This window comes from Mesorhizobium sp. P2_E10, assembly GCF_056404235.1.
This window is the reverse complement of record NZ_JBFUEK010000024.1, coordinates 1-54225: the sequence shown is the minus strand read 5'-3', so window position 1 is coordinate 54225 and position 54225 is coordinate 1. Positions and strand designations below refer to the sequence as shown.

General features: G+C 58.3%; 46 protein-coding genes and 1 pseudogene. 16 read left to right on the top strand and 31 right to left on the bottom strand.

The window, feature by feature from the left end; genetic code table 11:
* Positions 1-60: 60 nt before the first annotated feature.
* From AC1D0N_RS29900 to AC1D0N_RS29890, 3 genes are all read left to right on the top strand, one after another.
* On the top strand, positions 61-468 hold the full coding sequence (locus AC1D0N_RS29900) for a hypothetical protein (RefSeq protein WP_477250001.1): 408 nt from the start codon (positions 61-63) through the stop codon (positions 466-468).
* The gene (locus tag AC1D0N_RS29895) at positions 465-2690 is read left to right on the top strand and encodes a relaxase/mobilization nuclease domain-containing protein (protein ID WP_477249999.1); all 2226 of its coding nucleotides are present in this window, start codon (positions 465-467) and stop codon (positions 2688-2690) included. The genes AC1D0N_RS29900 and AC1D0N_RS29895 overlap by 4 nt, the downstream gene beginning before the upstream one ends.
* Before the next feature lie 737 nt (positions 2691-3427).
* On the top strand, positions 3428-3607 hold the full coding sequence (locus tag AC1D0N_RS29890) for a hypothetical protein (protein ID WP_477249997.1): 180 nt from the start codon (positions 3428-3430) through the stop codon (positions 3605-3607).
* 721 nt (positions 3608-4328) lie between these two features.
* Here the strand turns inward: AC1D0N_RS29890 and AC1D0N_RS29885 are convergent.
* Positions 4329-5264 carry an ImmA/IrrE family metallo-endopeptidase gene (locus tag AC1D0N_RS29885; protein ID WP_477249996.1) on the bottom strand — a complete coding sequence of 312 codons (936 nt, stop codon included), beginning with the start codon at positions 5262-5264 and terminating at the stop codon, positions 4329-4331.
* 240 nt (positions 5265-5504) lie between these two features.
* On the opposite strand from AC1D0N_RS29885, the gene AC1D0N_RS29880 reads away from it, so the two are divergent.
* Entirely contained in the window at positions 5505-5648 is a 144-nt protein-coding gene (locus AC1D0N_RS29880) for a hypothetical protein (protein ID WP_477249994.1), read from the top strand.
* A gap of 443 nt (positions 5649-6091) precedes the next feature.
* Here the strand turns inward: AC1D0N_RS29880 and AC1D0N_RS29875 are convergent, their stop codons facing one another.
* Positions 6092-6238, bottom strand: coding sequence for a hypothetical protein (locus tag AC1D0N_RS29875; RefSeq protein ID WP_477249992.1), 147 nt, complete (start codon positions 6236-6238; stop codon positions 6092-6094).
* Between the two features lie 322 nt (positions 6239-6560).
* Here AC1D0N_RS29875 and AC1D0N_RS29870 point away from each other — a divergent pair, with 322 nt between their 5' ends.
* Positions 6561-8174, top strand: coding sequence for a hypothetical protein (locus tag AC1D0N_RS29870; protein ID WP_477249991.1), 1614 nt, complete (start codon positions 6561-6563; stop codon positions 8172-8174).
* Between the two features lie 324 nt (positions 8175-8498).
* On the opposite strand, the gene AC1D0N_RS29865 is transcribed toward AC1D0N_RS29870, so the two are convergent.
* From AC1D0N_RS29865 to AC1D0N_RS29810, 12 genes are all read right to left on the bottom strand, one after another.
* Positions 8499-10646 (bottom strand): type IV secretory system conjugative DNA transfer family protein, encoded by a 2148-nt coding sequence (locus tag AC1D0N_RS29865; protein WP_477249989.1) that lies wholly within the window; start codon positions 10644-10646, stop codon positions 8499-8501.
* 12 nt (positions 10647-10658) lie between these two features.
* Positions 10659-11684, bottom strand: a complete 1026-nt coding sequence (gene virB11 / locus AC1D0N_RS29860) for a P-type DNA transfer ATPase VirB11 (RefSeq protein ID WP_477249988.1) — start codon at positions 11682-11684, stop codon at positions 10659-10661.
* The gene (gene virB10 / locus AC1D0N_RS29855) at positions 11681-13144 is read right to left on the bottom strand and encodes a type IV secretion system protein VirB10 (RefSeq protein ID WP_477249986.1); all 1464 of its coding nucleotides are present in this window, start codon (positions 13142-13144) and stop codon (positions 11681-11683) included. The genes virB11 and virB10 overlap by 4 nt, the downstream gene beginning before the upstream one ends.
* Positions 13144-13941: a TrbG/VirB9 family P-type conjugative transfer protein gene (locus tag AC1D0N_RS29850; RefSeq protein ID WP_477249984.1), complete on the bottom strand. Its 798-nt coding sequence runs from the start codon at positions 13939-13941 to the stop codon at positions 13144-13146. Before AC1D0N_RS29850 ends, virB10 begins: the two co-directional genes overlap by 1 nt.
* Complete coding sequence (locus AC1D0N_RS29845) at positions 13938-14657, bottom strand: VirB8 family type IV secretion system protein (RefSeq protein WP_477249982.1); 720 nt, start codon at positions 14655-14657, stop codon at positions 13938-13940. The genes AC1D0N_RS29850 and AC1D0N_RS29845 overlap by 4 nt, the downstream gene beginning before the upstream one ends.
* 66 nt (positions 14658-14723) lie before the next feature.
* Entirely contained in the window at positions 14724-15767 is a 1044-nt protein-coding gene (locus AC1D0N_RS29840; RefSeq protein WP_477249980.1) for a TrbL/VirB6 family protein, read from the bottom strand.
* 182 nt (positions 15768-15949) lie between these two features.
* A complete protein-coding gene (locus AC1D0N_RS29835; protein WP_095776133.1) occupies positions 15950-16684 on the bottom strand; it encodes a type IV secretion system protein in 735 nt (244 codons plus the stop codon).
* 9 nt (positions 16685-16693) lie between these two features.
* The gene (locus AC1D0N_RS29830; protein WP_477249979.1) at positions 16694-17767 is read right to left on the bottom strand and encodes a transglycosylase SLT domain-containing protein; all 1074 of its coding nucleotides are present in this window, start codon (positions 17765-17767) and stop codon (positions 16694-16696) included.
* Between the two features lie 67 nt (positions 17768-17834).
* Entirely contained in the window at positions 17835-20237 is a 2403-nt protein-coding gene (locus tag AC1D0N_RS29825) for a VirB4 family type IV secretion/conjugal transfer ATPase (RefSeq protein ID WP_477249977.1), read from the bottom strand.
* Positions 20234-20527 (bottom strand): VirB3 family type IV secretion system protein, encoded by a 294-nt coding sequence (locus tag AC1D0N_RS29820; RefSeq protein WP_477249975.1) that lies wholly within the window; start codon positions 20525-20527, stop codon positions 20234-20236. Before AC1D0N_RS29820 ends, AC1D0N_RS29825 begins: the two co-directional genes overlap by 4 nt.
* Positions 20528-20530: 3 nt before the next feature.
* Positions 20531-20845, bottom strand: a complete 315-nt coding sequence (locus AC1D0N_RS29815; protein ID WP_477249973.1) for a TrbC/VirB2 family type IV secretion system protein — start codon at positions 20843-20845, stop codon at positions 20531-20533.
* 12 nt (positions 20846-20857) lie between these two features.
* Entirely contained in the window at positions 20858-21460 is a 603-nt protein-coding gene (locus AC1D0N_RS29810) for a lytic transglycosylase domain-containing protein (RefSeq protein WP_477249971.1), read from the bottom strand.
* A 138-nt stretch (positions 21461-21598) separates the two neighbouring features.
* On the opposite strand from AC1D0N_RS29810, the gene AC1D0N_RS29805 reads away from it, so the two are divergent.
* From AC1D0N_RS29805 to AC1D0N_RS29795, 3 genes are read left to right on the top strand one after another with little or no spacing between them, the layout of a single operon-like run.
* Positions 21599-22201, top strand: a complete 603-nt coding sequence (locus tag AC1D0N_RS29805) for a hypothetical protein (RefSeq protein ID WP_477249970.1) — start codon at positions 21599-21601, stop codon at positions 22199-22201.
* Complete coding sequence (locus AC1D0N_RS29800; protein ID WP_477249968.1) at positions 22198-22746, top strand: thermonuclease family protein; 549 nt, start codon at positions 22198-22200, stop codon at positions 22744-22746. Before AC1D0N_RS29805 ends, AC1D0N_RS29800 begins: the two co-directional genes overlap by 4 nt.
* Positions 22743-22907, top strand: a complete 165-nt coding sequence (locus AC1D0N_RS29795) for a hypothetical protein (protein ID WP_164753924.1) — start codon at positions 22743-22745, stop codon at positions 22905-22907. The genes AC1D0N_RS29800 and AC1D0N_RS29795 overlap by 4 nt, the downstream gene beginning before the upstream one ends.
* Here AC1D0N_RS29795 and AC1D0N_RS29790 read toward each other — a convergent pair.
* Positions 22904-23248 carry a hypothetical protein gene (locus AC1D0N_RS29790; protein WP_477249967.1) on the bottom strand — a complete coding sequence of 115 codons (345 nt, stop codon included), beginning with the start codon at positions 23246-23248 and terminating at the stop codon, positions 22904-22906. The genes AC1D0N_RS29795 and AC1D0N_RS29790 overlap by 4 nt on opposite strands.
* Before the next feature lie 343 nt (positions 23249-23591).
* Between AC1D0N_RS29790 and AC1D0N_RS29785 the strand changes: the two genes are divergently transcribed.
* Positions 23592-25205 carry an RcgA family putative transporter gene (locus tag AC1D0N_RS29785; protein ID WP_477250007.1) on the top strand — a complete coding sequence of 538 codons (1614 nt, stop codon included), beginning with the start codon at positions 23592-23594 and terminating at the stop codon, positions 25203-25205.
* Complete coding sequence (locus tag AC1D0N_RS29780; RefSeq protein WP_477249966.1) at positions 25195-26220, top strand: RcgR family putative quorum lactone hydrolase; 1026 nt, start codon at positions 25195-25197, stop codon at positions 26218-26220. Before AC1D0N_RS29785 ends, AC1D0N_RS29780 begins: the two co-directional genes overlap by 11 nt.
* A 428-nt stretch (positions 26221-26648) precedes the next feature.
* On the opposite strand, the gene AC1D0N_RS29775 is transcribed toward AC1D0N_RS29780, so the two are convergent.
* Entirely contained in the window at positions 26649-27149 is a 501-nt protein-coding gene (locus tag AC1D0N_RS29775) for a helix-turn-helix domain-containing protein (RefSeq protein ID WP_477249964.1), read from the bottom strand.
* Between the two features lie 117 nt (positions 27150-27266).
* Here AC1D0N_RS29775 and AC1D0N_RS29770 point away from each other — a divergent pair, with 117 nt between their 5' ends.
* The 3 genes from AC1D0N_RS29770 to AC1D0N_RS29760 all read left to right on the top strand — a co-directional run bounded on the left by AC1D0N_RS29770 (position 27267) and on the right by AC1D0N_RS29760 (position 31532).
* The gene (locus AC1D0N_RS29770) at positions 27267-27869 is read left to right on the top strand and encodes a hypothetical protein (protein ID WP_477249963.1); all 603 of its coding nucleotides are present in this window, start codon (positions 27267-27269) and stop codon (positions 27867-27869) included.
* Positions 27870-27927: 58 nt separating this feature from the next.
* The gene (locus tag AC1D0N_RS29765; RefSeq protein WP_477249961.1) at positions 27928-28386 is read left to right on the top strand and encodes a hypothetical protein; all 459 of its coding nucleotides are present in this window, start codon (positions 27928-27930) and stop codon (positions 28384-28386) included.
* A gap of 1112 nt (positions 28387-29498) precedes the next feature.
* Positions 29499-31532 carry a CocE/NonD family hydrolase gene (locus AC1D0N_RS29760; protein ID WP_477249959.1) on the top strand — a complete coding sequence of 678 codons (2034 nt, stop codon included), beginning with the start codon at positions 29499-29501 and terminating at the stop codon, positions 31530-31532.
* A gap of 159 nt (positions 31533-31691) precedes the next feature.
* Here the strand turns inward: AC1D0N_RS29760 and AC1D0N_RS29755 are convergent, their stop codons facing one another.
* The 11 genes from AC1D0N_RS29755 to AC1D0N_RS29705 form a co-directional block, all read right to left on the bottom strand.
* The gene (locus tag AC1D0N_RS29755; RefSeq protein WP_477250005.1) at positions 31692-32279 is read right to left on the bottom strand and encodes an IS6 family transposase; all 588 of its coding nucleotides are present in this window, start codon (positions 32277-32279) and stop codon (positions 31692-31694) included.
* 182 nt (positions 32280-32461) lie between these two features.
* The gene (locus AC1D0N_RS29750; protein WP_477249957.1) at positions 32462-34213 is read right to left on the bottom strand and encodes a CocE/NonD family hydrolase; all 1752 of its coding nucleotides are present in this window, start codon (positions 34211-34213) and stop codon (positions 32462-32464) included.
* A 100-nt stretch (positions 34214-34313) separates the two neighbouring features.
* Positions 34314-35312, bottom strand: a complete 999-nt coding sequence (locus AC1D0N_RS29745; RefSeq protein WP_477249955.1) for an ABC transporter ATP-binding protein — start codon at positions 35310-35312, stop codon at positions 34314-34316.
* Positions 35305-36312 carry an ABC transporter ATP-binding protein gene (locus AC1D0N_RS29740; protein ID WP_477249954.1) on the bottom strand — a complete coding sequence of 336 codons (1008 nt, stop codon included), beginning with the start codon at positions 36310-36312 and terminating at the stop codon, positions 35305-35307. The genes AC1D0N_RS29745 and AC1D0N_RS29740 overlap by 8 nt, the downstream gene beginning before the upstream one ends.
* Positions 36309-37241 (bottom strand): ABC transporter permease, encoded by a 933-nt coding sequence (locus tag AC1D0N_RS29735; RefSeq protein ID WP_477249952.1) that lies wholly within the window; start codon positions 37239-37241, stop codon positions 36309-36311. Before AC1D0N_RS29735 ends, AC1D0N_RS29740 begins: the two co-directional genes overlap by 4 nt.
* Positions 37238-38239: an ABC transporter permease gene (locus tag AC1D0N_RS29730; RefSeq protein WP_477249951.1), complete on the bottom strand. Its 1002-nt coding sequence runs from the start codon at positions 38237-38239 to the stop codon at positions 37238-37240. Before AC1D0N_RS29730 ends, AC1D0N_RS29735 begins: the two co-directional genes overlap by 4 nt.
* A complete protein-coding gene (locus AC1D0N_RS29725; protein WP_477249949.1) occupies positions 38239-39900 on the bottom strand; it encodes an ABC transporter substrate-binding protein in 1662 nt (553 codons plus the stop codon). The genes AC1D0N_RS29730 and AC1D0N_RS29725 overlap by 1 nt, the downstream gene beginning before the upstream one ends.
* A gap of 658 nt (positions 39901-40558) precedes the next feature.
* Entirely contained in the window at positions 40559-41791 is a 1233-nt protein-coding gene (locus AC1D0N_RS29720) for a hydantoinase/carbamoylase family amidase (protein WP_477249947.1), read from the bottom strand.
* Between the two features lie 168 nt (positions 41792-41959).
* Positions 41960-43399 (bottom strand): amidase, encoded by a 1440-nt coding sequence (locus AC1D0N_RS29715; protein WP_477249945.1) that lies wholly within the window; start codon positions 43397-43399, stop codon positions 41960-41962.
* A gap of 583 nt (positions 43400-43982) precedes the next feature.
* The gene (locus tag AC1D0N_RS29710) at positions 43983-45395 is read right to left on the bottom strand and encodes a M20/M25/M40 family metallo-hydrolase (RefSeq protein ID WP_477249943.1); all 1413 of its coding nucleotides are present in this window, start codon (positions 45393-45395) and stop codon (positions 43983-43985) included.
* A 238-nt stretch (positions 45396-45633) separates the two neighbouring features.
* On the bottom strand, positions 45634-46677 hold the full coding sequence (locus AC1D0N_RS29705; RefSeq protein ID WP_477249942.1) for a GntG family PLP-dependent aldolase: 1044 nt from the start codon (positions 46675-46677) through the stop codon (positions 45634-45636).
* A 476-nt stretch (positions 46678-47153) separates the two neighbouring features.
* Between AC1D0N_RS29705 and AC1D0N_RS29700 the strand changes: the two genes are divergently transcribed.
* From AC1D0N_RS29700 to AC1D0N_RS29690, 3 genes are all read left to right on the top strand, one after another.
* Complete coding sequence (locus tag AC1D0N_RS29700; protein ID WP_477249941.1) at positions 47154-47621, top strand: Lrp/AsnC family transcriptional regulator; 468 nt, start codon at positions 47154-47156, stop codon at positions 47619-47621.
* A 1235-nt stretch (positions 47622-48856) separates the two neighbouring features.
* The gene (locus AC1D0N_RS29695; RefSeq protein WP_477249939.1) at positions 48857-49804 is read left to right on the top strand and encodes an aminotransferase class IV; all 948 of its coding nucleotides are present in this window, start codon (positions 48857-48859) and stop codon (positions 49802-49804) included.
* Positions 49805-50250: 446 nt separating this feature from the next.
* Positions 50251-51462, top strand: coding sequence for a glycine C-acetyltransferase (locus AC1D0N_RS29690; RefSeq protein WP_477249937.1), 1212 nt, complete (start codon positions 50251-50253; stop codon positions 51460-51462).
* 872 nt (positions 51463-52334) lie between these two features.
* On the opposite strand, the gene AC1D0N_RS29685 is transcribed toward AC1D0N_RS29690, so the two are convergent.
* The 4 genes and pseudogenes from AC1D0N_RS29685 to AC1D0N_RS29670 all read right to left on the bottom strand — a co-directional run.
* Positions 52335-52934: a UPF0149 family protein gene (locus tag AC1D0N_RS29685; protein ID WP_477249935.1), complete on the bottom strand. Its 600-nt coding sequence runs from the start codon at positions 52932-52934 to the stop codon at positions 52335-52337.
* Positions 52931-53185, bottom strand: coding sequence for a hypothetical protein (locus AC1D0N_RS29680; protein ID WP_477249933.1), 255 nt, complete (start codon positions 53183-53185; stop codon positions 52931-52933). Before AC1D0N_RS29680 ends, AC1D0N_RS29685 begins: the two co-directional genes overlap by 4 nt.
* 78 nt (positions 53186-53263) lie before the next feature.
* Positions 53264-53989: pseudogene (locus AC1D0N_RS29675) on the bottom strand (IS110 family RNA-guided transposase); the annotation flags it as partial.
* Positions 53990-54069: 80 nt separating this feature from the next.
* On the bottom strand, positions 54070-54225 hold a 156-nt coding region (locus AC1D0N_RS29670), incomplete at its 5' end, for an ATP-binding protein (RefSeq protein ID WP_477250003.1).

Here is a 54225-nt window from a genome sequence, read left to right as displayed (position 1 = left end):
ACACACAAAATAGGCGGCGCGGCCCTCGCGGGCCTTAGCGCCCGCAAGCGGGCTTGAGAGATGGATGCAGACGCCCAGAAAGCAGCGGTCAAGAGCGCGTCACGACGCTATGGTGAGGTGACGCACATCCGGTTTTCGGCTGGCGAACTGGCCGGCCTCAAAGCCATTGCGGAGCGGGACGGCGTAACGGTCAGCGAGGTCGTCCGGCGTCTGGTGCGGGCAGAGGCCGGGCATCTGCCTATTGCCTCAGAGGCGTTGCGACCGGCGATTGTGGACATGGCCGATCAGCTGCGGCGCGTCGGCGTCAATTTCAATCAGGCGGTGCGCGCCATGAACGACGGCCGTGTTGCCCAGGATGAGGATCTTGAGCAGGCGCTGATCGCCGTGGGCGACCTTGTCCGGCAGTTCCGAGAGGAACTGAAGGCGATGACTGGCGGGTCCCGCAAGGCGAGGGGGCCTAGGCCATGAGCGGTCGTCTTGCTGGCTACGCGGCCGAAATCGAACGCTACCTGCGGGGCGAGTCCGGTGTGAAGCGTGAGGAGCTGGATGACGACAAGTCCGCGATGAGCGCACGACGCGAGGCCGGTGAATTCCAGGTGATGAAGCGGATCGGTGGCGGCGGCCTTAGGCAAGGACCAGCCCGCTCGACGCTAGGTGCCGGCAGGAACGCCCCTCGTTCGTCGCCGGGTGCGACAGGAGTTGTGGGAGGCTCCGTCCCCAGCGGCGCTCCGAAATCCGCGACGGCTGCTGCGACCTCCAGCGCGCCGATCATGGTYTATGGCGCCACGCTCGCCGGTTTCCGGCCGGAAGAGGAGGAGGAAGAAGACTGGAAGCGGCGCGGCGGGGGCGGCGGTCGTGGTGCGGGTCGCGCGAGCGCTACAGGCCGAGCGGCGCGGGCGGGCTATCAGGCGCGGGCCGTAGCGGCGAGGGCAGGCTACGCGGCGGGTGCGCAGCCTGCTGTGTTTAAAGTCATGCCCAATCCTCCGTCGACCAGGGAAGCCGCCGCGCGGCTGCTGAATTACATAGGGAAGCGGGAAGGCGAAAAAGGCGAGAAACACGACATCGAGATTTTTGACGAGGATGGGCAGGTCCTAGCGACGGGCGGCGCAAGAAAGGCGTTCCTGGAAAAGTTTTGCGAGACGTTCGAACCGCCCTTGGAAAATACCAATTTTATCGAAGTTCGTTTCCATCTCGCCGGCGAGGTCACCGATGTCGCCTTGAGCGAGGCCTTGAACAAGGCCTTCGGTTCGAAACCGTTCATCTATGCTCAGGACGGACAGACGGTGCAGGTTTACGCACACACGGACGAGCGGGCCGGACCGCTTGCGAGAGTCCTGGCCGGTGGTCGGGAGAATTCGCGCAGCAAGGCGCTCGACAAGATCGAGGCGCGGTTGTCTGAAGCGATGGGCGCGGCGGGGGTGGTCGCCAAGGCAGAGGTGATGGCGGCCGTCAGCCGTGAACCCAAAGCGAAATATTTCCTGCAGAAGTTCATCCGCAACCACAGCCACGTCCGCCACGCAAATGGCGAGCCCGTGCCTTGGGTGAAGAATTCCACGAAGGCGGCGGCTTCGGTCTATGATCAATGGCGCCCGCAGTTTTCGGGGCGTGAACGCCGCAATGCCTATCACCTACTTTTCTCCGCAAAGGCCGGCACCGATGCCAACGCCGTCATGGCCGCGGCGCGAGCCGTGATGGAGGAGCGCGCGCCAGGATACAAGTTTGTCCTGGCGCATCACAAGGACACCCAGCACGTCCATATCCATGCGATGGTGCAGGCGCGCTCTGCCGACGGTGAGCGCCTGAAATTCTACAAGCCAGATCTTGTCGCCTGGCGCGAGACCTTTGCGGAAAAGGCACGCGAGAACGGCATTGCGATGGTGGCGACGCGGCGCATGGATCATGCGATGACGCGGCCCTTCACGAAGGAGCATGCCGGAGCTTACAGCCGCGCCCAGAGCGATCCGCGCTATCAAGTCAGCGCCAGGACAATCGAGCGGGTGGAGGCCAAGCGGCAACGCCGTTTGGATGGACTGTCCCTTGTCGTGAACGGCGATGCAATCGCTGCCGCATGGCAAAAGACTGTGACGACGATGCGGACCGCGGGCGTAGTCGGTCAGGCTCTCACGGCAGCGGAGTCGATCGGCAACAATTTTCTGCAGTTCCGTCGCGATCGAGCAGGGGAGGGGCAACCAGGTCCTGCCGCGGGGCGCGGAGCTGATCAATCGGGGCAGAAGTCTTTCCTGTCCCATCCCGGTATGAGAGAATTGAATGCACTGATAGGAGATTTGAACATGGCGCAAACCCCCTTGGAAATGCGGCGTCAGATGGCCCGCGTCAATCAGGCTCTCGACAACATGCGCGAGACGCTGCCGCCGGCGCATCAAGGACAGTTCGAACAGTATCGTGAAGAGGTCAACGACAAGATGCACGAGCGTCTCGCGCGGCTGCAATTCGAGCGGCAGCAGCAGCGTCGTGGTGGTGGCGGTGGCGAGCCGATCCCCGAGCGCGAGGCGCGAGGGCGAGACCTCCCAACTCGGGACGATCCCCGCGAGCCAGAGCAGCCGCGCACAGGCACCGAGCAGGAAAAGGTGAAAGCCAAGCAGAAGGACGCGAACAAGCAGAAGACTCAGCAGGCTGAAGAGCAGGACCGCAAGACCCAGCGCTCGAATGATAACGATTACGAGCGCTGAGCAAAGTCGACATCTCACCCCAGCCGAATGTGCTAACTACTTCAAAGCCGCAGGATATGAACCGGATCAAACAGGACTTGCTCTAGGCCATTTGAGAAGACCAAAACACCAGAGGTTGTGTGGGGTCGACCACAGCCGACCTTGTGTCGGGGGCTCCCAATGCTCGCTTATATATCAAGCGAACGACCAGGCCGAGGTATCCAACCTGCAGAAGGGCCAGTGCAAGGATAGTCCATCCGAGCGCCGCCCAGACGGATCCGGTTCCAAGGTAAGCCCAGATCGCGACCATGGTCGTTGTTGCAGACATCCCCACCAGAAACTGCGGAAAGTACATGCTTTGCCCAGCCGATCTCGGAACCTTCGCGGTTCGAGAACGAACCCCTTTTTGCCCTATGTCCCGCCACCAAGGTTTCACTAATTTGGCAATTACGCAATTATCCGGTTTCAAGTATCGGTGCAGCACGACGTCGCATCGCCTTGCGCCGCTTGTCCGGAGTCACGGCGTGGTTTGTTAAAGCCAGTTGTCCTAGTGGCCGGCGGGCCGATGGGGCTCGCGGGTCGAGGCGATATTATTTCATGGCCGCGCAAATTCCTCGCTGGCGATTATCGGCCGCACATTGTCGATCAACCGCTATGATCGGCTGGCGAGAGTTCCGTGTAACGTGAATTTAGCTTCAGCTAATAAATCCGCTCTGCTAAGCTTACTTGTGGGGAGCCAAGGGACGGAGCGTTTCCCAATGGAAGCAACCGAATTGGAGGTGATCAGCGAGACTCTGATGCGGATCGTGACTCCAGATATGACGCCCAAGCAATTTGATCCGGGCGGCACGGAGAGAGCATCCGAACGCGTCAAAGAAGGACATCGCCCGCGCGACATTCTTTTCGACATAGCCGAGCGTGTAGACGACGGCTCTTGATCAGGAGCATGGCGCTTGCGTCCAACCAATGCCGACCGAATGGCAATCCGCGAGCAACAGATTGAGGTTTGCCACGACATGTTCGAATGGGAAGCGCACACGATTGGGGCGCTGCCGTACAGTTCGCGCATTTCTCTGCCGATATCATCGAGAATACAAGCGCGTGATCGCCACTCTGCAACTTATTGCGGACGGGCTGAGAAACCTCGAAACCAGCGAATGAAACAGGCGTCGCGCGATAGGCCAACTCCTATACGCGTTACCCGCAATGCATTGGAGAAAGCCGCGTGCCGTCGAGATCCTTCGAGAAGGACGTTCAGATACCGCTACAGTATCTTGCTGCAGCGACCTTGGTGCATTGGCAGGAGATCCCCGAAGCGGTGCGCAGCGCGATTGTCGAGACGGCGACAAGCGGTGCATTCCCCGACTTGCCGCGCACCACCTCATTGCATGAACAAAATCGCGCGGCTTGTCCGCTACAGTGGGGAGAACCGCGACTAGTGCCCGCCGGACCTAGAAGCCAAGAGGCGCCGAAAACTGTGAGGACGACGTCACTGCGATGCGGTCGGGAAGACAAAGCCGTCCGACCAAATGGAAAAAGACCGGCGCGAGGCACCCCAGAGGCTGGCGCCTTCGATCCTTCCAAGACTGGCCAATCAGGGGGCGAAAAGCTTCCTCTGCAGTAATCGGAAACCGGGTAACGACGCATTGTAAAACGTCATTAGGGTTTGGCGAGGCTCACTTTCTTTCCAATATGATCGCGCCATAGCCCTAGCCGCTTTATTCGATATTCAACAAGTTCCGGTGACGTCCCGAAGAAGGACGCGATCTCGGGAGCACTCTTGCCATCCGAGACCATTCGCTTAATCGCATCTCTTGGAAGCAAAGTGGCCGATGCCAGGAAATAGGCGTCATGTTCTTCAGCGCTATCATATGTCCGACCGAAAGAGCCAGCGATCTTAGCTATCTTGGTTAGCTTATGACCGGCAAGAATGTGCCAATATTCTTCAAGTAGCGTTACTCTTTGCCTCTCAACGGTGTGGTAGTCGTTTAGGAAGACAACCCAGCTATCCTGATCAGCACTTAAGGGAACGCTCATCGCGGACCACTCATTGCGCGAAGGTCCAGCAAGAGTGTTTCTTGTCCGTCCCGGAATACAAGATGAGTTTTGCAGTCGCTCAACCGTGACCGAATCAACGACCAAATAGAATGGATCCAGTGGATCGTTCTTCTTCAATCCTAAGTCCCTTCGGAAATCTTCGGCTGCCTGCTCCAGTTCCTCCTTAGACATTTCGATAACGTCCCCATCTGTCGGCGCGCCGCCCGGTTCTGTTATGTCACCCTTAGCGTAGTGCTGACGAAGACACACGGCTGCCTGCAACAGGGTTTGTACGGTCCCGGAGGACGCGTTCTTTCCGGCTCGGAAGTGGACGAATGCCACCCGGTCAAAGCCAAGCTCGTGTTCGTCGGCGTCCGGGCCGAGCCACTCGAGCAGCCTAATCTTGGAATTGTTGTCGGGCGATCCATCGCCCCGCTCGATGCGGGCCAGGGTGGAGAAGCTGATCCCCACAATCCCCGACAGTGCTCTTATACTAAGACCTTCGCGTTCGCGCTTCTCGCGGACCGCTCCGACGAGTTTTTTTTCGAATTCGTCCATGTTCACCAATTGTGCGATCAGCACACCTTGACACACTTCGCCCCGTTATGCATCCTGTGCTGGTGACACAGACTCGCACATCGGTAAGCAAAATGGAAGAGTTGTTGACCGACGATGCGCGGGCTGAGTTGCAGCGGATTGGCGATGGTTTGGACGCGCGCCAGCCCGTGGAGGTGTGGGACGGGGGAATCGTAATTCTCAGCCCACAGCCCACATCAACGCCTGTCCAGGAGAAAAGCAATGAACAACAGCAAAGAGCGGGAGGACCCGCAGCCCGAGCACGGCAAGGGTCCACCCGACGGCAAAGGTCGTCCGATCGATCACGGCCGCCCCGTGCCGGATCACGGATCGTCGGCCTCGCCGGCAACTACGCCGGGCAGCTAGAGAATGTGCAATGGGCATACCCCGGCGCAACTCTCCTCCCCGATGACCATGGAGTATGGCTTCTCGCTCGTAGCCAAGTGATAGATGGCTTAGCGCGAGAAGCCATATTCCTTATTGCCTTACCAGAAACCCCAGCGGTCGAGCCGCGAGGATGGGCGTTCTGGGAGCAAGATGGGCTAGTCGAATGGATCGGCCCGCGACATACCAATTTTCCTGATGGCTCGGTGTGCGCTTATCACCCGATGCTCGACAAGGCTTGGTCGCCTGGCGGCGACTTGCGCACGTTGCTCGACCTCTACAGCGTTTGGTCGCTCCGTCATCTCCACTTGGCGGTATTTGATCGGTGGCCGGGACGCCAGTATGCGATGCCTGATGAACTGGGCCAATCTGATCCCTATTATCGGCTGACTCAGTTTAAGGAGGCCGAGCTTTGCAGCTGCGGATCAAATCGGCGCTATGGCGAATGCTGCCGGCCGCATGACCTGAAACTGCCCTTCCTGTCGATTCTGCACGCCTTCAAAAGGCGTAATCTCGGTCTCGGCATCCTTGATCGAGCGCCCCCCGCCGAAATTGCAGCGTTGATCGCCCAAGGAGGACAAAATCCTCCACCCCCCATGTTGGAGGTTCACTCTACTCTGCGGGCGCATGGCGCGGACGTCAGCGGGAATCCTTAGCTCTACATCCCCTAAGCGACGCACGATTGGGTCAGAGCTTATCGAGGTAGCCGGAGATGTAGTCGCCCGCTGCCCCCAAATCTTCGTGGCAATGTTTGTTTAGGGCACCCGCCTCTTCCCAGCGTGCGCTGGACTGCTCACGCTAAGTGCTGCTACGGCGCAGGCAAACACAGCCCAATTTTTCATAACCCCCACTAAGTATCGTGGCTGCTGTGCTTTTGACTAGGAATCTCATACCTTGATACAGCAGGGCGGGCTCGAACAAAATATGGCTGATTCACCGAAACAAATGCTCGCGCTCAGAAAGCACAAAAGCACGCGGGAGCGGCTGCTTAGGAACCTCTCGAACGTCAACGACTTCGGGACCTTGAAGATATTATGGGCGGTTAACGCTCTTCAGTCGGACAATCCACCAGACGTTAGGCCCTTCCTTGCCTACCCAGACAGCGCTGCAGGCGCGCGCTTAGGGAATAACCAATTCATGCCGAAATGGGAATTGGAGAACCTGCTGCTGCTCCTACTGTCAACTCCCAAGACCTTGTCCAATCGGGTTGCGCCCGAGGAAACCTACCAGAAATTTGACACCGCCAGGATGCTCATCAATCTCCTCAAAGCAGCCGAGGCAGCCGAGGAGACCCGGCTCATCGACAATTCCAACATCCTCAACTTCATGCAGAAGCTGGGCCACAAGCAGTTCGCATGGCAACGCGGGTTTTTCAGCATCGAGCGCATGTACCGCTACTACTACGTTTACGGGCAGGGGAATTGCGCCAGCTACTTCGAAGCCCAGCACGGCTTGACCATGGATGAGTTCGCAATGAGTTGCTTGGCACTGCATGTTCAGACCTTTCGCGTGCCGTGGAATAAACCGCCAGACGCGTCGGCCTTGAAGCCCATGCGGCCTGAAGCCATTGGACTGACGCTGGATTTGATTTCGAAGGAGCTAACCGACCAACGCAGCGAAGCACAGGCCCGCATTCATGAGCTGACGCAGAACAGTGAGTGGCGGGTTTCCTACCTGCCGAGCACGCTCAGGTTCCACCCCATTATCTCATCGTCACTGATGGACAGGTACATTGCCCCCCTGCCGCAGCTCATAATGTTTCGCGCGACGTCGGGGCTCTATTATGATCTGGTGAGCGGCCCGCAATCTCTAATTGCGGAGGCGACCGACCGTTTTGAGGCGTATGGTAAGAAGCTCATCGAGGCGAGGTGCCCGCGCTTTAGCGTGATGCGTGAGAGCGAGTATGGGCCGAAGYTGACCCGGGCGCGAACGCCCGATTTGCTCCTCAAGGACGAGGGCACTATCAAGGTGGTGTTTGAATGCAAGGCCACCAAGCTCACGTTTGCCGCCCAATATGCGGATGACCCGCTTGCGCAGGCCCCCAAGGGGTTTAGCCAGATTGCCAAGGGCATGTCGCAGCTTTGGAAATTCTTCTCCAGGGCGCGCCGGCGGATTTATAGCGACGAGACGGTGGCGCCAGATGCTTATGGCGTCATTCTCACCATGGACAGCTGGTTCCACCTTGAGGACAACCAGCTGCCTGCTTTAAGGGCAGAGGCGGAGGCCCTACTTGTGGATGAGCCTGACATGCTGCCCGAAGACAAGCGCGACGTTATCTTCTGCTCAATCGGGGAGCTGGACGACTTGCTGGCCGTTTCGACCGAGGATGAGGTCTTGGAAACGCTGGCCAAGACGCGCCTACCCGAGTTTCGGGCATGGCAGCTCACGACCATCAGAAATCCGGGATATGCCTTGACGTTGCCGGCGAGGAAGTTCCCATTCAAGGTCGGCGAGGTTATACCATTGTGGGGTGCGATGCATAAGGCCAACGGTCGCGAGGACACCTAGACCCCCTTGTGCAGGATACGGACGTCATCATTATCCTTGCAGGATGTGCGGTGCTGAGCGTTACAATATTCTGCGGTATGCCGTCGTATGGATGTATCGGCGTGTGCGGCGAGGCATTGAAGTTGTTTTAGCCGTCGCCTTTGGTCTTGCGGGGCTCGGCTCCTTCTTTGGCAAACCTGAAAGGATCTCCTCAACAACGCGGAGCGGGAGCGAGAGTCAAGTCCCGGGGGCGGAGGGTATCTCTGGCACCGCTTTACGTGGCGTCTGGCGCATCAAAAATGCGGCCGGGAGCTAGCTGTCGGCGATCGCCGTAGATTGCTAGGGCTAATCGACTAGATCAGGCAAAGCATCTTCGACGATGCTGAGATTTCGATCGAAAGTCTCGGTGTCGGCTGCGTTGGCGCGCAGAGACCGCACCTTGTTCAGGATGGCCGCAACCGCCGCTTCTTTGTCGGGCGCTATGCGTGTCGTGACCGCCTTGGCCGCCAAAGCGGAAAAATCCACGACGGCATAGGGTGGCACAGCTGCAGCGTCTGTCGCTTTCAGTCGTTCTTTTGCTATTGCGCGCCGGCCTGGAGGCGGTGCTATGCGGCCTGCTTTCGCGGCAAATGTCGCGCCGCGCCGCAGACGGGCCTGCATGAGACCGGAGCGGTACGGCGGTGCTGTCGGCACAATCGCCGGGACAACAGGAGGTGGAACGACCGCGGAAGTTTCCAATGCAGGGCTTTTGGTGTGCGAAGCGTCGGTAGAGGCGGGCAGGGGCATTAACGCGCGTTTGGCGAGCTGACCGTCGGCGAAATAGAAATTGCGGGTGCCGAGGATCGGCAGTTCCCCACGCGGCAGTATGATGACCTTGTTCTTGTCGAGCGTACGGATTTCATCCGGCCGCATCAGGGGCCGCCGCACTTCCTTGCGGTGCTCGGAGCGCGTGTAATAAGTGTCGAACAACGTTGCCTTGGTGCGCGTCACGTCCTTTTGCACGTCCGACGTTTCGCCGAGCTGCTCGGAAACGTAGCGCAGATCATCGGCGTCCTGCGCGCCGAAAAAGATCTGCACGCGAGCAGCGTTGATGAGCGTCTTGCGCCCTTCCTGGCGATAGATCTCGTCTACTGCCTTCAGCGACTGCACGAAAAACCACATGGAAACCCCGTTGCCGCCAAGCACGCTCGCCATTTCGGTCACGTTCTCGAGCTTGCCGAGGTTCTGAAACTCGTCGAGCAGCACAAGCACCTGATGCTCGTCCGGACGCGGCATAGTTTCGGACATGAAGTTCATCATCTGCGTAATCAGGACGTTGAACAACGGTCCAAGCGACGTGATCTGCTCGCGCCGTACGTCGAGATAAAGAGAGATCCGGTCGCGCTTGAGCTTGCGAATATCGAACGTGCTGCGCGAGGTAGCTCGCATCAGGCGCTCGTTGAGAAAGGGGGCCATGCCGGTCCGCACACCGGCGTAGATTCCGGAAAACTGCCGCTCGGACATTTCGAAATATGGCAGCAGGGTTTGCAGCGTAAAATGCGAGCATTCGCGGCGGCGTTCCTCGCGTAGCGAGCCGATGAACTCCAGCAGCGGCTGCTCGGCGCCGTTCATTATCTCGAGGATTGTGGCAAAGGTCTTCTTCTCGTTCTGGATCGCAGGCGATTCCATGACGAAGGATGCTATGCCGGTAAAGAGGAGGCGGGCATCGTTGACCCAATAGGGATCCGCGTTCGAAGGGGGGCGCGGAAACAATGCCGCAGCGATGTTGCGAAGGTCGATGTCGCGCTGTGCTGAGTCCAGCGAGATGAAGTCCATCGGATTGTAGCATGCGGTATTGCCGTCCGGATCAGCCGGCGCGAAACGCACCACGCGGTTCATGGTCGAACGGTAACCAGCAGTCGCCGCATAGGTCTCGCCCCGCAGGTCGAGAACCACGAGCGAATGCGGCCAGGTCAAGGCGTTCGGGATGATGAGAGACGTGCCTTTACCGGAGCGCGGCGGCCCTATGACGAAGCCGCCGATATCATCGCCATCAATCCACAATTTCTTGCCGCCGATCAGCTTGCGCTGCGTCAAGTGGATCTTGCCGGAGCGCTGATCGCGGCCGGGCGACAGAATTTCTGCGAGCCTGCCGCCGGCTCGACCGACGAAGACGCCGCCCACTTTCGTCAGGCCGGTTCTCGATATGTCGCTCATGGTCATGAAGCGAGAGTCGTTGCGTTTTCTCGGACGCATGAGAAACAAGCTGACCAGTGGCAAGAGAAACCCAAAAAATCCCGCGGCAATGGCGTATTGCACCCGGTCAAAATTTCTCGCGGTCACGTCAGTCCAGGCCTGACGAACAACCGGCAAGGGATTAGCGTTCAGCTGGTCAAACAGGACGTGGGAGCCAGTCCGGTACCAATCTGTCGCGACATAGGCGACCGTGAAGAGCAGGGCGCCCATGGCCATCGCCATGAGCACCATAAAAATTGCTGTTGCGATTTTCTGCATGGATGGGCCTCGCTAGATCATCTCCGCCTTGGTGAACTTGATCTCGCTGATGCCGCGCCGGCCGCCTTCGGTGCGGTCCATCTGGACGACCACCGGAATGACCTCGCGCAGATAGTCGAGGATTTCGCTCCGTGAGAGCCCCGTGCTGCCCTGCATGACCATGAGCGCCAGCCGCTCGTAGGCGGACCGGGCGGAATTGGCATGAACGGTCGTGAGCGAACCCGGATGGCCGGTGTTGATCGCCTGCAGAAATGCGAAGGTTTCAGCGCCACGTAACTCGCCCAACAGCAGACGGTCGGGTCGCATGCGAAGCGAGGCTTCGAGAAGCTGTTGCGCGGAGACTTTGGCAAGGCCCTGGTCGCCCTTCGAGGCAATCAGGGTGACGTTGTTGGGAGCCGGCAGCCTCAGTTCGCGCGTGTCTTCGATCGTGATGATCCGTTCATGAGCCGGGATCTCCTTCAGGAGTGCATTCAAGAACGTCGTCTTACCAGTCGACGTGCCGCCTGAAACGACGATCGAGACGCGGTTGCGCACCGCATACTGCAGGAACTCCATCGGCGACGTGTCCTGCAACATCTCGACAAGCCGCTTTTCTTCGACCGACAGCGCCAGTGCGCTGCCCATCGCCGTGTTCTCGAATGCGCCGAGATCCTTGTAGGCATCAAGGCTCATATCTATGATGACCTGCTTGCGAATGGAAATCGCGCCGCCTTCAGGAGCTGCTGGCGGCAAGATGCATTGGATGCGCTCGCCTGAGGGTAGTGCTGCCGACAGGACCGGCTTTTCTTCGTTGATAACCTGATTTGTCGCCGACGCGACGCCCGTCGAGATGTTGCGGATCCACCCGGGCGTGACCTCGCGCTTGACGACGTGCTCCATTTCCTTACCGCCGAGGCGTTCGATGAACAGTTCACCCGGCCTGTTGATCGCAATCTCGGAAACCGAGTCTTCGTTCAAATAGGACCATATTGGCTCCAGATGAGCGCGCAGGACCGGGGCTCTTGCCCAAGGGTCGGGGAGGGGATGCACGGCGTTCATTTCACCGGGCTCCCATAGCCGGGATAAAAATGATCCTTTGGCGTCGCGTAGAGAGGCGTCGGATCGATCGAGGTCTTCGGCCGTCCACCTGCCTTCAGGCGCGCCACTTCTTCCTGAACGGGATCGGCGTACAAATCCGAGAAATCGAGATCTCGCCGCACCAGCACGACCACCGATGTGCCTTGGTCGACATAGACTGTCGGGCCAATGTTCTGCGTGTCGCGAAACGCCTCTTGCGCGAGTTGCTGCAGGGCGGTCGATGACTTATCGAACGCGATGCCGCGGGCGTCGCGCTGCGAACCATTGCCACCATAAGTTACGGTCGTGGTCTCACCGGTTACGGGATCGGTCGTCGACACCTGGCGCTGTTGTCCATCCTGGCTGCTGTCGCCAAGCGAGGACAGATATTCAGAGACACCGCCAACAACGGAAAGCATGATGGCGTTGCCGTACCGTTCAGCCCAGTGCGTATCGACTCGGCCGCCCATGCCACCCCGGCCGAGCGCGTCTGCACCGGGCGACTTGATATCGACGGAAATGCCATCCGACCGTATGACCCTGTTCCAGACGATGAACACACGCTTTTGTCCACGCGCAAGCCCCGAGCGATATTCACCGGTCAGGCGCGAGCCCTTCGGAATGAGAATCCGCCTGCCGTCGAGCGAAAAGACATCCTCCCGCACGACAGCGCGCACCGCGCCGGGAAGGTCGGTGTTAACAGCGGTTTCCAAATAGCCGCGAAGGATCGTTCCTTCAGGGATCAACGCATCGGTACGCCGGAAGACCCTGGCTTTGACGATGCTGGAAGAGCTTGCCTCGGACTGCGCCAGGAATGCCTTGTTGGGGTCACTGTCGGCGCCGGGGACCGGGATGATCTGACCGTCGGGCGCGATTTCGGCCTGTGCCGCCTGGGCGCCGGTATCCGTCGAGCCGGTTTCACCATTTGTCACCATCTGGTTGGATCGTAGGCGTTCCCACACGGCCTTTTCATGCTCGGCGGCCTCAGCCTTGCGGCGCGCCTCGTCATCAGCCTCGGCCTTGCGGCGCGCTTCTTCCGCCTCGGCCTTGCGGCGAGCTTCCTCGGCCGCCATTTGTGCTTCCAGCGCCCGCCGCTGCGCATCGAGATCCGCGCCCTCCTGCACTGTCTGATCGACGTTGTCGGCTTGTTGCGTGGCCTTCTGGTCGTCAGCCGGTGGCGGCACCACGATCTGGTCGATCGTGCCGTCGGCCGGTTGCGGCGGCTCGTTCAACGCCGGCGGGCGAAACTCCGGCGGGTTGAAGTTTTCCTCGCCATCGCTGCGAAGATCGCGCGATACCGTCTCCCGAGGCCAGTTCAGCCATATCAGCGCGCCCACCAGCACCACGCCGAGGCCGACCAGGGCGATTTTGGTACCCACACCCGCACCGCGGCGCGCCACCGTCGGGCTGCCGTCCAGTTGGTTATAATCGATCTGCGTCATCACCGCCCTCCGCTGGACCCGAACAGGGTGGAACCACCTGTCAGTTTCGTTGGACCGTAGACCTGCTCGACTGGATCGATAGCGTTGGGTCGAGCCCGGTTGTAAAGGCAGAGTGTCTTGCCATCGGCTCGCAGGGTGAATTGCCGTGCCACCTTGTCGATGACGGTGTATTTGCCCTGAGTGCGAACGTTGACCAGCGACTCATGGCGCTTGTCGTCGACCACGAAAATCGCCGGAATGTCACCCTTGAACTCCAGAAACACCTTGGTGCCGTCGTCGAATACGGTGCGCGGCTTCAAGCTGTCATCGCCTTTGTACGCATAGTCGTAATTGAGATCGGCATAGTTCAGGTCCTTCAAATCCGGATCGGCGGCGCTCTCCTTGGCCTGTGAAAGCAGGTGCGCGTTGATATCCTCGTCCGGGTATTTGAACCGGACCTGGAACGATGCCCGGTCGCGGCTATTGTCAGTTGCCTGCAGCAGCAGGGAATAGACGCGCCGGTTGGTGACCACGTTGACGTTGGTCCACGCATCGCGCTCCAGCGGCTTGACAAACAGAAATCGCGATCCGCGTTTGGGGATGATCGACCAGCCTTTCGTGTCGCCGGCGGAGACGGTTTCGATGACTTCGGTCGGGCTGAGCTCGACCATCGTGGAAATGCCAAGAGCAGCACGCACCGAGGTCACGTCGTCATTGYTGAAGGTGACATATCGGATGCGGCCATCGCGCGCCGCCGCGCTATGGGTCGCGCAGAATAGAAGGGCGGCACAGAGCGCTAGCTTCACGCGCCGTCTCATTGCAGGCTCCCTGCGGCCGGTGCCGATTCCTGGTCGCGTCGGTAATCCGTAACCTGAAATCCCAACGGGTTGTCGAAACGCCATTCGTTCTTGAGCGGTGTTGAGGTGTAGCGGAATTTTATCACCGCCACCCAATTGTCGGCGGTGGATGAATTGTCCCGACGCGTGGTCGTAGCAAAGCGCACCGAGGCCGTGTTGCGATTGAGCAGGGAAACCGACTTGATCTCGACCGCCACGGTGACATTGCGGCCATAGGTCTTGTCCAACGATTGCGGATTTGCAGGCGTGAAAAGCCAAGTCAGATCCTTGGACGCTGCGTCGGTGGAGTAGAGCTGCGCCAGGTCGTAATTCTGTTTCAGCTCACGCGAATCGTAGGTTTCGCGCGCACGAATGTAGCGCACCAGATTTGCCGCCGTGACGGCCTCGTTCTGCGACAAATCTCCAGGCTTCAGCGCGCGCATGATCTCGAGGTAGCCCGTCGATTTGTCGACCTCGACAACGTACGGTTCGAACTGTCGGAGCGGCAGGATCAGCACGAGCGCCAGCAGCGAAAGTACCGCCACCAGTCCGGAAACGCCGCTGACGATCCAGGCCAATGTACGCGATCGCCGCATTGACCTGTGCGTGTCGTCTTCCCAGGTGGCGCCCGCCCTGTAATAGCGTCTGTCGACGAGCTCGCTGCCGCTGTTAGCGGCTGTTTCCGATGGAGTTGACACTTACTATTGCCTCGTTTGCGTGACGCATCCTGATCCAGGGCCGCGATCGATGATCGTTCGTGTGTTCTAGGCCAGAGGCCTGGCGTTATCGCGCACACCATGCTGGATGGCGGACCGAGCTGCGTCGTCCGCCCTTGCTGCTCGCGGGGATCGGAAGCTGTTTGCCACGAGCTGCCGGGCGCCCCGAGCGGCGCGGCCGGCGGCCCATCGTGCACCGGAGTAGCGCACGGCGTTTGTGCCGAAGTTTCTATAAGGGTTGTATGCGCCCACGGTGCTGAGATACCCGCCGCCATTCAGGATGGAAGCAATCGAGGGTATCTGCATGAGAACGTAGATCCCGATGATCGTCACCAGCACCAGGGGCAGCACCAGCGACATCTTGCTGTCCATACTCGCTCCACCTGATGTGGCGGTGTTCAGCGCCGCATTGACGAGCGAGAAGTAGAAACCGAGAAAGCCGTAGATCAGGATTTGCTGGATCATCAGGAAGGTGGTCAGCGAAAGAAAGCCTTCGCTCATGCGCGAGGACCATCGGTAAAGCCAAAGAATGATCCATATCGGCGCCAGGGCGAGCGTAATGAACAACATCACCTTGGCGGCGATAATCGCGGCAATGGCAAGCGCTGCGAAGATGATGGCCGACAGCAGGACGAGCAGCGACAAGAGCGCGCCAAAGATGTCATAGAAGGATCCGCTATACACCTGATTGGCGACGTCCTGGGCCCCTTTGTAGAGGTTGTCGATCAGCGCCGGAATTGCCGCCTGATCGCTGAGCTGATTGCCGGTGGCTCGCGACACGGCGCCGACGATGACCTTGCCGACCTCATCTGGAATGCTTTGGACAAGCTGATAGATCGTCGCGGAAAATGTGCCCCATCCGGTCAGCAGCAGATAGATGATGACGGCGCGACCGAGGCGATAGGCCGCTTCGAGCGGCGAAATCGACTCCCGCCCGCTCAGGATCGAATAGCCCCACCACACGATATAGAGGGTGAGCATGAGGGTGAAGACGTTGCCCATCGCATTGCCCAACTGCATATAGACGGTGCGGACGAAGTCCTCGCCGATGTTGTCAATGCCACCCAGAATGTTTGCGGCGAGACCGTTCATGGATCCTCGTCAATGATGCTGGCGAACGGCGTTGAATTGACCGGTTTTAGCGCGCCGCATTCGTCGGTGCGGGCATACGCCAAAGGCCCGCACGGCGCTTTCCGTTCGCGATTTGCGCATCCAAACAGCACTGCGCCGAGCCCAATTACAGCGCATATGCGCAGCACTCGCCTCGACAAGCGCTAGCCTCCGCTCTTGCCAAATTCCGCGAACGGATTGACGTTGCGCGGCGTCATCATCTTCTGGACTTGGCTCTGGCGAAGAAGGTCCCCCTTCAGCTTCTCATTCAGGGCCGCGACCGCGCCGTTCTGGACACCGATCAATTCGTTGACCGCGCGCGCATTTTCCAGCTGCATTCGGGTGTTCTGGTCCACCGATCCCTTGACGTCCTGTGACTGCCCGATCTGCCCACTCGCAGACTGGAGGGACTGTTGGCGCTGGGTGACACCCTGCGAAGCCTGCGAGGTCAATGCGCTTAGCAGCGAGGCCACATTGACGCTGCCGCCATAGGCCGTGTTGACGGCGCTGGTCTCCTTGCCGGCAATCTGCTGGAGCTGCTTCACCAGCTGGAGCCCATTGATGACGGCGCCTGCGATTTTCTGGATTTCGGGCGAAAGGCCACCAAACGAAAGAGCCCCGCCGTTCAGGATCGATCCGAACGAGGGAGCCTGGGCAATCGACATGTTGCCGCCAAGACCCATTTGTCCGATGCCGAGCGAACCGTCGCGACTGCCGCTGAGAGCCTGCAGGATCTCTTCACTCTTTTTCAGGATATCCTTGTTCGAATCCATGATGGAGTTGGTGTTGTCCGCATTCTTGCGGGCGACATCGAGATTGGCGCCATCAATGACCGCAATCTGTGCGTGGGCCGTGCTTGCCCAAAGCGCCAGACTGGCAGCAATCGCGAATTTTTTCATGTCAGCCTCCTATTGCTGTAGAGAATTGATCATGCTGGCAGCGCCGGCAGGATCACTGGTGATGATCATCGAGCGGCTGTCGGCCGAGCTTGYCCCCGCGTTCTCAAGTGCGCATGGTTGCCACCGGCCGCGATCGATCCTCAACCGCTCCAATTCCGCGGGATCACAAGAGAACGGGTTTGGAGAGCCGCTCTTCGGCTGTTGCACCAGCTTGGACGACTGCGATGCCTGAACATTCTGCAACGATAGAAGTTGGGCCAGCAACGTCGTAAAATCCCCCGCCCGGGCGAGGTACTGGTTGGTGACATCGGCGTTGATCCCACGAGCCGACGAGTTCAGCTCCCAGGCGTCCTTGTATTCGGTCACCTGGCCAACGTTGCCCGCCAGCGCGTCGATTGCCGCGCCGTTGGCGCCGATCTGCGATGAGCTTGCATCAAGGCCGCCAGCCGCCTTCCTCACCATGCCCATGGCCGCGTCCTGAGCCGTGCCGCCTGCGCCGTCGGCCGTTACGATCGAGAATGGCGGCGGCGCGGCGGCCGGAGCCTTGCCGCTCGACACATAGTCGTTGAAGTAGCTGTTCCAGCGGCCGACGCCGCCGGCCCATTGGTTCTGCTCGCCTGCGTTCGATCCGTTGTAGAAGGAGGCGAGACAGCTGTAGTTCGTCGCCCCGCATTGCTTCACGCCCATTCCGAGGTATTTGACGCCGCCTTCGACATTTTGCTCGTTCACGTCGCGGTCCAGTCCCATGGACTTGCCGGTGCCCTTGGTCAGCTGCATGACGCCTTTGACGCCGGTGTGGCTCCCGGCGCATGTGTCGAAGCGCGATTCCTGATAGGCGACGGACAGTGCCAGGCCTTCGGGCACGCCGTATTTTTGCGAATAATAGCGGATCATCTTCACGTTGCCCGCGTCGCGCTGCAACGCTTCGGCAGGTGACCGGCGAAACATCTGTGAGCGGTATTTGTTCGAATAGGTGCAGACGACGCTTTTCTTCTTGTCGGTTTCGTCCTTCTTGGCCYCATCCGACTTCGTGCTGTGCTGCTCGTCCTCTTGCCGCTTGTCGAGGTTCRGCCCGTCGATCACCGCGATCTGAGCGACCGCCACGCTCATGCTTTCCGCCGTAGCGAGAGCCATGACCAGACAAGCGCTGCTAAGCCGCTTCGTCATGCTCGTTCTCCCATCCGCAGAAGTATGGCAGCCACATCTCTGGCTCGTCGCCGAAGGTCTCCCGGAGCCGTGCGCATTCCTTGCTGTTGGCTTCGTTCGAGGACAGGACCTTGATGAGATCGGGCATCGCCGACAAATCGAGCTTGGCTACGATCGAGTCGCTGTCGTGCTTGACGAGGAAGGTGCGCGTCTCCTTCGCGGTTCGGCGCACGAACTCGAATTCCTTCGCTGTCAGCGAGAAGCGCTCCACGTAGGATTCTTTGCTCGCCTTGGGGTTGGGGAAGAAAATGTTGGTCTTCGTTTGCTCGATCAGTGACGACGAGATGGAGGAGTTGACGACGTCTTCTGCTGTCTGCGTGCCAAAGCCGACCACGCCGTTGCGGCGACGAATGGTCTTCAGCGTCTCATTGATGAAAGCGGCGAAAACCTCGTCGTCCAGCAGCTTCCAGCCTTCATCGAGGAAAAGCATGATCGGCGAGCCGTCGATGACGTCCTCGAGACGATGGAAGATGTAGAGCAACGCCGCCGAGCGCAGCTTTCGGTCGCCGAGGATCTTCGTCATGTCGAACCCGACAACGGGTTTCGAGAAATCGACCAGATCGACGGGATTGTTGAAAAGCCAGCCCTTGTCCTTCGGGTCGAGCCAGGGTTGTATCCGCGCCGCCAGATCATTCATGCCAGGCATGAGCGAGCCCCGCAGCACTTCCGGCAGCAGGTCGAAGGTCCGCTGTTCGCGCGGTATCTTGTAGATCATGTCGACGGCCGCGTTGATGACGCGCATTTCGGCCACATCAAGCGCGCCGCCTTCCGGTGTCAGAATGTAGAGGAGTAAATCTTCCAGGAAAGAACGGTTTTCCGCCGTGTCATCAAGCTGCAATGGCGCGAACCCGGTCGGCTGAGAGGGTTCCATCACCTCGTAACGACCGCCGAGCGCCCGAACGAAGATCTCGGCGCCGCGCATGTAGTCGAAATAAACACATCGCGGCCGCGGCATGATGCGCATGGCCTGCGCCATCAGGAACGACAGCACCACGGTCTTGCCCGAGCCGGTCGGGCCGAACACCGTGAAGTGCCCGACATCGTGTACGTGGAAATTGAAATAGTAGGCTGTCTGGCTGGTCGTCTCGAGCAAGGCGATGGGCCGTTTCCAATGCAGCCGGTCACGTTGGCCGGACGGAAAATTGTGTCCGGAAAAAAGGCCGGCGAAATTCAGGGACGAGATCAACGCACGTCGCGCGATGTAGCTGAAATTTCCCGGCAACTGCGCCCAGAAGGCCAGTTCCGTGTTCAGTGTCTCGCGGACCGGCACGATCGACATGCGCGAAAGTTCGGCCGTGATGTCGGATAGCGCACGATTGAGACCAGTCATGTCCGGCGCCAATGCCATGACGCTCATGTGATGTTGTCCGAATACGACTTCGCCGCCAGCCAGCTTGTCGGCACCGTCGTGGACGGAGACCTCGACCGTTGTGCCCGCCTCGTCGGAACCCTCGACCTGGTTGGCGATAGTGTTGATCCTGCGCATCGCCGTGACACGGTCTTCGATCGCGAAACTTTGCGTCAGGACAAACTCATGCGGCAGTCGCAACAGACCGTCCAAAGAGCCCGGCGCGGTGAACGGCGGATATTCCTTGATTGACACCATGGCGCCGAGCTTGGCTTGGTCCGGACCGCGAAGTTCCAGCGCCGACTTGCCGAAAAACAGCTGCCGCGTCGCCAGCACATCGCCAAGGGACATGCGCGGCAAAGGCATTTCCACGTCGCCACCACCGGCGAGGATTTTCGCCAGAAATTCGGCGGGCTCGGAAAAGAAGCTGTCGCGGCGCTTCACGACACCGAGAAGACGTCCCCCATATGCGCTGAAATCCTTGACCATGCCGTCGAGGATGTCATGCAATTCGGCTATTGCCTCTTCGCGGGTTTCTTCGCCAGCGGTGCTGATACGGAATGCATTGAGCGCCTTGTCCACCCAGCCGACCCGGCCGACCATCGGGCGCCGTATGACCGTCAGATACGCCTCGTTGACGAAGAGGTTTTTCGAGCCAAGCTCGTCCATGTAGCGGGCGTCGAGCTCGGCCACGAAAGGATTGTCAAAGTCGCCTTCGATTTCCGGGGTCACGTGACGGCGGATGATCGTTGTGTAGACCGCAAACCGAGAGGTCGAAAGATTGCGGAACGTGGTGTTGCGGTTGAACATTCGGCTGTTCAACTCGGCTTGGTCCATGGTCTGGAATGGCAGGCCGCTGAGCCGGATGGCGCCGACCAGAAAGCCGCTCTTCGTCACGATCAGATTGTCATCGACATGGCGAAGGTAGGGGATGTGCATCGCAGCCGGCTTTTCGCGGCGGCGCTCACGGCCAAACTTCAGCTCTGCATCGAGGCTCATGGCGAATAGCTCCTCGCCCCCCAGAAAGTGAGATTCGCCACCGCTCCGCGTTTGGAGACGCGCCGCTCGAAAATATGAAAGATGTAGGAATCGCGCTGGCACAGATATGCGCTTACCAGATGCACCACGCCGAAGACGCCAAGACCGAGCATGAAGCTGCTCGTGGCGATAAAGCCGATCACCGCCAGGATGCCGTTCAGGGCAAAAACTTCATATCGCACCCCCCATTTCATCGGCGGGCGTGTCAGGGGGAGGCTGACCGGCTCGACATAGACTTCCTCGTCGTCCATGGCTCAGCTGCCTCCTGCCGTCGCGCGAACCGCGTCCACCAGCTGGGCAGCGCCGAAGATAAGAGCGATGCCAATGATGATGGAAAAAGCCATCATCCACGCCAGCCGTCCCGTCATGGCGAGGAAGCCGAGAAAACAGACCGCTATGATGGCAAATGAGCGCGCTATGTTGCCCTGCAGAACGCCGACGAACCATTCCAGCACGTTTTCGACTGGCGCCGCCGATTGGGCGTATGCGGTGTCTGGCGCCAGAGCTATTCCGACCGCCGAGGCCAAGGCCAGTTTCAGAGCAAATTTGCCTGCTTTCCTGTATTCCACCCTTGGCTCCTTTCAGTTGCCGAAATCCATGACATGACCCTCCTGCCAAGCGTCTCCGCTTGCTGGCGGACCGGCCGCCAGCATTTCGGATTTGGTCAGGACGGGCTTCTTCACGACACCGCCGAACTTCCAGCGGTTCAGTATCTTCACGATGTATTCAGCCGTCTCCGGATTCACCGGAATGCCCTGCGCCTTGTAGACGCTGTTGGGCCCGGCGTTATAAGCTGCCAGCATCAGCAGCGGATCCTGGAACTCGTCATAGAGTGACTTGAGATAGCGCAGGCCAGCCCGAACATTCACCTGCGTATCGCAACGGTCGCTCACGCCGAGATCGGCCGCCGTGCCCGGCATCAACTGCATGATCCCAAGGGCTCCGGCCTTGGAAGGACCCTGATTGGCGCCGAGATCGCTTTCAGCCCATGCAATCGCCTCGGCCAGATCGGCGTCGAAGCCTTCGTCCAGCGCGACTGAACGCACAAGTTCGGCGACTTCAGTACGGTTTCCGGTCTTGCACGCCCCAGGCCTCTGCGCCCCGACTGAGGTAAGGGCTTGCGCCGGCGTTGCAAAGGCGACCGCGACGCGGTCTGATGCCAGATCCCGGCCGTGCGCTTCCAAGGGCACTGTAGCGGCACACAGGGTGAGCAGAAGAGCTGTTCGCGTGTTCATACTGTTGCCAAAATTTAACACTTTACTATGGCTACACGCAGCCCTAGTAAAGTGTCAACACCATATGCACCGCAGGGACGGATTTCGATGAAACAGATTGCCCTTTGCACGGCTTTGCTGCTCCAGGGCACCGCGGCTTATGCTGCCGGCGCCGACGCTCCAAATGCCTTCGCGCAGCCGTCGGAACACTACCTGCTCCAGTTTGCCAAGCCGGGCGAGAAGGTGTTCGTCTATGAGCGCTACGATGCGAAAGGCGCGCTCTTTCAGCGCGACGCGACGCCCCTCAGTTCGTCGGTTAAGGCGTCGTCGGCGACCGAGCGCGTCATCAACGGCGTGGCCTATCGACTGCGCGGCCTCGCGGCCTGCCCAAATCCAAAGATTACCTACAAGACGCAGGCGTGGGATTGCACGAAGGCCGCGCAGGACTATGAAGAAGGAATCTACAACCATCGTGCTTCTGTCGTGCTTTGCAAAACGCTTGTGCTGCAGAGCAGGAAGGGGGAACCCGACGCCGTGTCGTGTTTTTCTCTCGTGGGTGCGGGCAATACAAACGACCCGTACAACGTCGCCTACGACGATGACGAAATGGTTTTCTTCGGCATGGCCGCAATCGGACGCAACAAGGACGGCAAGTCGCTGCGCCCCGATCTGGAGCACTCCGCCGACCTCGGTGGACAGTTCCAGGAATGAAACAGGCGCGCTTTGCAGTGCTGGCCGCTTTTGGTTTGTGCGCATCGGCACAGGCCCAGGATGCGTCCGAATCTGCTGCGCAAACGCCCTTCGCGGTATCGAAATCGGCTCAACTGCTGACTGGAGATACCTGGCGTGACGGCGACCATCTTTTCCGCCTCTATGGCGTGCAGTCATGTCTTCGCGGCACGTCGGCTGAACAGCCAAATGGGAACAAACTCGATTGCGGGAACATCTCGCTGGCGCATCTGGGAGCACTGTTCGATAGCGCTGCGGTGACATGCCAGCCAATCGGCTACGCCCTCGACAAGGCGGCCTTTGTCGTCTGCGGTGCGCAGCTGAATGGCGACACAATCGACGTCGGCACCGCGCTCATAGCGACCGGATACGCGTTTGCCGCAACGACAGCAAAGGGCAAAGCCGTCAATGAGAACTACCTCGTCGCGGAAATCAACGCTAAGATGAAACGTGCAGGTTTGTGGGGCACGACGTTTCAGCACCCTGTTCAGCTGCTGCTAAATAAGCGGTCGGAGAGACAAGAATGAAGCACGACGATGAGGCGCACAAATATTACTATCCCGTGGAAGGACGCGGTGACGGCGCTATTGGCGGAGCCGCGGCGTTCTTGGCAATCATCTTGGTGCCTGCAGGGCTCTATGCGGCCTGGAATACCGTGGCCTCATGGATTTCAGCGCTCTTCTCCTAGGACTGCAGTTTCGCGAAAGAACCGAGCAACGCGCGAAAATCGTCGACATCAACCTCGCACCAGTCGTTCCCCAACAACCGCCGGAAATAAGCTGCCTTCATTTTCATCTCAACGACATCGGCCACCGGCGCAGCGGCCGCGCGCCGACGCGCGATAGCCTCTTCCGCCATCACCGAATCCAATCGCCGGCCGATCAGGGTCGCATCCGGCCCCCCGGCACTCATCCATCGCCTGCTGAGACGTTCAACCATGGCGACTGCATGACGATGCGCCGCAAGCAGATTCGCGACCCCATCGGCCTCTTCCATCACTCCGTTATTACAGACCACTTGAATGGGCATCGACCGGCTCCATGCGCATGACGATTCGTAAAATGATACCTGGGGAGGCGAAAAAATAGGAATGGGTTCATCCCTCTGCTTGTCGGGCTCCCGAAGCCCTGGCTTCCCCTACCGTTCGCTCATGAGGTCACACTACCCTGCCACCAGACAAACGTTTCAGCGGCCGGCGGTTTGCGAAACATCTCCCACGCAACAAACGTGTTTAGCCTCTCCAGCGGGTCACCCGCCATTCGATCTCTCCCGTGCCGGCCAAAATCGAGTTGATAAAGACGTTGATTGAGGACGAAGGCACGATAGGATACGAAGCCTAGCGAAACGGAACGAAAATAGAGCCTATAAGTTGTTGTTTAGGAACGGAAAATTATTTCTCCCTCCGCCGAGAGACGGGAGCGATTTCAAAAAATTGTTCAAACGACTGGCGGCGGCGGGTGCGGGTCGGCTGTTGGACAAAGACGGGTTTCCTGCTGGCCCCTGGACGCCCGAACTCCTTGCAGAGGCGATTTCACTGATTGATTCCAACGGGGTTGGGGTCGATCTGCGAACTGTGCAGCTTTGGTTTCAAGAGAACGAGAAGGGAATTAGCACTGCCAACATTCGTTGGCTGGCGAGGATTTTTGGATGCGATGATCCGGTCGCAACTAGCGAATGGCAGATGGAGCTTAGTGAGGCGCAATCGCGGTTATCGGCCAAGAGACGAGAATGGAAGAGAGCTGGAGGCAGCGTTGCACAGGAGATTTCAGATACGGCAGCGACTGCGACCATCGGTGACGAGACAGACCCCTCGGTAGAGGTGACACTGGATACTGCCTCCAAGGGGCCGAGCCGGCGCTTTAGTTTGGCGAGGAAATCGGAAGCGTTTTTTAGTCGCGGATCTCCCCTGAATTTACCGGCGTYGGTGTTTGCGGGTGTCACCGCTCTTGGGTTTTTGTCGTATCTTACGGGGATTCACAGCGTGACGTATGGCCGGGCGGATGGCGTCGTCAAGCAGGTTGGGTTTCTATGGACAGCGAATTGGACATTCGTCTTCATGGTATTTTTGCCACTGTTTTTTGCCTTCGTGACCGAGCTGGTGACCTTTTGGAAAGGTGAAGGCCGCCCAAAGCTTGTGGCGCAGGGCGACAAGATGGAAAGCGACGATGCCTGGGAGCGCACCGTACAAGCTTCTTCGTATTCATATTGGGCCGTTTTTTTGATTTGTGTGGTGTTCGCCGGTCTTTTTCAGTGGATCGGCGTGTCTTTAATCCCGTTGCTCAAAGGCGGTGGCAACTATGCGACGGATTGGGGCTCGTTAGCGATTGTGCGCCCTGAGGTTATATCGGTGCCGGAAGCGGTCGTGTTCACCGGGCTCGCTTACCTATATATGTGCCTCTGTTTTTATCTGTTCTTCGTAGGCCTAATTTTGCTTTATACGGTGATCCATGACTTTTGGAGTATTGGAGAAGCAGCGAGTAATCGGCCGGAGGTGGACTATCAACACGAGCTCCATGAAGCCAGCCTCAGGGTTATGCGTGCGATTTTTCGGTGTACTGTTTTGGGACTTCTGATCGCCATATTTATGAAGCTTCAGAGTGCTTACCTGACATCGCGTGGAGAGAATATTGTGTCTTGGTTGGTCGGCGATATGTCTTCCGCCTTAAATGGACGCAACGATGTGAGCGCCGAGCTCATCTACCGTAGGCCGACCCATTACAGTAGCCTTCTTATCGCTATTTCGACCTGTGTGGTATTTGTGTACGGCTCTATCCGTTTAGGTGTCGAACGTCGGTTTTATATGTCTTTGTGGAGGATGTCAGCGATCGTAGCGTTACTCGTGGCAGGCTACTTGCTGATCGATGCATTTGCTGGCTTTTCGATTCTTCTGGGGGTTGGACTGCTGTTCGCAATGTACGGCCTGTTTGATCCAGGGTTGGGGCGAGAGCAAGCGAGTAAGTTAGGAAACAATCAGAGTGTATCATAGTTGGCTTGATCGTTGGGATGAGCGGCGGGCGCGGCGCGGTGAGGAAGGGAAGAAGCCATCGGATTTCGCCCTTGACGCGGAACTCGCCTTTCCAGGTGCGAAGAAGATAACAAGTATCGAGGAATTCTGTGCCCTTGCCGACCAGGCCGTGACTGATCCAGCCTTTTTCGATGACCCGAATGTGAGTGATCAGGGATTTGAAAGGCTAGATGGGTGGCTCAAATTTCCCTCGGACATTTCTACTGGTATCGAACAGAACAATGTCGTCTCGGCGAAGATCACAGAAAGCGGGTCGTTCGACCAGGCGATGGTGATTTTTCACCATTGGAATGCAAGCTCCCGGAATCGTCAGATTGCCAACTTTTTCTCGCAGCGTGGCACCACGGTTGTCGAGATTGCTATGCCTTATCACTTCGAACGGAGCCGGCCCGGCTCCGTGCACGCCGACTATATGCTTAGCCCTAATCTCGGTCGAACGATCCAATCTGTAAGGCAGGCAGTGTTGGATGGGCGAAAACTCATACGTTGGTTGAAAAGCGAAGGCTATCGAGAGATTTCGGTTCTCGGAATGAGCTTAGGTTCCTGGGTTGCGGCCATAGTCGCGGCACACGATTTGGCTGTGTCAAAAGCCTCGTTGTTTCTGACGGCGGGGAGTCTAGCGGATATGGTTTGGACGGGCCGCGCGACACGATCGATACGCGATAGCCTTGAGCCTGAGATTGGGCTGACCGATCTCAGAAGGGCCTGGGGTCCACTTAACTTGGAGAATTACGCGCATAGTTTGGCACGGCCTGATCTGGATCTTCAGGTTGTGTTGGCTAAGAGAGACAAAGTGGTGTTGCCAGAGCTATCGGAGAGGTTCATGCAGAGGCTGAAGGACGCCGGGGCTAGGCCAAATATTATGGAATTAAACTGCGGTCACTATTCGCTCGCCATACCGCCTTATATTTTGTTGACCGGTTTGAGCTTGAAGCGGTTTCTGTCGCGTGCTGACAAGTCGGCCCGGCGAGTATGAGTTTGGCTTTGGCCGGTCAGTTCACCAGCAGATTCTCTGGCAGGCATCACGACACAAAAGTGATGAATGTAGGGTCGCCACCTGGCGGAACCGACCCCTGGAAGTGGCCGACAAACGCGCAGGCATGAGCTGGCAATTGTCGAAAAGGCCACGACCCCTTCTTCTCTACACGCGCCGGCAGGATTGACGGCTTGTTCTCATATGGCTTCGACCCTCAAGGGAAGCTCTTCATCAGCAAGCATTCACGGCGCCGGCACAGTCGTCCATGTCAAACTCCCGTTATCATCCCTGGCGCCAACAGCCTGGCGCCAGCGGCCCGACAGCCGCGGCGGGGCGCGCTAGTCGGCCGCCGGGCCTGACGGCAGGGGCATAGGAGCGGCGCCGGCTGGGTGAATTATAGGCCGTTTAGACACTCGTGGGGCGGCTAGCTAGGTGTCAGTTCTGGGGATCTTTTCGGAAAAGAGGAAGGTCGCAGGATCAAGTTTCAACGCCTTGGCGATCGCGGCAATCGTGTCCACGCTGACGTTGCCGCTCGCCCGTTCCAGTTTCGTGAAAGTCGCCTCCGCCACGCCGATGAGTTCGGCCATCTCATAGCGGTGCAAAGTACGTCTTTGCCGCTCAAAATCGATGATGTGCGCCAGCCGCTTGCGGATCGCATTGTCGTCCAACCGATGCGCCCATTCGGGAACTTTCTTACCGCCGGCGAGCAGTTCTGCAAAAGACAATTGCAAGCCGTTTGCCATCACCTGCAGCGTCGTCAATGTGACATTATTTTTCTGACGCACAGTCTGAATGTAGGTTCGATAGGCCAGTTTTTCGCCCTCGGCGGTCCGAAACAGTTCGGGCATGTGCATATGGGATAGGCCGCGTCTCGCTCTCTCCCGCTCAAGCGTCAGTGCAATGTTGGCGCGCAACGGGTTGTTGACCACGCCTCCGTCGTCTCGTTTCATAAATCGATGTAGTCGCACAAACCTGCCTTTTCGACCTGTCCTTTTTCGCGCGGATAATCCATAGTAAACTGTCAAATCCGCAGCGAGGAAAAGGCTATGACCATACTCAAATTCCTACTAGGGGGTGCCGTCGCCATCGCGGGCGCCGCAGCTCTTCCATCCCAATCAAAAGCGTCGGAATGGGGCTGTCAGGTCCTCCTATGTCTTTCCGGCGACTGGCAAGGCACCCCCTCGTGCCACCCGCCGATTCACAAGTTGATTGCTGCGATGGAAGCTCCGGGTTTTGACTGGCCGACCTGTCCGCAAGCCAACTCCAGCGCGGCGAGATTTGAGAAGTATGAGGATTGTCCATCTGGCTGGCAAGCAGTTGGCAGCTCCGAATCCGATCGGCCGGGCATAGGTCAAGAACGGAACATCTGCCGCATCGCGGCCGATAGGCTCTCCTTGCCCGTTGTTTTCAAAAACAACGCCCTCGGCGGGCATCATGGAGACGGATCACGTCCGGTCCAAATCGAAATCGACGGTAAGGTGGTTGCGGCAACAATCCAGACCGCGGGAAACGATCGAGGGCATTCCCTTGGTAATGGCCCCACCTACTACACCATCCCTCGACCGATGCGCGGAAAGCCCTGGTTCATCGAGTATGATGACGCGAACGGCGTGCGCCAGAAAAGCTGGTTCACTCTCAACATCCCATGAGCCAGGCGATTACGCAGGACGAGGTGCTACGACGGTGACATTTTCAAGGAGGTTTGAAGTGCTCAAGGCGCTTCTCCTGTCCGCTGTGATTATGAACGTAGGCACAGTGTTGGCGGTGGCTGGTCAGAGCGACAAGCCGCGATCAAACGTGGACAACCCTATGTGGCCGGCTTCACTGAAATGGGACTGCAAGACCGCAGCCAAAATCGTGTGCGAGCGCGATGGCAGTTGTTCGGTGGCTGAGGACCACACCGGATTTGTGCTGAATTACGGCAGCAACGAAGCTGAGTTTCCGGCCAGCAATGTCAGGATCAAACGCCACTATCAACAGACCGTGCAGGGGAGTCCTTTGCAGCAGGAAGTTAAAGTTGAATTGGCCGACAATCGCGTTCTTTGGCTGACGGCCGTGGATGCCAGCCGCACTTATTCGCAAGCGTGGGTCGGCGCACTGAGCGAGTTGAAGGGTGGCGCGGTACTGATGGAATCTGAGGGCGTCTATTGCATGCCGCACAAATGAGTGCACCGAGAGGGGACGCGAGCGAGCGAAGGCCGATATAGTCTGACTTGGGACTCCGGCGGTTAAGAAGAGTCCATAGTCGACCGCCGAGTTTTAATCAGACGGTGAGATGGGGCCATTTAACATCTGTCGATCTGAGGCTTAAAGTTGGCTGGACTGTTGGAAGCTAACCGTATTTCTGTCTATGATAACCGGAAAGACTTAGATAAAGGCTATAAATACGTTAAAACGTAAAGAAATATTAAGTTACACTCGTAAAAGTCGCATAATCTATCTTATGGAACTTAGAGGCAGTTCCAAATCTGTTGCAGTTTGGCGTCTTTGTGATCGACACATCCGCTGCCTTTTTTCCGGAGGGAAACTGCTTCGTCAATGCCAGTGATAGCGTTGAATACGCCACCATACGCTTGGACGATGCTCTTCTCATCCACTCTAGAGGTACCACTTGTGCGTCTGTTTGCGGCAACATTTGCTTCTGAAACTCACAGCTTCTCGCCTCTTCGCCGGCCCTGACGTCACAGGGATAGCAACTCGGCGAGTGCGAGCCGCGGGCGACGGTGGGCAGCGGCTCCATGCTGAGATTGTGGACGGCCATTGGCAGGACCATGATCTTCCTGGTGCGCGAGGATTGTTTTGAGGCACAGTGACTGATCAAGGGACCGATCAACGGAGAGGGCTTCCAGCTCTAGGCTAAGGCTTTGATTCCGACTCTCAAACCCAGTGACGTCAGGATCATGTACAATCTTGATTTGCACAGTCATTTGCAAAGGGCGAGATATTATCGATACGACCCCAACCGAACACAACTATTTTGGAAACGACGGAGACAGACCTTAAATCATTCGACGCTAGCTCAGTCCGGGAGTGCTTACGGCATTTCAGACTGAACCATTTTGTGAGCTCCGCATTTCAACTGCCAACGCACTTTGCCGCGAACGTGTCTCCCCCACCAGTTATCTTTCTAAAGAGAACAATCTCTCCAACAAGCGCATCGACCGCTACGTGGCAAAAATTCTGGAGCCTTCGCCTGAAAGGCGGCTCGCTCTCGACGGGAAATCGCTCGACACAAGGGGAATGAAAATGCGGAATCTTTTCAACATGGACGATGAACGATGAAGGTTGCCCTTGGACCGCTACCCATCACGTTAGTCGAGAATGTATGGATTCCGCTTGCTGACGGGACACGTTTGGCCGCAAAAATCTGGTTGCCTGAAGACGCGGCATCCAACCCTGTTCCCGCAATTGTCGACTACATTCCTTACCGCAAGCGTGATAGCACCGCTGTGGGGGACGAACTTGTGTTCCCCTATTTCGCTTCGCATGGCTATGCGAGCATCCGCATAGATATGCGGGGCACTGGTGATTCCGAGGGGTTGTTTGCGGATGAGTTCGTCAAGCAAGAGCAGGACGACGCTGTCGAGGCAATCGAATGGATCACGCAACAGGCCTGGTGCAGCGGCAGTGTGGGCATGATCGGTATTTCGTGGGGTGGGTTCAGTGCATTGCAAGTCGCGGCGCGCAGGCCCAGGGGGCTGAAAGCGATCATAACGCATTGCTCTACTGACGATCGATACGCCGATGATGGGCACTACATGGGCGGATGCATTCTCCACGACACATTGACTTGGGGCATGGCCTGTTCCGTACAAATGGCGCAATCACCTGATCCTGAGATCGTCGGCAAGGAGCGCTGGCGCGCGATGTGGATGGATCGGCTGGAAAATGCGCGTCCGACATTCATTGATTGGCTCACTCATCAGCGCCGAGATGACTTCTGGAAGCATGGATCGGTCTGCGAAGATTACGGCGCAATTGATTGCGCGGTCTTCGCAACTGGCGGTTGGACCGATTCCTTTTCCAACGCTATATTCCGACTTCTTTCGAAGCTAAAGGGGCCACGCAAAGGGATGGTTGGGCCTTGGGGACACAGGTATCCCCACGTAGGTGCTCCCGGACCCGCTATCGGCTATTTACAGGAATGTGTTCGCTGGTGGGATCACTGGTTGAAAGGCAAAGATACCGGCATCATGCAGGAACCGATGCTGCGTAGCTGGATGCTGGATTGGGTCGAGCCAGCGGCGTCTTATGATGAGTGGCCTGGCCACTGGGTCGCAGACCCGAGTTGGCCGTCGCCGCATGTAACGTCACGGGTCTACAGACTGGGAACGGGCCGGTTGTCCGAGCAGGCACTACCGGAAGCAACTCTTGACATCTGTTCACCCGCTAGCGTTGGAATTGCAGGCGGCGAATGGTGCCCTTATTCACTCGGGGGAGGAGGTGCACTTGCTCCGGACCTACCACTGGATCAGCGGTGGGACGACGGCGGCTCCTTGGTATTCGACAGTGAACTCTTGACTGACGCCGTGCCAATCCTGGGCGCACCCGTCATCGAATTGGAGATCAGTTGCGACAAGCCGACAGCTATCCTCGCGGTTCGTCTTTCGGATGTCAGCACGTCGGGAGAAGTCACGCGAGTCACCTATGGACTGCTTAACCTTTCGCACCGCAATGGCCACGAAGATTTGCAGCCGATGGAGGCTGGAAAGTCGTGCCGCATCCGCCTCGCTATGAACGAGATTGGGTATACCTTCCCGCCGGGTCACCGGATTCGGTTGTCGGTTTCCACCGCCTACTGGCCGATCGCCTTCCCTGCGCCGGAGCGCGCCACGTTGACAGTGCAGGCAGGAGCAAGCGGTCTGCAGATGCCGATCCGAATGCCTCAACCCGGTGACGACGACCTGCCAGCCTTTGGCGAGCCGGAGGGTTCTCCCCCTATGGCGACCACGGTGCTGACGCCCGGCAATGTCGAGCGGTTCGTTCGCATCGACGCAGTGCCGAGGCAGGTGACCGTCACACTGAAGCGCGATAATGGCACCTGGCGTCTCGACCCGCTCGGCACGGTCCTTGGCTTTAAGAAGCACATGATATACTCGGTCGCAGAAAACGATCCAACATCGGCTCGCACGGAAATCTACTTCCGATATGAGCGGGGCCGCGGAGCCTGGCAGACGGCGGTACAGGGACGGACAGTCATGACCGCTACCAAGTCGACGCTTCAATTGCAGTTTGATTTCGATGCTTTCGAAAGCGGCGAGCGCATCTTTTGCAAATCGTGGTCGGAAACTATTCCCCGCGACCTCGTCTGAATCGGAAAGAAAAAGCGGCCCGCTCGAAAGCGAACCACTCGACGAAGATACGTTCGATCATGAATAATATCGTAGGCAGTATAAGCCGCCGGGTCCTTTCTCAAGGCTGACGCGCTTGTGGCGCCCAGAGCCGGCTCCATCGTCGCGGACCAAGACGATCTAGCATCGATGCGCGAGTATATTGACTTCTGCCGCCTCCCAAGGCGTACCTGCCCGGCAGCGAGCTTTGGCGCGGTGGCCGTCGATTTGAAGCCGCTTGATGCGCCGATGGTCCTGTGGGATCCGATTGTTCAAATACTGGCTCCGGCGGATCCGGATCGGCTTCAGCCGGCTCTGGGCGCGATCCTGCAAGCGATTTGTGGTGTCGCAGGAAACGATCGGCTGGTCTGGCCCCCGTCGATGACGACGCGACCCGGTCGGCCATGACGCCTTTCTGAAGAAGCGCTTGGCCGCCGGCAAGTCGCGCTGCTCGCTGAACCAAAACTCGACTGTGTCGCCGACACTGTCGGTGGCGCGATAGAGGTACATCCACTGGCCACGGACCTTGATGTAGGTCTCGTCGACATGCCATCTGCCGGTCACGCAACGCTTGCACCGGTTGAAGCGCTCCAGCAACACGGGCGCGAAGCGGACCGTCCAGCGGCGGATGGTCGTGTGATCGACGGTAATGCCGCGCTCGGCCATCATCTCCTCAAGATCACGCAGGTTCAGATTGTAGGCGAGGTACCAGCGCGCGCAAAGCCGGATCTCTGATTGGTCGAACTAGGCGGCCTTTAAACACCGCAATCCTGCGAAATGGTCGAAGGATCCCTTGCCACTCGCGAGTAACAAAAACGGTGCAACAAATCCGCGCAGGTTCCTCATCTCACTTTCCCTATCGGCTCGGACCGTCCTACCGAATGGGAGCCAGCCACCAATTGAGCTGAAGCTTACCGGATTGGCAGTCCACCAGGCACGAATTCAGTTCCCCTTCGGAAGGGTTGAGCTCGGAGCGAGCCTAATTCAGGCGCGGGTGCTTGCGCTATCGCCCCGGGCAGAATGGGAAGGAGAATTCTCGATGGATACTTCTCGGAGTGAAAGACCCGGTTGATGGATGGGCCGCCGGCAGGAATGCAGCTGTATTCGCAATGCGGGATGGGATTGGGAGCGCCGATGGTTAGTTCGAGGCAATGCCCTTGTCGGACGGCGTGAGCGATCGGGTTCAGCAACGACATCCGTATCTCGTAGATTTCACCCGGAACCAGTTTTTCACTTTTTCGAAATAAATGAACCACTTCGTCAGAATAGGTTCGATTTTCATCGATTGCGCGGAGTGAAGTCCGCAGCAAGCCTCCTTGTAGGAAGAGTACATTTCCATCGGCATCGATGTCTTTCATTGTTAATTCGAGGTCGGCGTCATCTCCATGGTCAATACTCAAATAGAGCGTTATTTCTGGATTTCCAAGCAGCACCATATCCGAGGTGGCAGGGGCCGTTCGGTAATTCAACACTCCTTGGGGATAGGGCAGGATTGCGAATTGCTGGTTGCTTCCGAAAAGTTCCGCTCCCGTCGGGTAGAGGTAAGCCCGAACGCCCTCGGTCTGGCCAGCAACCGGCCTGTCAAGCGAGAGCGCGGCGTCGGCGGTGAGATAAAAGGGACGACGCTCAACGGTCGGTTCTGGCCAAGTCGTGTGCATTGTAGTCCAACCGGCAGCCGATTTCTTGGCATCCCCATCAGGCTCCCGAACGTCCCAGAATACCGTGACCGGCAATTCCTGTTCTATGCCATTGTCTACGCCTTTCACCCAGCGGTCTAAGAATTTCATTCGCTCACTGTCTACTAGACTATAGCCTTTTGGCCCGGGTCCGGCGATTAAATGATCGCCGTTCATCAAGAGAAGTTTTTTATGCTTCACTTTCGTCAATAGTTGGGTAAATAGCCGGGTGCTTTCCCTGCCCGCACCGCCGGCGGTGTCTTGCCACGAGGCAATAAGCATAGTGGGGATATTGACTCTGCCGGCGACCTCATCACGAGCTAGATAGATCGAATCCCACCATTCATCCTTTAGCGGGTGCTTTCTCACCTCGTCAAGAAAGGCACTTTTGACGACCTGCTTTCCGCTCCCACGAATTGCGGCACATTCCGTATCGCCCTCGCTTATCCGCCATTCCACACCGGCCACCTGCCTGACGAACTCACTTCTAAGCGCCCATGTGGCCGTGCCCAGCTGGAACATCCCGCCTACGTAGATCCAATCCTCATAACCATCCTCGACCCCGCTAGCTACTATGGCTCTTAAGTGAGGAGGGCGCTCTGCCGCGACCCAGAATTGAATCGTGCCTCCATAGGAGTTGCCGATCATGCCAACATTGCCGTCGCTCCAGGGCTGCTCTGCAATCCATTCGACGACTTCCGCACCGTAAATCCCTTCCTTTTGCTCGAACCAATAGTCGAGGACACCTTCCGAGCAACCCGTCGCGGGCAAGTTGGCGCCAACGAAGGCGTAACCGGCTTCAAGAAACGGCTTCGCGATTTCGAAAGGTGTGGCACTCTGTGTATATGCGGAATACTCAAAAACACTTGGGGAGCGACCAGACCTCAAGTGATATGAAATGTAAGCAATGCGTGTTCCGTCCTTCATAGGCACGTAACCGATTTCACGCACGACATCGGCTTCAGTAAGATTCGCGTTAAGCGGCATTTGCAGATCTCCTTAAATTCTGGTTCCAACTTCATAGACGGCCAAGCAGGTACCCGGCGCTATCCAGCGAAATGACAGGATCGATTGGCGTTGTCAGCGCTCACGCCAGCCAGCAGGCTGACAGGTGCTTTGGTCCAACCTCAATGGGTGGCGGCTCCTCCACTTTACAGCGATCGAAGGCGACAGGACAACGCGGATGGAAGCGGCAGCCCTTCGGCACGCGTGCGGCGCTTGGAACCTCGCCCCGCAAGGCGGGCAGCTTGCCGCGATCTGCGTTGCCGCCAATCTGCGGGGTGGCATTGCGCAGGGCGACCGTATAAGGGTGGCGCGGGTTGAATGTGATCTCATCGGCGGTGCCGATTTCGACCAATCGCCCGAGGTACAGCACGGCAATCCGGTCGGCGATCAGCCAGGCGAGCGGCAGGTCGTGGGTGATGAACAGCAGCGCCATGTTGTGCTTGTCGCGCAGGTCAACCAGGACCTGAAGAATCTGTGCGCGAATCGAGACATCGAGCATCGAGACAGGTTCATCCGCAACGATGAGCTCCGGCCTCACGGCAAGGGCTCCGGCAATCACAACCCGCTGGCGCTGCCCGCCAGACAGCTCGTGCGGGAAGCGGGCGAAGAAATCACCGGGAGGATTAAGCCCGGCGTACGCAAGAGCTTCACTGATGCGCTCGGTGAGTTGGGGATGGTTCTCGACCAACCCCAGAGAGCGCAACGGCTCCGCCACAATATCAAATACGGTGTGTCGCGGGTTGAGCGCCTGATAGGCGTCCTGGAAGATCATCTGCACGCGGTGGCGGTAAGGACGCAGAGCCGATGTCCCTTGAACTGACGTCATATCGCGCCCTTCGAATAGCAACCTGCCGCCGGTTGGCTGAGAAAGCTTGGTAATGACGCGGCCCACGGTCGTCTTGCCGCTTCCCGATTCGCCGACCAGGGCAACGATCTCACCCCGTCCGACGTTGAGGTCGACCCCGTCCACCGCGCGCACGGCGCCGGCAGGTCGGCCCAGGACACGGTCGAACAATCCGCCTTGGATTGGGAAGTGGACCTGCAGGTTCTGCAGGCTCAGGATGTCGGCGCTGTCAGGCATGAACTGCAACCTTGTCTTCTTGCGAGGACCGGTGGAGGTGACAGGCGACGTGTCCCCCCTCAATCCTATCGAAGCCGGGGACTTCGGTCGCACATACTCCCATGGCGAACGGGCAGCGTGGATGGAAAGCGCAGCCTGAGGGTCGATTCACCAGGTTAGGGGGATCACCGGGAATGGGCCGGATCATCTTCTTGCCGTTCGCCGGGTTCGGGATCGAGTCGATCAGCAGTCTGGTGTACGGGTGCTTAGGTCTGGCGAAGATCTCGGCGACAGTGCCATCCTCGACGATGCGGCCCGCGTACATGATCATCACGCGATCACAACACTCAGCCACGACAGAAAGGTCGTGGGTGATCAAAATCAGGGCGAGGTTAAGCTGCGATCGCAACTCTCCTAGCAGCTTAAGGATCTGAGCCTGTGTGATGACGTCGAGCGCCGTAGTCGGCTCATCGCCGATGACGATGGAAGGGCGGCATGCGAGTGCCATGGCAATCATCACCCTTTGCCGCATACCGCCCGACAACTCGTGGGGATAGGCGGAACCGCGATCCGCCGGAATGCCGACGAGCTCGAGGAGCTCCCTTGCCCGCGCCGTCGCCTCGCCACGGGACATGCCGACCTTCAGCATACACGGCTCGGCGATCTGCTTGATGATGCGGTGAACAGGATTAAGCGCATTCATTGCGCCCTGGAAGATGACGGACGTTTCGCTCCAGCGATGTGGCCGCATCGCCGCATCATCGTCGATAGGCAGTCGCTTTCCGCGATAGCGTACCTCGCCCTCGCTGACCCGTGCGTTGGGAGATAGCAGGCCGGCAATCGCCATTGCGGTCGTGGTCTTGCCACTGCCTGATTCACCGACCAGGCCAACGGCTTCTCCAGCTCGGAGCACGAAGCTTACGTCATCGATTGCTCGCAATGAAAGGCCCTTGGGGTGATAGTCAACAGTGAGCCCATCCACTTCCAGAAGCGAGACGTTATCCCGAGAGGGGTTTGTCATGGAATTACCCGCCGCCGTGGATTGAAAGTGTCGTCGAGGGCATTGCCAATCAGGACGAAGCTAAGGGAAACGGTGAGGACGCACACTCCGGGGGCGCCGAGATACCACCAGGCTCCGGCGCTAGCGGCTCCAGCGCGTTGAGCGAGCGACAGCAAAGTGCCCCATGAAGGCTGCAACGGATCGCCAAGCCCCAGGAACGAGAGGGATGTCTCAACATAAATTGCGCCGGCGACGACCAGAGCGCCATTGGCTGCGATTTGCGGCACGAGGTTGGGGAGGATGTGCCGCATCATGATGCTGAGATTACTGCTGCCCGCAACGCGCGCGCGATCAATGAATGTTCGCTCCTTAAGCGACAGTGTCTGGCTGCGAACGATACGTGCAACGAACGCCCAGCTTGTCATGCCGATAACGACAAGGATCACAAAAAGAGAAGGACGGAAGCCGAGGATTTCTCTGCCCCGCCCCATCACCTCGAGAGCTACGGGAGTGATGACGAGCGCCAGAACGAAGGACGGCATGACGAAAAAGAAGTCCGTCAAGCGCATCAGCCAAACGTCCACCCAGCCGCCAAAGTAGCCCGCGGACATTCCGACCGCAGTCCCGACGATGAGGCTAATCACGGTCGCCAGCAGCGCGATTGTAAGCGAGATCCGGGCACCATGGACGACCAGGTTGAGCACGTCCCGCCCAACTTCGTCTGTCCCCAGCAAATGCTGGCTTGATGGTGGTACGAGGAAATCGCCGGTTGCGTTAATCGCAGTCTGAAGCGGTCCCACGAGAATATTGGGCATCGCTGCCATAACAAGAAATAATACCAGACAAAACAGGCCAAGCTGAGCCCCGCCATAGCCAAGAAATTGGGATAGAAAGCCCCTGATAGCTCGTGCCCGGATACGCGAGAGAGATTGAACAGTACTTTTGCTCATTGCCGAACTCGTGGATCAAGAAGGCTGTAGGCAAGATCGGCTGCGAGGTTCGCGACGACGATCGACGCACCGAGCAACAAGAATATCCCTTGAAGGACCGGATAATCCCGCGCATTGAGCGCGTCGACCGTGAGGCTTCCTATCCCTGGCCAAGCGAACACGCTTTCGACGGTTATGGCACCCGCCACTACGTACCCGAGATTAAGCGTCACTAGGGTCACGACGGGCAGCATCGCATTACGAAAGGCATGACGCATCAGCATCTGACCATTGGTTAGTCCCTTGGCCCGAGCGGTCACCATGTAGTCCTCCGTGACAACCTCGCTCATGGCTGCACGAGCGACCACGACGTATTGGCCGATGAGTCCAAGGGCGACCGCCGTGACCGGAAGCGCGAGATGCCGCAAGTAATCAAGCAACCCATCAAGGGAACCACTGATAGCGCCAGGCGAGTATGCACCGTAACCAGGAAGCCACCCCAATACCGTGCTGAAGATCACTACCAGGAGCATGCCGAGCCAGAAAGATGGCGTCGAATAGAGCGCGAGAGAGGCTCCCGTGGCGATTTGGTCGACGGCTCCTCCTCTGCGCCAACCGGCATATACGCCAAGCATAACCCCGCACAGGATAGCGATGAATTGGGCTAGGCCGACCAGGGCGATGGTGGCCGGCAACCGCTCCACGATCAGGTCGGCGACCCGCTGGCCCCTAAACTTGAAACTATAGCCGAAATCGCCACGGAGAGTTGCCGACAAGTAGTCAACCACCTGGTCCGGAAACAGCGGACGGTCAAGGCCCCAGTTCTGGCGTTGCGCCTCGATCTGCTCGGCGGTTACCGAGCTGCGCGCCCCCCCCAACAGCATGTTAGCGGGGTCGCCCGGAATCACCCTGAACAGGATGAAGTTCAGCGTCGCCACCATCAGAAGCGTCATGACCGCCCTGATCAGGATGCTCCCGAGTCGCCGGCTCGTCCGGCTTCCGCTAGCGTTGCCTGCCATCAAATCGACTTCAAGCGATCGAGCGGGAAATAACTCCACATCGACAGCATGTCGCGCTCCCCCCACCCCTTGAAACAATTTTTGCCATGCGCTTCGAGCAAGAACGGGTAACTGAGAATGATGTAGGGCGCCTCGGTATAAATAAGGCGGGCCGCCTGATCAATCAACTCCTGGCTCTTTTTGAGATCGACGGTGACCTCGACCTGAGACAGAAGTTGATCGAACTTCTCATTGCTCCAGTGTGACCTGTTGCTCCGATCAGCACTTTTGCCTAAAACGAGCAGATCGTGAGGACTGGGAGTCGCCCAGTGATTGAGTACGAGCAGGTCCCAGCCACCCCCGCCCTTCGCCGGCGCCGCCGTGCGGGCGTTGAGCGCTCCGGACTCGAGCTGGGTCACCGATATGGGGATGCCGATTTGTCCCAACCAATCAGCGATAAGCTGCACCGCCGCAGTCGGTATATCTACGTTTCCTATCGATCCCGTGATCAACTCAAGCTGAAAGCTGTTTCCATCCTTGTCCTCCCGGATGCCGTCTCCGTTCGTGTCCTTGTAACCTGCCGCATCCAACCGCCGCGACGCCTCTTTCAAATCGAAGTGGCGCTTAATGTCACTCAGGTCCGAGTAGTAATCGGTCGCCACCGGCATGACTATTCCCACGCCAGGGTCGGCGTGCCCGCGGAGGGCGCGATCGACGATGGCCTTCTGATCGACCGCGTAGCCGATCGCATCGCGAAACGCCGGATCCTGCAGCGCCTTGGTACTGCCCGCGCCATCCCCGGAAACCGTGTTGAAGGCCAAATAATCCCGCTGTTCAATGCGCGATTCTCCAACTACGATATCGGGATCCTTCGAGAGGTCCGCCCACTGGGCCGCGGTTAGGTAGACGCCGTAGTCAAGATCTCCGCTCTTCAGACCCTGCGCGATTGGATCGGCCACACTGAAGAAACGGAAGACCATCCCCTTCGTCGCCGGCTGCCCGGTGCGAAAGTACTGATTGGGGGTGAATCGAGCAAACTGACCTTGCTGAAACTCCGAAATGACCATTGGCCCAGTTCCCACCACAGGCGCGTCGTTCCGGAACGTGCTGCGCGCATCGGCATAGCTGACATTCTTCCATATGTGCTCGGGGACAATCATCGTGGCGTTGTCAACCGGCCAACGTGTTGGGATTTTGGTCACGATTTGTAAAGTCTCGTCATCGGGTGCCGTGATGGACCCGATGTTCTCCAGACCGCTTGTGTTGTTCCAACCGGCGTTCAACTCGTCGGGCTTACCCATGGAGCCGCGCAGATAGTTGTAAGTGAATGCGGCATCTCTGGCCGTCGCAGGCTTTCCGTCCGACCACTTCATGTTAGGCCAGATCTTGAAAGTCCAGGTGAGGTTGTCCTCGGCAACGGACCACGATTCGGCAAATCCCTTTCGATCGTCATGTCGCTGGGCGTCCACGGCAACCAGCCAGTCATAGGTGAAGGCCAGCGGCCAAAAGTTGCTCCAGGAGGCGAATGGATTCAACGTATCGGGGGAGAAGATTGCGCCGATGCGCACGATGCCGTCCCCGCACGACGCGGCGAAAGCCCTTGAGTTCAAGACCCACGGTGCAGCCGATCCCAACAGCATCGCGTTGATGACGGCACGGCGGTTAAGTTGCAACTTATTCATTCTTTTCTCCCTTTTTGGCTCCGGTCCGGTTCTCGTCGCAGTCGCTGCCCGCTAGGTTAAGGCACTACCAAGGCATTCGAGACCCCTTGTTTCGCGAAGCGATGCCCTGCAGCGTCGAAAATCTGCACACCGAGCGGGTGGTTCATTTGCCAGAAGCGATGTGCAGCGGCAATTGGTCCATCTTGTTTCCCTGTATTGGCGTGTGTCGCTAGACGGGATCTCACACCAGATTACGGTCACAACGGCGTATTTGTGCTTCAAAGGGCAAGGCCTGTTGAAACGGAGCGGTCATAATTCGCTAGTGTTTGATCCAGTTGCGTCGAGCGCAAGCGGCCGTTGCCTGGGATGACCGCCCGTTCACGAAACGGGGTGCTATTGTGGTTTCGATCCCGCAAAGCTGAGTTCAGAGAGCGTTGCCGCCTCGGCAATGTGCTCGTCGATTGGAGCGGCGGAAGGCTAACGGACCCGACACGCCCTCGTAAAGTTGACCAAGTTAAACGCCGCTCAGGACTAGAACTCACCTGATCACGTTCAAACGGCCGCCACCCCGGACCTCGGCCAGCCAAATGAGTATTTCTCGAACGGAAGGTCCCAGCCTCGGCACGCTGGCCGGGCGCTTTTGGGCATCGACTCTCATGGCGCGTCCGCATGCCACCCGTTACCTGCTTTCGCCACGCAGGATCGTCTCGGCGGCATCAGCCAGCACCTGGCAGCCGAGCACCAGGTCGGCATCGTCTGTGTTTTCGGTCCAATGATGGCTGACACCGCCGATGCTTGGCACGAAAAGCATGGCAGCCCTCAGTTTGCGGGCCACGATCTGTGCGTCGTGGCTGGCGCCGCTTGGCATCCTCACGTAAGCGCCGGGTGCATGGCGCGCGGCCGCATTCTCTATCGCTGCCTGGAAGGCTGGATCCATATGCCATGGTTTGCCGGTCGCGGTCCGTTCAATCTCGGCGCGACAACCGGTTCTGATCGCGGTCTCTTCTACCAGTTCCCTTAGTACCGCATCGAGGCGCTCTAGCACTGGCATTTCTGAATCGCGAAACTGGAAAATCATCTCTGCCTTGCCCGGAATTATGTTGCGGGCGCCCGGCTCCAGTGTGATGCGGCCTGTGGTCCAGACAGAGCGCGGGCCAGCCACCTCAGGGAAGCGCTGGGCAATCGCCATGGCCATCGTAGCTGCAGCGACGCCCGCATCCTTTCGGATAGCCATGCGCGTCGTACCAGCGTGATTCTGGATGCCGTGAAAGATAATTGAGTACTGCCAGATCCCGACGATGCTCGTAACAACACCGATCCGCTTGCTCGTGGCTTCCAGCGCGTCGCCCTGTTCTATGTGTGCTTCCAGATAGCCGATGTGGCGTTCCGGTTGCACCAGAGATCGAGGAACGCCGGCTAGGCCGGCCGCACGGAGCGCGTCCCTGAGTGGCAACCTGTGATCGACATTAACCGCGCGGTCGAGATCCGCTTCTTCGATGTCCCCGACGAATGACCGACTTCCGAGCAGCGGAACGTAATGACTTTCTTCATCCGCCCAGGCCACTGGCGCGATGGGAAGGCCCGCGCAGCCCGGCGTTTCCGCGAAAGCCCGGGCGATCTCGAGGCCGTAGATCACGCCAAGCGCCCCGTCGAGCCATCCGGCATGGTTCTGGGACTCTGCGTGCGACCCAATCAGCAGCGATCGCCGTTCCAAGCGCGACATGCCGAATACATTTCCTACCCCGTCGATATAGGCCCGGAGACCCAACGCATCGTATTGCTGCGCAAGCCAGCGGCGGCTGTCGATGTCCTCTTTCGAATAGGTCGGGCGATGGACACCCGTTCGGTACGCGCCGAACTGCGCGAAACGTCTGAGATCCGAGAGCAACCTTCCGGTGTTGATCTTTGGCATCTGCACCGTCCTGGTAGTTGGAAACTAACGCCGACTTTTACCCGGCTGTCGGCGACATGCCGTCACCATGACGTCCATATTGAATTCCGGGCGGCTAGGCCAACTTCTCGAAGCGTACGATATCGGTCGTCAGCTGCGAAATCTGTATCGGAACGCCAAGGGTTATCATCAACTGTTTCCCGCTCGAACCTTTGGTCGCCGTTTGCTCCATGGTTGAGCTTCCTCCAGATCGCGTGCGACCCGTACCAACGTGGCTTCATCACCAAAGCGGCCGACGATCTGAATGCCGATCGGCAGCCCGCTGGCGCTTTGGGCCAAAGGCAACGAGACCGACGGTTGTCCGGTAATATTGAAAACGCCAAGGTACTGATAGAACGAGGCCTCCGCATCCATCCATTCCTCTGCGGAGAGCGTCGGGTTGGTCGCACAGTAGATGCCACCATGTGGAAGGGCCACGGTTGGCATCGAGGGCGTCAGCAGAATGTCATAGGCTTGGATCGCCTCCCCTACTCGCAGCCTCATCGCCCGGAGGGCCTCATGTACTTCTCCCGAATAGGATAACGGCAGATTCCGGCGGCTATGCTCATAAAGCTTGAGATTGACCGGCTCCAAAGCGTCTTGGTTGATACTGCGGCCGATGCTCCGCGCCGCCCTTTCGAGCCCACCTCCGCCGAGATCTGACAAGCCGAGCAATACCCTACTACATTCTTCCGGGTCGTAGGGCCGCTCGATGTCTGTGACCATGTGACCCATTTCTTCAAGAAGTGCGGCCGTCGACTCGACTGCTTGCCGGATTTCTGGCTCCGTCTCAAATGAGCCCCATTTGGTCCTCGCGACCCCAATCCGCAAAGTGCCGGTGGGTTGGGATAGTTCCTCCACATAGGGACGGTTCGGCTGGACGATGATGAACGGATCGCCTGGAGCGGGACCGGAGAATACATCTAAGGCGGCCGCCATATCGCGCACTGTGCGACAGAGAACAAATTCCCGACTAAGGCCGAACTTGGGATCCTGACGGTCCGGACCGCTGGAAGTGCGCCCACGGGAAGGATTCAGCCCTACAAGCCCGCACCAAGCCGCCGGCTGCCGAGTAGATCCGCCACCGTCGCTGGCATGCGCGATTGGAGTGATCCCAGCAGCCACAGCCGCAGCCGCCCCAGACGAAGATCCGCCTGTCGTGCGTTGCAAATCCCATGGATTGCCAGTGATGCCATTGATTATGGTCTCACTCATTCCGGATGCGCCAAGTTCGGGTGTGGTCGTCCTCCCGAGAGTCCGCAGCCCACCGGCGCGAGCTCGACGATAGAAATTGCTGTCGGTTTCGGATCGGAAACCCTTGAAGAGGCGACTTCCTCTTTCCTGCAGGCGGCCAGCTTCGGCGGCTCCGAGATCCTTGCGAAGGAATGGCACGCCGTTGAAAGGGCCTGCGTCCGCGCCGGAGACGGTCTCAGCATCCTCGTAGAACTCGATGACGGCGTTGATGCGAGGGTTAACTTCGTCGTGGGCCTCTCGCGCCAGGCGCGTCAGCTCCACAGCAGTCACTTCGCCTGTGCTGACGAGAGAGGCCAAGCCGGTCGCATCGTGCTCTACGTATTCATTTTGTTTCATGCAAAGAAACCTTTCGCTGTAGCATGCCGCCGCCCGCGCTCTGATCGCGGGAATCGCAGCCGTACGCCACCCAGATTGGTCTCGACGAGATTCGCCTTGATCACGAAATATGGAGCATCGGAGAGGGAGGTTTGTATCAAAATACATCGGTTTTTGAAGCACCGACCGCACAAAGCGGTGCGGTTTGAAATATCGTCAGCCTGTTGGATGTACGCCGGATCTACCTGATTTGGATCCCGAAGCCCGACGTATTTTTTCAATCTGCAGAATCTGTTGCTATTTCTGTTTCACTCTGCGTGTTCCGCAACCTTTTGGGATTGTGGAGGTTGCTAACATGGACCTAGATCGACGAATCCTTAGAACCGGCCCCTCTTTGCCGAACTCGCGGAACGTGTCGGTTCCTCAGCTCCCTGGGACACGAACAGTCGAGGCGGCAGTAAGGTTGCAGAGCTGATGTGCGGCACTGTTGCGATCGAGAGTTATATCGTTTCGGTCGGTCGAAATTGAACCCGCATTCGAGTGCAACCGCAACCTACGTATTGAGTTTCATGCAACACACCTTTCATTATAGCGGGAGTCGTATTTATTTCCCCAGACTCGCCGCCGGCTCATCGATCACGGGTCCACGAAGTTGCAACGAGCCAAGCTCGTGCAATAATGCGGCACCTGTGCGAATCCCGCTGTAGAAGCAGCTGAGTGTCAGATTTTCATTCGGTGCATGATTTGCCTCATCAGGATTCGCGTATGGTGTTTGGAAAGCGGGTATGCCGAGGATCTTGGTGAAAACATAGCAAGGCAGGCTGCCGAAGCCCGCGGGCACCAGCAAAGGCTCCTCCCCTTGCGCAGCGACGAAAGCGCGGCGCAGCGGCGCGGTGAAAGAGGAGGCAATGGCCGTCTTCGAAGGGAACATGCTCCCTTGCGCCACCAACTCCACATCGGGCGCGTGTGTCTCCACATGTGCAGCTATCCTGCGAAGAACGTCTTGGGGGTCCTGCGCTTCAACGAGTCTTATGTCGCATTTCACGATCGCTTCGCTGGGCAGTACGGTCTTGCTACTAGGCCCGCCATAGCCGCCATGGAAGCCATTGATAGTCAGTGTGGGCCGGAAGCAGAGACGCTCGTAGAAATGCCTTTCCTCCGGCGCGTCAAGTCGCGTAAGATTGAGATCCCGCATCAGTGCCGCCGTGTCGAGCGGCAAGCGCTCGACCGCAGTCAGATCCTCCTTGGAAGGAGGTTCAATATTATTGTGGAAGCCTTTAATGGTGATTTCACCGTCGGCATTCTTCATGGTGCCGAGCAGGTGCACCAACGTCCATATCGGATTGGGCACGACGCCACCGAAGTTGCCGGAATGCAGATCCCGGTTAGCATGGCGACAACGCAACTCAAAGGTCACCTCGCCCCGCGAACCGAACTTGATCATAGGTGCGCCGCTCGCATGACGCGGGCCATCGGCGGTGACGGCAAGATCCGCCTTTAGGATATCCTTGTTGGCCCGCACGAAATCGGCAATGTGCGGGCTGCCGATCTCCTCTTCACCTTCCAACAACAAGATGACGTTGCACGGCAACGTGCCATGCGATTTTAAGTGAGACTCAATTGCCAGGATCTGCGCGAAATGCTGCCCCTTGTTATCGCCAGCCCCCCGAGCAAAAAGCCGACCGTCTCGTATAGTGGGTTCAAACGGTGGCGAGAGCCACTTGTCGATCGGGTCAGGCGGCTGCACGTCGTAATGTCCGTAGAGAAGCACCGTCGACTTACCTGGAGCTTTCTCCCACCGCGCCACTACCATGGGATGCCCCGCTGTCGGTACCAAGCTGGCGTCAAGCCCAATCTCCGTCAGCATTTCGACCAGGAGGGCGCCCACTTCGTCGATTCCTATATTTTCAGCGCTGATGCTTCGATGGCGGAGATAATCCATCAGACGTTCGAGAAAGCCGGTACGATTGTGGTCGATATGTTCGAAAACTGCGTTTAGTGCTTCAGAAGAGGCCATATCTCTACTCGTAATCAAAATAGGAAGTCAGAGGATACAGGGAGTCGTTAGCTAGCAGGCGGCAACACGGGTTCGTTGTGTCGGGGGAAGAGTCGACCTGCACGAATCGTCCCACGACTAATTCGCCACCCATGCATTTCTATCCTCCCGCATGCTTGGTTTCCGTCCTCGCCGCCTTTTCACGTACGTCTGCCATTTTTCGGGGTTTGTAGACCTCGATGAAATCCTTGCACCCCTGTCATCGTGGCTCCGCCTGCAGAACGGATCGAATGGCGTTTGCGGTCGCATCGACATCGTCGTCGCTGACAAGATAGTGAAGGACGGCGCGAACGACGCCTTCGCGGAGCGTTCCCATACGCACACCCCGCTGCGACAGCGCCGCCAGGAAGTTTGCGACCGCCAGACCGTCCGGTTCAAGCCGAAAGAACACCATGTTCGTGTCGATGACTGGGGACTCGAGGCGGACGCCGGGAATGTCGCCGATTTTCTCCGCCAGCAACTTCGCCCGACGGTGATCTTCGATCAGCCGGTCCACCATGGTTTGAAGGGCCACGATACCTGTGCTAGCCATAAATCCGGCTTGGCGAAGTCCGCCCCCTAGAAGCTTCCGATAGCGTCTCACCCGGTCGATGAAGGGCCGCGGTCCGCACACCATGGAGCCGAATGGCGCGGCGAGTCCTTTAGACAGGCTGAACATGATTGAGTCGACGTCCTTCGCCATCTCCGCCGGCGTCCTCTTCGACGCGATTGCCGCATTGAAGATGCGGGCGCCGTCGAGATGCAGTGGCAGCCCGTGCTCGTCGGCAAGCTCGCGCACTTGTTTAATATAGGACTCAGGCAGGACACGCCCGCCACGTTGACAGTGCGGATTCTCCAATACGATTACTCCTGGCGGCGCGCATTGGTAATCGCTCTTGTCGCGGATCGCCGAGCGTAGGTTATCCAGCGACAGCCGTCCGTCGATTTCCGTCGGCACGGGGTGCAGGACGAGACCCCCCACCACCGAAACGCTGCCAGCTTCGAAGTCGTAGAGATCGGAGCGATCGCCCACGATCACCTCGTGGCCACGGGGACAATGCGCGAGCAACGCAGTAAGGTTCCCCTGGCATCCGCTCGATAGGAAAGCGGCGTCTTCCTTGCCGAGCATTTTCGCCGCCAATGCTTCCAGGCGATTAAGCGTCGGGTCTTCACCGTAGCCGGCGTCACCCACTTCGGCGTCGAACATTGCCTGCCGCATCTCCTGGGTGGGGAGGGTTACGGTATCGCTGAGTAAGTCTATCATTCTTCTCTTCCATAGTGGCGTTGCGATCAATTTTTGTGCAAATGACCTTCGGCGCCCGATCCAGCGGCAGGGGCAACAGTGCGCGAGGTGTCCGCGCGCGCCTCACCTCAAGCCCTTCTGCTGCCACCGCTCGTAATCTGATCTTGGGAATGAGCCCCGGTTGCAGGAACTCTGAGAATGTCGCAGCCGTACGCCACCCAGATTGGTCTCAACGAGTTCGCCTTCATCACGAAATATGGAGCATGGGCGAGGGAGGTTTGCATCAAAATACATCGGTTTTTGAAGCACCGACCGCACAAAGCGGTGCAATTTGAAATATCGTCAGCCTGTTGGATGTGCGCCGGACTTGCCTGATTGGATCCGGAAGTCCGACGTATTTTTTCAATCTGCATAACCTGTTGCTATTTCTGTTTCATTTTGCGTGGAAAATTGCAATAAATGTTGCGCAATCCTTTGCGATTGTGGAGGTTCCCAACATGGCTGGCATCGCGATGGACGACCTAGATCGAAGAATCCTTACAGCCCTACAAAAGAACAACCGGCTCTCCTTTGCCGAACTCGCGGAACTTGTCGGTTCCTCAGCCGCTTCATGCATGCGTCGAGTGAACAAGCTGCGTTCGGATGGCGTGATCGTTGCGGACATCTCGCTGGTCGATCCGAAGGCCCTTGGCAAATCGCTCACCGTTGTCCTTACGGTAGAGCTAGACCGTGAGCGTCTTGACCTTGTCGACGATTTTAAGCGCGCAATGCGCGCGGCCAAAGAGGTTACCCAGTGCTACATGGTTACAGGGGACGCCGATTTTGTGCTGATCGTGGCCGTTGAGGACGTCGAGGCTTTTGACGTCTTCGTCAAGACAAAGCTCTATACCAACCCCAATGTCCGAAAATTCCAGAGCATGATTTCGCTCGATCGTGTCAAGTTCGACCCTCGGACCACGGTGTAGCTTTCCCGGGGTGGCGCTGACGCCCGCGCTTGATGCGCCTATTATACGTCCAGCTTCGGATTGAACTTTCTTGACTTGGAACTGTTGCGATCCAGAGCGCCATCCGACGCTGCGTCGAACCGCGAAATTGCAATACTCCGAAGGGGCCTCGGGCCCGCCAAAGGAGCACTGTGCACAACCGCCCCGGAACTCTCAGGTTCGTGACGGAGGGGCATGCGCGCGCGTGGCCTCGGGGACGCCGCTGCCCCTAGGTAGTATGTCCCATCCCTGCCTTAGTCATTCTATCTCGTGTTCTCGGTGCTGGTGGTGTCGGCGTTAACACTTTAACACTGCCTATTGCTCTGCCCGAAATGGCTTGTCGGTATGCCCTGTCGATCGCCAGTCAGCCGCGGCCTCAAGACAAGCTTCGCAAACGGCGGTCAGGTCTCGGTTAGCCATGCAGAGCCGCGCACGTCTGCTCTTCGGCCACGTTTCGACTTAACCCATGGCTCTGGATTGCGCGACCTGGAGTGTCACCAGAGGCAGCAGGGCATCATCCATCTCTGGCGCGATTTGCGAGGAGTCGAGGCGGGAGCAAGGTTGCAGAACTGATGTGTGCCACTGTTGCCACCGAGAGGTTATCGGCGTCGATCGGTCGGTCGGAAATTGACCCGCATTCGAGTGCAACCGCAACCAGATCGTGGGAGCGACATACACGGTGAAGATCATTCGGGGACGCCCCTGAAGTACACGCAGCGCTCGCGTGCGCGGCCAAGAGGAGTGGCGCGGTTCGGAGCTTTAACAGCGAGGTCATGCAGTTGCTTGGCGACGACTGCGTTCGCTAAGTGATTGTCTGCATGGGCAGCTGCTCGGCGAGGCTGTCACGCTGCGCGGAGGCTGTTCCCTGGCGCAGGCCAGTCGAGAATGCGACGTTCTGGAAGGGCCTCAACCCCCATGACATCCTCGAGTTCGCTGGGAGAGCCCGGCGCCGCCTTTGAGTTTAGCTCGGCAGACGGGCCTAACCCAGACCAAATGGTTTAGGCGACTGCCTGACCGATTCATTTCACTTCTTTCCGACGAATGACTATTGCAGCTCGCCGATCGTCTGAATTTGGTGCCCAACGTCGCGTCTCCCACATCACCATCGCCGGTGCCGTAGCGATGTCTTCCAGCGATGACCATACGAGCGACTTTCGAGCGCAAGCTCTAGCGCATTTCTTGACCTGGCCGAGTAAACGGATCGGAAAGATAGACAAATGACACAGCTCTTACCTGTTCTTCCAACCGTCGATGAGCATCACGTTGATGGACGTCGGTATCCTGACGGGGTAGCATTCATGGACGGGCAATACCTGCCGATGTCCGAGGCGAAGATCTCCGTGCTCGATTGGGGTTTCCTCCACTCGGACGCCACTTATGACACAGTCCATGTCTGGAAAGGCAGGTTCTTCCGGTTGGACCTGCATCTTGACCGTTTTTTTGCGGGGGTTGAACGCCTTCGAATGAAGCTGCCTTACGATCGCAAGAAAATCGAATCTATCCTCACAGCGTGTGTCGCTTTGTCGGGTCACAAATCCGCGTACGTGGAGATGATCTGCACGCGCGGTTCATCGCCGACATTCAGCCGCGATCCCCGCCAGGCGGAGAACCGCTTCATCGCGTTTGCTGTCCCTTTTGGCTCGGTTGCCAACAAGGAGCAGCTGGAGAGAGGCTTGCACGTCGCGATCAGCGAGACCGTTCGTATCCCCCCTAAATCGATCGATCCCTCGATCAAGAACTATCATTGGCTTGATCTCGTGAAGGGTCTTTTTGACGCCTACGACGTAGGAGCCGAGACAGCACTGATACTCGATACGAACGGGCACATTGCGGAGGGACCCGGCTTCAATGTGTTCCTCGTAAAGGACGGCTCGTTGAGGACGCCTGCATTTGGGGTGTTGCCGGGCATCACGCGCCGGACTGTCTTTGATCTTTGTGTCGAGATTGGGCTCTCAGCGACGGCTGCTGATATCAGTCGAGCTGAGATCAAAGAGGCTGACGAGGTGTTCATAACCTCGACTGCCGGCGGCATTATGCCTGTGACACGTATCGACGACGCCGCGATCTCTAATGGGCAGGTTGGGTCCGTCACCCGCCGGCTCACGGATCTCTACTGGCAAAAGCACGATGATCCGGCATGGTCGACTGCTGTCAGCTACCCGTGATCGGAAATGAGCATGCGACAGCAACTTGGCGAGCGGCTTCGTGACGATCGCCATGAGCTGTCATCACACAAAGTCGAGCAGGCGCGCTTCGGCGGGCGTCGCCCCTGGATATCGTGGATTGGACGAGGCGCATCGACTTCTCCTGCTGGGGAGACCGGTCGGAGGACGAGCGCGATCCGCGAGGGTGCTGCAACTTTCTGCGCCGCGGGCTCGCGCCACACGCTGACGACGCTTACCTCAACGAAGCGACCGACTCGTCCATCTCCCGGGTAGTGATGATGTCGATTTGCTCGGTGTCACAATCCCTGTGAAATATGACGGGCCCGGAGATAGCTACGTTACCAATTGCCTCGTGGCGCACGAGGTTGAGCGAAATCCACAGCGGTTACCCCTCGATAATGAGCGTCGGGCCGTCAGTCATACATGTACTTGTGTAGGAGGTATCCATGCCATTTCCTGCGGAGTTGCCGATGAAGAACGCTTTCACTGCCTATCTGTCGGCGGAACTGGCTGCGTTGAAGTCTGCGGGGCTCTACAAATCCGAGCGCGTCATCACCTCGACGCAGTCGTCCACGATCGAAGTCGCGGGTGGCAGCAAGGTCCTAAATTTCTGCGCCAACAATTATCTCGGGCTCGCGGACAATGAAGATCTACGGGACGCAGCAAAGGCTGCGCTCGACCGCTATGGATACGGTATGGCGTCGGTCCGCTTCATCTGCGGCACGCAGGAAGTGCACAAGCATTTCGAGGCGCGCATCTCCTCATTCCTCAAGATGGAAGACACGATCCTCTATTCTTCCTGTTTCGACGCCAATGCCGGTCTGTTCGAGACGCTGCTCGGCGAAGAAGACGCCATCATCTCCGACGCGCTGAACCATGCCTCCATCATCGACGGTATACGGCTCTCAAAAGCTAGGCGTTTCCGCTATGCCAACAATGACCTGGCCGCGCTGGAAGAAGAGCTCAAGAAGGCCGAAGGCAGCCGCTTCAAATTGATCGCGACCGATGGCGTCTTTTCCATGGACGGCATCATCGCCAATCTTGGTGGCATCTGCGATCTGGCCGAGAAATACGGCGCCATGGTCATGGTCGACGATAGCCATGCGGTCGGCTTCGTCGGCAGGCATGGGCGCGGCACGGCGGAGCATTGCGGCGTCGAGGGCCGCATCGACATCATCACTGGCACGCTGGGCAAGGCGCTTGGAGGCGCCTCAGGTGGCTACACGTCAGGCAAACGCGAGGTCATCGACTGGCTTCGCCAACGCTCGCGGCCGTACCTCTTCTCCAATACGCTGATGCCCGCCATTGCAGGGGCGTCGCTAAAGCTGTTCGACCTGATCGAGCATGGTGATGCGCTGCGCGAAAGGCTCTACGCCAATGCCAGCCGCTTCCGCTCCAATATGTCGAGGGCCGGCTTCACGCTGGCTGGCGCCGACCATCCGATCATCCCTGTGATATTGGGCGACGCGACTATCGCGCAGCAGATGGCCGAGAAGATGCTCCAGCGAGGCATCTATGTAATCGGCTTCTCCTTCCCCGTGGTGCCGAAGAGTCATGCCCGCATCCGCACGCAGATGTCAGCCGCACACTCGAGTGCGGATATCGACCGTGCCGTGGAGGCCTTCACTCAGGTGGGCAGGGAAATGGGATTCATCTGATTTCCAACATGATTGGAGACTGCGGGGCCGTCCACATGCGGTAATCGCGGGAGCGACTCGCCCTGAATACATCATAGCCTTGGAGGGTGGCTGTTCCCCGATAGGATGGAATACGCCGGACCCAAGCCGACTGCGATTTCAACCAAGCCGTCTCCATACCCAGCTAACCTCATCAAGTGCCCATGAGCACGTAGAGAACGCAGGCACCCGAAAGCGTCGATAATTCTCACAACCGAGCCGCGGCCCTTGACCCATTAAAGAACACTATCGGTCATGGGCGTGAATTCGGCCGGTGGTGCGAACGAACTTCCGCCAGGGGGTCATCTTCCGACATTCCGCACCGGGCTAAATTAGCTTGCAGCAAAGTGCGGAAGACTATCGGCGGCGGCCCGCCTACTCCGCCCGTTGAAACTACGCACACGAGGCGGGCCGTTTTGAAATTTGTTATGGCACAGGACTTGATTGTTCCGTCCCCGGCGTCGGCTTCGCCGGCTTGCGGGGCCCTGACGAGAGGCCAAATCGGCCGGGGACAGGCAATACCCGGTTCTTGCGATTGGTTGAACGGGCTATTCCTCGAGTGGAGGCCTAAGTCCTACGGCGCGACGATCAACATGAGATTCGTCTCACGTTGATTGCCGCGCCGCACTGCAGGATGTCTCTCTTGATGTCGTTTCTGATGGGATCGCAACGCAAGGCACCTACACAAAGATGGGCCGGACTATATTTTCGAAGAGCAGTCTGCTTTGCCTTGGATAGAGGCGATAAATTTACTCTATAGGAGATCAACTCGTTAAGTAAGCGATGCGCCAAGGCACCTTTCCCGAAATCGTCTTGATGGTTAGATCGCTCGTTGGTCCGCGCGGCGGCGCCGATCACTTCGGATCGTCATAACGGGTGACGTAGTGGAGTTCGCGCAGGGCGGGGATGACGAGGGCGATGTCTTTGTAGGCCTCGTGCTCGATGAAATGCGCGGTCTCGGGCCCCGGCCTGGGCTTGCCGAGGACGGGCCTCCCTTTTTTGTCGACGCAGTAGATCAGGATCGGCAGCAGCAGGCCGTGGTTGGGGTTGTCGAGGTCGAGTAGCCGTTTCCATTTTTTGATGTTGAGATTCATGGCCGCGTGGAATCCCTGGCACCACGGCCGAGGGTCGATGCCGCCGCTGGGCTTTGTGGCGAATCGAGGCGCATAATCCTGCGGTCTGTCGAAGAGCGTCTCGTTGATCCGGTTGTGGATCCTGGCGACGCTGGCAAACACGGCGTGATCGGTTGCAGACCCTTTGGCCAAGACGTCGCGCCGCAACCCCATGAGCGGGCACATCCAGTATTGCGGGTCCGGGAACCGCGGCCCGGTGACCGCCGCCGTTACGAAGCCATCCAGCGCCGACATGGTCCGCACCAGCGGGCGGTTGGTCTTGGCGGCCATCCAGGCCTCGAGCGCCTCGTCCGACAGCGCCATGTCATCGAGCGCGCTCATGCCGCCAAGGAGAGCTGCATCTCTTCGCGGCGCACCCAATTCCATATGTGGACGGCTCCCACTTGCAAGTGTTTTTTGCGGATATTTTTGATCGGATCGCTTGCTTCCATATGTACGGCCTTTGTGTGTGGTCGCACATGACCACTGGCCAAGATGGTTTCCGCAACGCGTGTTCCTAACACGGCAACGACCTCGAAAGGCCACTGGAATTGGCGGAGTGTCACGCGTCTTGGATCGATCGATCGCACCATCTGCTTTTCTCTTGCAAGTTCACAGCATCAGCTCAACACGGTAGCATTTTTATCGTGCTCGCCGTGGTGGCCAATTTCCTAAATTGCCTGTGTTTGTTCTTCCGGTCGCCGGTACGTTTCGCCGCTCACCATAAGCTTCCAGGCAATTCGGGCGATCTTATTCGCGAGCGCCACCGCCACCAGCTTCGGTTTCTTCCGTTGCAGAAGTTCGATCAGCCATCGGGAAGCATGTCTGCTTCGACCGGTTCTGACATGCTGAAGAAGGGCAGTTGCGCCAACCACCAATATGCTCCTCAGCATTTCGTCGCCAGCACGTGTGATCACCCCCAGTCTGACCTTGCCTGCGGTCGAATGGTCTTTGGGCGTAAGTCCTATCCAGGCGGCAAAATCGCGACCAGACTTGAACGTTCGGGGATCTGGGGTCTTCATCATCAAAAGCGATGCGCCGACCGGCCCGACGCCCGGAATTTCGGCCAGGCGCCTGCTGCATTGATCGGAGCGATGCAACGCGGTTAATTTCTCCTCGACGACTTTCGTTTCGGCAAGCAAATCTCGATACTCAACGCCATGCATGGCAAAGAGCTCGCGGGCCAATTCAGGCAGGGCTTGATCAGCCGCAATGCGCTCCAATAGCGGTTCGATCCGGCACATGCCGGTGGCCGCGACGATGCCGAACTCCATGGCAAAACCGCGAATAGCATTGGCAAGCTGTGTCCGATTGCGGATGAGTCTCTCCCGCACACCGACCAGCATTAACGCAGCCTGCTGTTCCGCGCTCTTTACCGGCACGAAGCGCATGGTGGGTCCCCGCGGGTCACTTCAAATTCCTCCATGTAGGGTCAGTCAAAATCCCCCACCCGCAAGACAGGACAGAAGTGGACTTGTTAGTTTGACTTTGTTTCCCGAGCAAGGGCTTCAGCGGCCTCTTTGAGGCGATAGCTGCGTCCATCGAACTCAAGCAGATGGCAATGATGCATCAGCCGATCGAGTATCGTCGTGCTCATGGTGTTGTCTCGCAGATATGTCCCCCAGTCCTGCAC

Excerpts from the sequence above, each read along its gene's own strand:
- AC1D0N_RS29900 (WP_477250001.1), top strand. The coding sequence starts at position 61 with ATGGATGCAGACGCCCAGAAAGCAGCGGTCAAGAGCGCGTCACGACGC.
- AC1D0N_RS29890 (WP_477249997.1), top strand. The coding sequence starts at position 3,428 with ATGGAAGCAACCGAATTGGAGGTGATCAGCGAGACTCTGATGCGGATC.
- AC1D0N_RS29885 (WP_477249996.1), bottom strand. The coding sequence starts at position 5,264 with ATGGACGAATTCGAAAAAAAACTCGTCGGAGCGGTCCGCGAGAAGCGC.
- AC1D0N_RS29880 (WP_477249994.1), top strand. The coding sequence starts at position 5,505 with ATGAACAACAGCAAAGAGCGGGAGGACCCGCAGCCCGAGCACGGCAAG.
- AC1D0N_RS29865 (WP_477249989.1), bottom strand. The coding sequence starts at position 10,646 with ATGCAGAAAATCGCAACAGCAATTTTTATGGTGCTCATGGCGATGGCC.
- virB11 (WP_477249988.1), bottom strand. The coding sequence starts at position 11,684 with ATGAACGCCGTGCATCCCCTCCCCGACCCTTGGGCAAGAGCCCCGGTC.
- virB10 (WP_477249986.1), bottom strand. The coding sequence starts at position 13,144 with ATGACGCAGATCGATTATAACCAACTGGACGGCAGCCCGACGGTGGCG.
- AC1D0N_RS29840 (WP_477249980.1), bottom strand. The coding sequence starts at position 15,767 with ATGAACGGTCTCGCCGCAAACATTCTGGGTGGCATTGACAACATCGGC.
- AC1D0N_RS29835 (WP_095776133.1), bottom strand. The coding sequence starts at position 16,684 with ATGAAAAAATTCGCGATTGCTGCCAGTCTGGCGCTTTGGGCAAGCACG.
- AC1D0N_RS29825 (WP_477249977.1), bottom strand. The coding sequence starts at position 20,237 with ATGAGCCTCGATGCAGAGCTGAAGTTTGGCCGTGAGCGCCGCCGCGAA.
- AC1D0N_RS29820 (WP_477249975.1), bottom strand. The coding sequence starts at position 20,527 with ATGGACGACGAGGAAGTCTATGTCGAGCCGGTCAGCCTCCCCCTGACA.
- AC1D0N_RS29805 (WP_477249970.1), top strand. The coding sequence starts at position 21,599 with ATGAAACAGATTGCCCTTTGCACGGCTTTGCTGCTCCAGGGCACCGCG.
- AC1D0N_RS29800 (WP_477249968.1), top strand. The coding sequence starts at position 22,198 with ATGAAACAGGCGCGCTTTGCAGTGCTGGCCGCTTTTGGTTTGTGCGCA.
- AC1D0N_RS29795 (WP_164753924.1), top strand. The coding sequence starts at position 22,743 with ATGAAGCACGACGATGAGGCGCACAAATATTACTATCCCGTGGAAGGA.
- AC1D0N_RS29790 (WP_477249967.1), bottom strand. The coding sequence starts at position 23,248 with ATGCCCATTCAAGTGGTCTGTAATAACGGAGTGATGGAAGAGGCCGAT.
- AC1D0N_RS29770 (WP_477249963.1), top strand. The coding sequence starts at position 27,267 with ATGACCATACTCAAATTCCTACTAGGGGGTGCCGTCGCCATCGCGGGC.
- AC1D0N_RS29760 (WP_477249959.1), top strand. The coding sequence starts at position 29,499 with ATGAAGGTTGCCCTTGGACCGCTACCCATCACGTTAGTCGAGAATGTA.
- AC1D0N_RS29750 (WP_477249957.1), bottom strand. The coding sequence starts at position 34,213 with ATGCCGCTTAACGCGAATCTTACTGAAGCCGATGTCGTGCGTGAAATC.
- AC1D0N_RS29745 (WP_477249955.1), bottom strand. The coding sequence starts at position 35,312 with ATGCCTGACAGCGCCGACATCCTGAGCCTGCAGAACCTGCAGGTCCAC.
- AC1D0N_RS29740 (WP_477249954.1), bottom strand. The coding sequence starts at position 36,312 with ATGACAAACCCCTCTCGGGATAACGTCTCGCTTCTGGAAGTGGATGGG.
- AC1D0N_RS29735 (WP_477249952.1), bottom strand. The coding sequence starts at position 37,241 with ATGAGCAAAAGTACTGTTCAATCTCTCTCGCGTATCCGGGCACGAGCT.
- AC1D0N_RS29730 (WP_477249951.1), bottom strand. The coding sequence starts at position 38,239 with ATGGCAGGCAACGCTAGCGGAAGCCGGACGAGCCGGCGACTCGGGAGC.
- AC1D0N_RS29725 (WP_477249949.1), bottom strand. The coding sequence starts at position 39,900 with ATGAATAAGTTGCAACTTAACCGCCGTGCCGTCATCAACGCGATGCTG.
- AC1D0N_RS29720 (WP_477249947.1), bottom strand. The coding sequence starts at position 41,791 with ATGCCAAAGATCAACACCGGAAGGTTGCTCTCGGATCTCAGACGTTTC.
- AC1D0N_RS29715 (WP_477249945.1), bottom strand. The coding sequence starts at position 43,399 with ATGAAACAAAATGAATACGTAGAGCACGATGCGACCGGCTTGGCCTCT.
- AC1D0N_RS29710 (WP_477249943.1), bottom strand. The coding sequence starts at position 45,395 with ATGGCCTCTTCTGAAGCACTAAACGCAGTTTTCGAACATATCGACCAC.
- AC1D0N_RS29705 (WP_477249942.1), bottom strand. The coding sequence starts at position 46,677 with ATGATAGACTTACTCAGCGATACCGTAACCCTCCCCACCCAGGAGATG.
- AC1D0N_RS29700 (WP_477249941.1), top strand. The coding sequence starts at position 47,154 with ATGGCTGGCATCGCGATGGACGACCTAGATCGAAGAATCCTTACAGCC.
- AC1D0N_RS29695 (WP_477249939.1), top strand. The coding sequence starts at position 48,857 with ATGACACAGCTCTTACCTGTTCTTCCAACCGTCGATGAGCATCACGTT.
- AC1D0N_RS29690 (WP_477249937.1), top strand. The coding sequence starts at position 50,251 with ATGCCATTTCCTGCGGAGTTGCCGATGAAGAACGCTTTCACTGCCTAT.
- AC1D0N_RS29685 (WP_477249935.1), bottom strand. The coding sequence starts at position 52,934 with ATGAGCGCGCTCGATGACATGGCGCTGTCGGACGAGGCGCTCGAGGCC.
- AC1D0N_RS29680 (WP_477249933.1), bottom strand. The coding sequence starts at position 53,185 with ATGGTGCGATCGATCGATCCAAGACGCGTGACACTCCGCCAATTCCAG.